The sequence below is a fragment of the Rhodococcus sp. ACPA4 genome, assembly GCF_002300185.1.
Classification (GTDB): Bacteria; Actinomycetota; Actinomycetes; order Mycobacteriales; family Mycobacteriaceae; genus Rhodococcus_F; species Rhodococcus_F globerula.
On record NZ_NSDY01000002.1, the window covers coordinates 703750 to 760018 of the forward strand.

Consider the following 56269-nt stretch of genomic DNA (forward strand, 5'->3'; position numbering starts at 1 on the left):
ATTTCGGAGACGCGGAAACTTTTTATTTCTGCGCCACCGCAGACTTTCGCATTTCCATGACGTGAGTTATCGCTTCGGAAATTCCGGAGCGATAACCGATATTCTTTTCGCTGTCACCGGGAGTTGAATCAAGTTCTGATTCGAGTCTGGTTTGAATGCGATCAAGCGCATGGATTGTTCTTTTCACGGTGGGTCCTTTGTTTTACGAACGACCCGATAACAAAATTCCGGGTCGACGAGCGTGTTCGTCGAGGACGCAGACCGCGGCCAGTGTCATCCCGGCAACATATCCGCGGGACCGTGGATCTGTGCCTCTGCTACTGGACCTGAACTGGTCGAACGTCTCGTGAAGGTAGTCGAGTGCATCGGTCTCGGCTTGCATGATGAAAACTTCTCGAGAGAAGAACGAAAGTATTTTCCGTCAGCTCCGCTTTCTCTTGCGAATCAATTCCGAAGAATCCGCTGCTTTTTCACGCTTTTCTGCGCGGCGTTCCTTGATCGACTGGGCGGGCTTTTTCATGTTCTTACCCGGCGCCTTGTCAGCCATTGTCGCTCCTCATTTTTCGAAGTGGCAATCACAAACTGACCTCGACCATACTTCATTTACAGAAAAAAGCCAGTTGCATTTTTCCGATCACTTTTTTCCGGACTCGACAGGGCTGACGGAGGTGATGCGGTGCAAGGTGAATCGGCGCACTGCGCCACTCGCCGGATCGAATGCGTCCAACTGCCCGCCGCCCACGCTGACCGGATCGACGATGCGATGCGTGGCCACCCCCTGAGCGTCGACGTAGCCGATGTTGACGCTCTTTCCCTCGCGGGCTGCGGACGAGAGCAGCGCGATGGCGGCGGCATTGCTTTCCCGCGATCCGTCGGCGCGAACCCCGCCCCGGCCGGGTGTGGCAGCGCGGTCGCCGGCTCGCATCGTTCGCACCAGTGCGTCGAGCTGTTCCGGCGACGGACTCGACGGCGTTCGGGTGGCGTGCCGCAAGCGACGGTTCGGGATTCGAGCCCCGCGCGGGCGCAGATCGACGAGGGCACCCGACGAATCCTCGCCTGCGGGCGCAAAGCCGGCAGCGCGAAGTTCGGCCAGAACTTCCCGCAGCGGTGCCTGGGACACAGCCACCGTGGGGGCGAGGGCGCGCAAGGCCAAGGGCTCCGCGACGGGGGAAGCGAGAACCTCGGCCAAGAGGGATGCGTCCTCGCATCGGATGAACGACGCGGCCACGCCCGCCCGCAACCGGCCGTGCCGGCGTGCAACGTCGTCGATGAGGTACGAAAGCGATTGTGGTACCGGAGTTTTGGACTTCGTGCTGAACATCGTCTGCAGTTCCGTCGCCGTCAATCCGGCATCAAGTGCTCGGCGGATACTGCTCTCGCTTATGCGGTACATCGACGCCGCACCGGCCGATTCGATATCGGCTACCAAGGTCACCTGCTCGAGCAGGTCAGGTACCAGCGGGCCGGGTGCGACCAACGTCAGGTCGGCCTGAACCAGGATGTAGTCGATCGGCTTTGGCAGCGCCGCCGCCATTTCGGCTTCGGCGTCGCCGCCGTGCAGCATCGCCCGCCCAGGTGAACTCAGTGCGCCCCGCGCCACCAATCCGAGAGCCGACGCCTCCGCAAGTGTGTTTTCGACTGCAAATGTCCGAAGCCGGCCGCTCCGTCGGGGATGACGCCACGCAAGTGAACGGCTCACCTCGGCGGGCGAGGCGCTCTGCCCACTGTCGAGTTCGGCCAAGAGTCCGAGAATCGACGCCCGGTCTCTCGGTGCAGACGGTGCGCGGCCCTCCTCCGCCAGCGCGGCGATCGGCTTGTCGGACGGATCGCGCATTCCGATCATCCAGGGGACTCGGGGGACATCGATCCACGCCGACGCCAAGACCTCCCATTTGCGGGCCGTGGTCGCGTTGAGCCAACCGTCGACCGTTATCGTCGGGGTCCAGTAGTCGTCCGCGGTGTCGGACGCCGGGGCGGGGTCGGGGGTGCCGCTGGCAATCAATCCGGCGGCGGCGAGGAGTTCGACCACAAGATTGAGCCGACTCTCGTCGAGGTCTGCGGCCTTCGCGATACGTCGTAGTTCACGCACTCCGAGTCCACCGGCGCGCAACGCCGGGGCAGGTGCGGCCCCGAGAACGGCGATCACGTTTTCGCTCTGGCGAACCAACTCGAGGGCTTCGCCCGCGGCCGCCGCATTGACGTCGGCAGGTTTGAGTTTGTCGCCGGTGATCACCGGCGCGGTGAGCGTTGTCGGATCGAAGACCGGTTCGCCGCGGATAACCTGACGTACCGTCGCCGGCAACTCCACCGTCTGCTCGTCCAACCACCGGAGCAGGCCGGCCGCCAGGAGTTTCTGCACGGGACGATCTGCGGGCGTTTCCGGGGCCGCGTCGCGGGTTCGGCCGATGGGGCTCGAGTTTGCCAGCGTTTCGAGCAGACCGCGTTCGCGCTCGCCGAGCGAATTGAGCGCCGCGGTGATCTCGGCTTCCGACATGGACTCGGCGGGCTCGAGGGCGCGGCCCAGTCGCCACGGGATGGTGTCGATGGCAGCGGAGACGATGCTGATCGGATCCGTGCCCCAGACGAGCGCATAGGCCCGCATCTTCGCAAGCGAGGCATCGACTGCCTTCTTGGTGACCTTGCCCTTGCCGGTGAGGGCGCGGGCAGCGAGCGCGTCGTTCAATTCCGCGCGCGTCATGGGGGTTTCCTCGGCGCCGGCGAGCGCCAGCAGTTCGAGAAGTCCGAAGTCCAGTGTGTCCAACTCGTCGGCTGCTCTACCGACCGACGCGCGTTGCTGTGCGCGTCCACTGAGCACCACCATCGTGCTCGGCGGCGGCACAGCGAGATCCGGCCGCAAACGCAGTAGTTCCGTCAGCTCGGCGTCAGTGCGCGCCGACAGCCATTCGGTCAAACTGTCGGCTCCGGAAGTGCCCGCCTGGGTGCCACGTATTTCGGTCATCAGGTATCAGATTAGAGACCTGGTATGTACGGCGTAACGGAGTCCTGTCAAAATGGCTTCGTGGCCAACAATTCGAAGCAGCACTATGTAGATCCAGGATGGCCGGAAACTGCAGACGGAGATCACGCAGTGACCGAATTGTCATCGACCCGCTCCGGTGGACTTTCACCGTTCGGCGAGGACACCACCTTCCCGTTACCGGTGGAGTCACTTCCTTACATCCATCCGTACACCGTCATCAATCGCTAGATCCACTACCCGAAGAAGGCCCGCACCGAATCGGTGCGGGCCTTCTTCGTAGCTGGGTGCGTTCGAGCGGAACGCGCAGTTCGCAGTCCTACTTCAGGAAAGACTTCGCGGTGTCTGCTGCTGCAAGGATCTGGGGATCGACGACGATGCCGTTGGCCTCGGCGAATGCAATGGCCTGATCGATTGCGTCGGAGACCGGATGTGCGACGGTCTGAGCGACCTGCTGTGCCGGTGCGGCGGGTGCGGCCGGCGTCGTGGCCGGAGCGGAACGCTGCGTTGCGCCGCTGCTCAGGCCGAGGCTCGAGGAGCAGGACGGCCAAGCGCCCCATCCCTGGTTGGCCAGGACGCGCTCGGCAACAACGATCTGCTGCTCGCGAGTGGCGTTGTTTGCGGTGGCTGCGTACTCGCCGCCGCCGTGTGCGTTCCACGTGCTGGGGGAGAACTGCAATCCGCCCTGGTAGCCGTTGCCGGTGTTGATGGCCCAGTTGCCGCCCGCTTCGCACTGTGCGAGGCGATCCCAGTCGGAATCGGGGGCAGCGCTGGCGGTACCTGTGGCTGCGATTCCTGCTACACCCATGATGGCGCCGGTGACGGCGACCTTGGCGACAGTGCGGCCTGCGGTGGTGGGCTTGCGATGGCGTCCGCTCATGATCGTGAATTTCCTCTCCACACGCGCCTGCGAGGTCAGCTGTCGGGTTCGGGCTGAGAGGTTGCCCGGCCTCGCCTTTCCTGGCTGGAAAGGGTCTGGCTTCACCCCAAGGTTCGAATGTGTTGTTTGTCGAACCGGTGTCAGGTGGAGAACATTTCTGCTCTCACAGAGGACTTTGGGTCCCCCGTCCTTGTCCCTGGAATGCTCGAAAGTGGGAAGTTCCGGTACCCGCGGGACAAGGTTTGGCGCGGCGGGCCGGAGGTGGCCGGAGTTTCCCGGCCGGAATTCACGGTAACGGCTCTCACCGCTCATGTCACCATTTGATAACGCGGCGCGCCGAATGGGATACAAACCCGCCGCGAAAGCGCAGGGGACTCTTCCCAGGTAGTGAAGGATTCCGCAGCGAAGGTTCTCTTGTGGCTATTCCGTTATCCACCCGTAATGTGATGAAGGTCACACCGTTATCGGTGGGCGATTGGAAGCTATGCGTAGTTCACGCGATTGACGTCGACGATCTCCTTGCCCAAAGGCATCAGCGAGATCGGAATCATCTTCAGGTTCGCGACGGCCAAGGGGATGCCGATGATCGTGATTGCCATTGCCACCGCCGTGACAATGTGGCCGATCGCCAGCCAGATACCGGCGATGATCACCCAGATGACGTTGCCGACCATTGAACCGACACCAGCAGTCGGCTTGTCGACGACGGTCTTACCGAACGGCCAGAGGGCATAGATGCCGATTCGGAACGCGGCGATACCGAAGGGGATCGTGATGATCAGAATGCAGCAGATGATGCCTGCCGCGAAGTAACCCAAGGCCAACCAGAATCCACCGAAGACCAGCCAGATTACGTTCAGGAGAAGTCTCATGGTCGGTGACCTTTCGGTTGGGGTGACGGGAGATCAGCGGGCGCGACGACCCGCCCTCAAGGTGTAGACGATGGCCAGCAGAAAACCGACCGGACACGCCAAGGAGATCAAGTACAGCGCCAACCCCGGCGGTGTGTCGCTGAAGATGTTGATCGCGAAGATGGCGACGAGTGCGAGGAGTCCGATGAAAAACAACCCCATCGCGACTCGAAACAAGCCGTTTCCGGTGCCGGAAGTGCTCGGGTTCGGTTGAGTGTCCACATCTACAAGGGTAGTGCCCAGCAAACGTGGGTGCCGAGACCGGTTCGTCACAGGTAGACTGTGAGGCGACTGCGCGTCCCGTCAAGCAAGTTCGGGGCGCGTTCTTTTGCATTCTTCGACCGGAGTCGTTTACTTCGTCCGGGGTGATGCGAGCAGGACCATCGAGGCTCGTACGCGAGCCTTCCGAAAGTAGTGGGACGCCAGTCCCAGACGAGTGATGAGCGGGTGAACGCGGTGCCAACCGGCAAGGTGAAGTGGTACGACGTCGAAAAGGGTTTCGGCTTTCTGTCGCAGGAGGAGGGGGAGGATGTCTATGTACGTGCGTCTGCCCTTCCCGAAGGTGTGGAGGGTCTGAAAGCAGGCCAGAAAGTCGAATTCGGTATGGCTGCCGGTCGACGCGGTCCGCAGGCGCTGAGTCTGAAGGTGCTCGAGCCTGCCCCGTCGCTGCGCGGCGCATCGGCGCAGCGACGTGAGCCGGTTGTTCGCAAGCACACCCCGGACGAACTGCACGGCATGGTCGAAGACATGATCACGCTGCTCGAGGCCAAGGTTCAGCCTGACCTGCGCAACGGCAAGTACCCCGACCGCAAGACCGCGCAGCGGATCTCCGAGGTTGTCCGCGCCGTGGCGCGTGAGCTCGACAGCTGATCGGTACGAGACAAGAAAATGCCCTGCACTCCTCTCGGGACGTGCAGGGCATTTTGTATGTCAGCGGTCAGGCTGTCTTGATCGACCAGATCAGTAGCCCCTGCTCGCTACCTTCGCCGACAGCAAGGTGGATCTCCACTCCCACCAGTTGCTTCTCGGGTTCGGCTTCGACGGTGACTGCCAACGATTCACCGGCCCCGAAGAATCGAGGCTCACCGGTCTGATTGCCGTCGGCGTCTTCGTAGACTGCCAGCATCGCCCACTCGGCGTCCGAGACTTCCTTCGACAACGACAACTGCAACGGGTATCCCTCGGGCACGTCGAGTTCGTACACATCGCCGATCTGCGCGCACTGTGACAGGTCGATCGTGCAGAACCCGGCAGGCTGAGTCTCGATGGTGCGACCGTGCGCGTACGCGGTGATCTGCGGGAGCCCATCGGGCTCGTCGTTGATGTTCTTGATGATCACGACCAGAACCGAGACGTAGGCAACCAGCGCCACCACCATCAGGACACTGACCGCTGCCACGATCTTCTTTGTTCTTGCGCGCATGATCACTGCGGAGTACTTCCTTGTCCTCGATCGGATTTGCCGGTGTAGATCACTTCGGTCACTTCTTGCTCGGCCAGATCAGGCCGCTTGCCACCGAGCCCGGGCAGAAGTGAGCTGCCTCGGTAACTCAGGAACGTCTGCAGCAGACCGATCGTCAAGAACACCGAGACAACAGTGAACCCGATCCAGTATTCAGTAGGCAGCAGAACGCCCAACGCCCCGCCCAGCACCCAACTGAGCTGGAGGACGGTTTCGGATCTACCGAAACCGGACGCAATAGATTCCTCGGGCAGATCGTGCTGCAGCGACGCGTCAAGAGAGACCTTGGCCAAGGCGCTCGCCGCGGACGCGATCAGTGTCGCGAGCGCGGCCGTCAGCAAGTTGTCGGTCAAAGCCGCGATGACGGCGATGATCCACACCGACGCGGTGCACCGAAGGACGACGAGGGCCGGTCGCCCCAGTTTGAGTCGCGCACCGGCAGCATTGCCACCGAAGTTGCCCAGCCCTGCGGCAGCGCCGACCAGGCCGAGCATCATTGCTTGCTGCAACGGCTCGTGGTCCGTTTTGGATTTGGCGACAAACGCTATGTACAACGTGAGGAAGCCGGTGAGAACGCGAATGGTGCCGTTGCCCCACAGCCCGATGATGACCGCGCGTCCGAGCGGCTGACGCACTTTTGCGCTCTTGATGCCCGAAGCGCGTCCGCCGCCTGCTGTGTGTTGTTCGTCCGGGTGATAGGTGATGGTGGCGGGAACTTCGCCTTCGGTCACCTCGACCCACGACGGAATGCGCATGCTCAGGTAGGCGCCGAACACCGTCACGACCACGGCGAACCAGAGGGCACCAGGCGATTTGAAGGCGAGTGCGAGTGCGCCGGCCACAGCGCCCGCACCGATGGTTCCACCGATCAACCCGAACACGGTGAGCCGAGAATTGACCCTGACCAGGTCTATTTCCGGTGGCAGTACACGTGGAGTCACCGCACTCTTGAGTACCGAGAACGATTTACTGAGCACCATCATGCCGAGGGCAGCCGGATACAGAATCCAACTGTCGAAGTTGAACACCAGGATCAGCGCCAGCACGGTACGAAGTCCGAACGACGCCGCCAGTGCGATTCGGCGGCCCCGCTGCAATCGGTCGAGCATCGGTCCGATGAGGGGAGCGATAACCGCAAACGGAGCGATGGTGATCAGGAGATAGAGCGCGACCTTCGTTTTGTCCTCGCCCGTGGCAGCGGAAAAGAACAGGGTATTTGCCAAGGCCACCGCGAGAGCTGCGTCGGTCGCGTTGTTGGTCATCACCGCGTACGTCAACGCGGTAAGGCCGGACTTGTCCGCGCCGTCGGCTTTTGCGGCGCGCTGGAACGTAGCGATGCCCTTGTTCGTCAGTTCCCGGCTGCGCATCGCGGCCACTCGCGTGACCGTGAGCTTGCGGGGCATCGGCGGGGCTTTGGGCGCGTCGGAACTGCTCTTCGAGCCCGAATTTCTGGCCTCGTCGCCATCGCCGGCGTCGTCACGGGAGCCGGGGATCGGGTGAAGCGGAGGTAACGGCGCACGACGCGCCGACGGCCGCGTCGCCGGTGGGTAATTGTCGTAACCGGGATGCAAAGTCTGCCCTGCGGATTCGTCGGGAATTCGCCGGGTATCGGGGTCGTAGGGTTCGCGCGGTCCGGTCACCACTCAATTCTGTCCTAGTCCGTGATCTGCGACCACGCACACCCCTGACGAGTCGAGGGGAAAGTTGGAAATCACTCGACAAATCGAACTTCGAAGATCTGTGGCCAATACTTTCCGGTCAGGAGAAAACGGTCGGTTCCGGGTATCTGGGCGATTCCGTTGAGGACGTCGACCGGGTTGGCGGATCCGTTGGTATCAAGGCGGCTGCGCAGCGGTGATGCATCGATCACGCCGCTCACGTGCCCGTCAGCTGGATCGATCGCAACGATTGTGTCGGTCTGCCAGACGTTTGCGTAGATGGTTCCGTCGTCGGCGCATTCCAGTTCGTTCAGATCTGCGACCGGCTGACCGCCGCGAGTGGCCTCCACCGAATCGGTGACCGCAAATGTGTCCGGATCGCGGAACACCAGCGTCGACGTGCCGTCGCTGGTGACCAACTGATTCTCGAATGCACAGATCCCCCAGCCCTCGGTGGTGAGCGGAAATCGGCCGCGCTCGGTGAGAGTGTCCTTGTCGCGGACAATCGCGACGCCGTTCTTCCACGTCAATTGCCACAGGTCGTCACCGATCACGGTGATGCCCTCACCGAACAGTGGAGGCGGCAACTCGGCACGGGCAATATCGGGACCGGAGACCGGGGTGCCGTCGAACTGCGTCGAGCGCACCCACGATTCTCCGACGCGCCCGGTGCTTTCGTACAGTCTGTCTCCGTCGATCTCGAGCCCCTGGGTGAAGGCTCCGCCGTCGTGGTCGTATACCTCGATCACCTCGGCGGAGAGCTGTCGAGGAAAGTTGTCGGCCCCGGAATCGGGCGTTCCCTCATCCGTTGTCGAGCACCCCGCAACACCCGATGTGATCACTGCGAGCGCTGAGGCGATGCTGACGAAACCGGCGCGTGACCTACTCATCCGTCCAGCATCGCAGCCCTGTGCGTTGCGTACTTGTGGTGGTGCGGCAAACTGGAGGAGTGAGTGTTGCTACTTCTCCTGAGCGTGCAGTGCCGCGCCCCGTACTGGCCGATGCCGTCGATCTTGCCCGAGCAGCTGTAGTAGAGCTGCGCGAAGGCGGAGTCGGTGCATACCTCGGCGTCACGTCGGAGGATGAATTCGCCGCTACCCATCGTTTTGCAGCAGACCTTCCCGGCTACCGCGGGTGGCAGTGGGCTGTTGTTGTTGCCGCAGGTCCAGACGATACTCGCGCCACCATCAGCGAATTGGCGTTGTTACCCGGACCGGACGCACTGGTTGCGCCCGAGTGGCTTCCATGGGATCAGCGGATTCGTCCCGGAGACCTGTCGCCAGGCGACCTGCTGGCTCCGCCGGCGCAGGATCCGCGATTGGTTCCCGGCTACGTCGCCAACGGCGACCCGGAGGTCGACGACGTCGCCTTGGAACTGGGTTTAGGACGCAAGAAGGTCATGAGCCTCGAGGGCCGGCTCGACGCGGCTACACGATGGTCCGAGGGAGAGTTCGGACCAGACTCCGACATGGCGAAGGCAGCGCCGTCGACCTGTGGGCTGTGCGGCTTCTATCTTCCGCTGGCAGGTTCGTTGCACGCCGCGTTCGGCGTGTGTGGCAACGAACTGTCCGCTGACGGCCGCGTCGTCCACGCGAGTTACGGCTGCGGCGCGCATTCCGACACCAGCCTTCCGCTCGGCGCCGGCTCTCCGGCTTTCGACGCCTACGACGACGGAGCCGTCGAGATGTCGAGCACGTCTGCCGCGGGCACCGAAGATTCGGGTTCGGTATCCACCGAGTAGGGGATCCGTTCGGGACCGGCGCGCTCCGCGACGCCACGCTGCGCGCGTGGGCGGAATCGCCGACGCGTCTGCGCGAGGACGCGGCCACCGAATCGGATTTGGCTGCAGCGGGTTACCGCGACAGGTTGCTCACAGAACTGGCACAGAACGCTGCCGACGCGGCGCTGCGGGCCGGGGCGCCTGGTTCCTTGTGGGTTGATCTCGACGGTTCGGTGCTGACTGTTGCCAATACCGGTCGACCGCTCGACGAGGACGGTGTTCATGCACTGACTGCTCTTCGTGCTTCGGGCAAGATCGATTCCACCGATGGTGTTGTCGGGCGCTACGGCGTCGGATTTTCCGCCGTTCGTTCGGTCAGTGACGAGCTCGAGCTGCGGTCGACTTCGGGTTCGATTCGATTCTCCGCCAAGGAAACTCGAAGCGAGATCGAGAAGGCCGGTCTGAAGGTTCCGGAGTCGGGAGTGCCGGCCCTGCGTCTGGTGTGGCCGTCGGAGGCGTCGCCACGCGCCGGCGCAGATTCGGAGGTAGTGCTCACGCTCCGCGACGACGTCGACGGCGGCGCCCTGTTGTCTCGGATGGCACGTGAAGCCGTGGATCTGCTCCTCGAGCTACCGGGTTTGACGTCTATTCGGCTGGGCAACAAAATCTTTGAGCGTACCGAGCGTCTACTGGACTCCGGGCTGATCGAAATCTCGATCGGCACGCAGGTGTGGTGGCAGTACCAGAGCGCCAAGGCCCGCTGGATAGTTCCGGTTAAAAGCGGAGTAGTCGCACCGGTCACCGAAGACGTACTGCGGGCGCCGACGCGATCCGACGAGGAGTTGTCCGTCCCGGCGCTTGTCGTCGCGGATATTGCAATGCAACCGGATCGGCGACGGATACTGCCAGGCACGTCGATTGCCGCGCTGGCCGAGGGCTACGCGAACTTTGTCGGTGCGTTGCCGGCTGATCAGCGCACAGCGCTTGTGCCCGTTCCGGCTTTTGCGCGAAGTGAAGTGGATTCTCTTCTGCGGGAAGCGCTTCTGAAGGAACTTCAGGAAAACGCCTGGCTTCCGGTTGTGGGGGAACCTGACCGGGCGCCGCAGCGGGCATCGGTTGTTCCTGGTCTCACCGACGATTTGGCGGAATTGCTCACCGACGTCATCGGCGGATTGGTTGTTCCCGAACTTTCCGGACCTCGCCATGAGCGGGCTTTGGCGGCGGTGTCGACACATCGGATCGGGTTGGCGCGCATCGCGGAACTGCTCAGCGGACTCGATCAGGAGCCGTCGTGGTGGTACCGGCTGTACGCGGCGCTCGAGCCGTTGGTCGTCGATGCTCTGGCGGTGGAAGAGCTTGGTACGCTACCGGTTCCGCTGTCGGACGGACGAATTGTCACCGGTCCGCGAACGGTGGTTCTTGGTACCGAACTCGGCGATTCGGTGCCGCCGGTGCCCTGGACCCGGCTTGTACACCCGCAGGCATCGCACCCCCTGCTCTCGCGTTTGGGCGCAACGAGCGCCACGGCGACGGATCTGTTGTCCGACCCGGCGTTGCGCGCGCTGATCGAGGATGCTGCCGACCAAGATGATTCCGTAGCAACGGAATTGGCGTCGACGGTTCTTTCGCTCGCCGCGCATGTCGCGCCTGGCGCCGCGCCGTCATGGATCGGCGAAGTGCTGCTACCGGATTCGGACGGAGAGCTGTGCTCCGCGGACCAGTTGCTCCTGCCCGGCGCACCACTGGCGACTGTCCTGGTCGACGACTCACCTTTTGGCACAGTGCAGCCGAGCTTTGTCGAACAGGTGGGGGAGCAGGCCCTGCGCGTCGTCGGCGCCGGCTGGGGTTTCACCGTGTTTCGTGAGGAGTTGCCGTCCGGACCCGATCACGATCTCGATTCCGAGGGTCAGTGGTGGGACACGTTGGGGGAGGACCCCGAGTACATCGAGGCGGTCCGTGACCTCGACTTGGTCGACGAGAACCGATGGGCAGATGCGCTGACCCTGCTGCTGGAGTCACCGGCAACGAGAACCCTGCTCGAGGATCGTCGGGGATACACGGCGTGGTGGCTGCGCTCGCACGCCGAATTGGGCGGCGAGATACTGGGTTTGCTGCGCGCACCACACGATCGCACGTTCGAGGATCTCCTCGATGTCGCCGACCATCCTGGCAGCGAGTATCTGAGCTCCGTCTTGGCGTCCGATACCGTCGACGATCCGGAACTGGCTCAGCTGTTGCTCGATCGGCTCGCGGATCCACTGCGCATGCCCGCACCGGCCGTCATCGCCCGAACCCACCACTTGCTGGCCGACGCTTCGCGGCGGCGCGTCCTCGATCTGGACGAGTTGAGCTTGCCGAGCTTCGTTCGTGGGCTGTCCGGTGAACTTGTCGACCCCGGTGATGCATTGGTTCTCGATCGGCCGTGGCTCGGTCCGGCATTGCCGACACAACGAATTGTTCTGGGTAGCTTCGAGACGGCGGAAGCACTGGCGGATTTGCTCGATGTCGCGACGGCATCGTCTGTCGTAGGCGGTCAGGTCGTGAGCACGGGCGTGCGAAGCTCATGGGCGGCGCAGCCGCACGCGGTCCTGATGTTTGCGGCGCTCGGACGGGAAGTACCCGGCGGCGAGGTAGTGATTCATCACGAACTCTCCGTCCGGTTGACCGGCGCCGTGGAGGCCACGGTGAGTGTGCCGTGGTGGGTGGACGGTGACGGTATCCATCACGTGATGCGTGTGTGGGCAGCTGCGCAGGGGATATGAGGGGGGAACAGTGTCGTTCGATCAGTGGGTACTTGATTCTGCAGTCGACCAACGGACGCCGTGGCTTGTGGATGTGGTGGACGTCATCACCGACAGCGGTGGAACCTTGGCCGCCTGGATCATCTCGACGGTCCTGACGATCACCTTGTTGATGCGCGGTCGGCGCATCGACGCTCTCCTCGTGGCGGGCTCCATGCTGACCGGACTGCTGGTGATGAGTGGGTTGAAGCGTATTTTCACGCGAACCCGTCCACCGGTTCCGGAGCGCCTGATCGAGATCGACTCGTACTCTTTCCCGTCCGGGCACGCCATGATGACGGCAATTCTTGCGACGGTGGTGGCTGCTGTGATCGTTCGGCTGACGTTGCCGTCGCTCGTTCGAGTCACGATGCTTGTTTCGCTCGCGCTGTACACCGTCGCTGTCGGGTTTTCCCGCGTCTACCTCGCGGCGCACTGGATGACGGACGTCCTCGCAGGGTGGGCGTTCGGTGTCATCTGGGCGGGTGTGTGGATCCTGGGAACCTCTCGCTCGCGACAGCGCCGCCGCGAACCACAGCCGGTCTGATCGCTTCTCAGAGCAGTCCGGCGCCCTGTTGGGCACCTCGACGGCCTCGGCGGGCAGCGCGGCGTTGGAGCCAGAAGAGGCTGTAGCCGAGGAATCCGACGCCGATCCCGGCGTAACAGATGGGCAGTGCTCCCGACCAGCGATCACCGCTGAGGAGGACCACGGCTGTAGCGACCACCCACGCCAGCGTGCCGACGACGAGAGCCGGCGCCGGTGCGGACAAACGGTCGATAACGGTTGTTGTGTTGGGCGTCTCGTTCACAAAATTAACGCTACCCGTACCCCTGTGCCCTACTCTCCCTTATGCGACCGGCCTTCGTACGCCGGCACACGGCGGCGCAAGAACACCGGCGACCTATGACAGCGATGGGAAAAAGATGGCGGCACCCGGGAAAATTCTCGATACGTATTTCAAGATCAGTGAACGCGGATCAACGATCTCCACGGAGGTTCGCGGCGGTGTTGTCTCGTTTGTCGCGATGGCGTACATCGTGGTTCTCAACCCGCTGATCCTCGGTAGCTTCTCGGCGGATGACGCCGTCGCAAAGACCGACGTCCTCGGAAACATTCTGCCGGTCAACCAGGTGGCTGCGGTCACCGCCCTGGTTGCCGGTCTGATGAGCATCGCGTTCGGCATCATCGCGAACTATCCGTTTGCGATCGCGGCCGGCCTCGGTATCAACAGCCTGCTCGCCGTCACGATCGCCCCGCAGGTCACGTGGCCGGAAGCCATGGGCCTGGTGGTCATCGACGGCATCATCATCGTCGTGTTGGCGCTCACCGGTTTCCGGACCGCCGTGTTCAACGCGATTCCCAATGCACTCAAATCGGCCATTGCCGCCGGTATCGGCATGTTCATCGCGTTCATCGGTCTGGTCGACGCCGGATTCGTCCGTCGGATCCCAGACGCCGCAGGTACGACGGTCCCCGTCGGGCTCGGTATCAACGGTTCCATCGCGTCGTGGCCGACTGCGGTCTTCATCTTCGGTGTTCTCATCATGGGTGTGCTCGTGGTGCGCAAGGTTCGTGGTGGCCTGCTCATCGGCATCATCGCCACGACCGTCCTGGCTGCGATCATCGAAGCGGTTGCAGAGGTCGGACCGTCGCTCGGAACCAACCCCAAGGGCTGGAACCTCAGCGTTCCCGCGATCCCCGACATGTTCGGTGGCATGCCCGACCTGAGCCTGGTCGGGGACTTCAGTCTCTTCGGCGCGTTCACCCGAATCGGTGTTCTGGCAGCCAGCCTGCTCGTGTTCACACTCGTTCTCGCGAACTTCTTCGACGCCATGGGCACGATGACGGGACTCGGCAAGGAAGCCGGATTGACGGACAAGGACGGCAACCTCCCCAATGTGGGTAAGGCGCTCGTCGTGGAAGGCGCCGGTGCCATCGTCGGTGGTGGCGCGTCTGCGTCGTCGAACACGGTGTTCGTGGAGTCGGCGTCCGGTATCGCGGAAGGCGCTCGGACCGGCCTGGCAAATGTTGTGACGGGTCTACTGTTCCTGGTCGCGATGTTCCTGACACCGCTGTATTCGGTGGTGCCGATCGAAGCCGCAGCGCCGGCCCTCGTCATCGTCGGCGCACTGATGATCGGTCAGGTCCGAGACATCGACTTCACGCAGTTCTCGGTTGCGCTTCCCGCGTTCCTGACGATGATCGTGATGCCGTTCACCTACTCGATCGCCAACGGCATCGGCGTCGGATTCATCTCCTGGGTGGTTCTGCACGCTGCTACCGGCGGTGCCAAGAAGATCCACCCGTTGCTGTGGATCGTTGCGGCACTGTTCGTCGCGTACTTCACTGTCGGGCCGATTACCGACGCACTGACGTAAACCTGCAACTGGCTGGTAACCGATAACCCGGCTACCGGCCAGTTGTTGACGTATTGTTCTCGCGTGACCACCGAAACTCGAGCGCTCGCCAGTGATCTGTCATTGGCGGTTGTGCGTCTGAGCAGGCATCTGCGAGGACGACGGGCCGACGCGCAGGTATCCCTGACACAGCTCTCGGCTGTGGCGACACTCTCGCAAGAGGGACCAATGACCCCAGGTGCACTCGCGGCGCGTGAGAAGGTGCAGCCGCCGTCGATGACCAGGGTGGTGGCGTCCCTCGCAGAACTGGGGTTGGTGCAGCGTTCACCCCATCCCACGGACGGTCGTCAGATCATCGTGAGCTTGTCCGACGCAGGTAATGCGCTACTCGCTGACGAGACCCACGCGCGTGAGGCTTGGATGAACGAGCGACTTTCTGACTTGAGCGCCGAAGATCTGGCAACACTTCGCGGTGCCGTCGAGATCATCACAAAGATCGTCAGCGCCTCCGAATAACCGCTTTCCATGGTGTCGCGGTGAGGTAGTTGCTCACGCGAATGATCGCAGGAGCAAGATGGGGTAGTGCCCCGTGACCCCGAATCCGGCATGTTTGCCGCACTCCGCAACCGAAACTACCGTCTCTGGGCGTCCGGGCAGATCGTGTCCCTGGTCGGAACGTGGATGCAACGCATCGCTCAGGACTGGCTGGTTCTGACGCTGTCCGACGGTAATGCACTGGCAGTCGGCATCGTCATGGCATTGCAGTTCGGGCCGACGCTGTTCTTGTCCGTGTGGGGCGGTGTCCTTGCCGATCGGTACGACAAGCGGCGCATTCTCATCTTCACGCAGTGGGCGAGCGCGTTGTGCGCCCTGGTGATGGGCGTCCTGGACGTCGGCGGGTTCGTTGCTCTGTGGCACGTGTATCTGATCGCGTTTGCCCTTGGCTGTGTATCGGCTGTGGATGCGCCTGTGCGCCAGTCGTTCACCATCGAAATGGTGGGTAAAGAGCATCTGTCGAACGCAATTGCGTTGAACTCCATGACTTTCAACACCGCACGCATTATCGGTCCGGCCATTTCCGGGGTGCTGATCAATCTGATCGGTACGGGTTGGGTTTTCCTGCTCAACGTTGCGACATTCGGTGGTGTGCTTGTCGCATTGGCGCTGATGAATGCGAAGGAATTGATCCCGTCGGAACCCACGCCGCGTGCCAAGGGGCAGGTGCGTGACGGATTCCGATACGTGTGGGGCCGTAAGGACCTGCGGGTCATCATGGTGTCGGTTTTCATGGTCTCGACGTTCGGCCTGAACTTTCCGATCAGCCTCGCGGTGATGGCGCGTACCACGTTCGATCGCGGCGCCGACGCCTACGGATTGCTCTCCACTACCCTCGCTGTCGGTACCTTGGCCGGCGCCGCGTATGCCGCCAGACGCAAGGACGCTCCGCGGCTGCGCACGTTCCTCAGCGCGGCAGCGGCGTTCGGTCTCTTCGAAATCGCTGTCGGGTTGATGCCCACCTACCCGCTGGTGGCGTTGATGCTGATTCCCACCGGCGCACTGACACTGACCTTCACGACGTCGGCGATGAACATCCTGCAGATGTCGGTGCCGTCGGAGATGCGGGGGCGGGTGATGGGTATCTACATGCTCAGCTTCCTCGGTGGCACCCCACTGGGCAGTCCGATGCTGGGCTGGTTGGCCGACGCCGTCGATCCGCGGGCACCGTTGATCATCGGTGGCGCGATCTCGCTGGTGTCCGCCTCCCTGGCGGGGGTATATCTCCTGCGCAGCGAAGGCCTCAAACTTCGGTTGAAAATGCCCGACGACGGCGGACGCCTGCCGGTGTTCGACCTGCGTCCTGCCGTCGTCTGTGATGCGACCGAGCAAGCGGTGGAAGCTAACCGCGCACCGTGAGCTTTTCTCTCTTCGGGAAAACGGTGTAGCTCAGGGCGATTGCTCCCCACACTGCGAGAATCACGGTGAGTGTGCGGACCCAACTGCTCAGTGCCTCGGTGCGAGAGGCGTCGCCGACAAGGACGATCGCGGCGGTGAGCAGGGCGCACGAGATTGCCCAGGCCAATGCTGCTTTCCCGAATTCACGCCACTCTCGGATCGCTCGCGGCGTCCCGTATTTCGGAGGCGCGACGGGCTTCGGTCCACCGGCAAATCGGTAGGCGAATCGCGCGTCGGCCCACGAGATGAGGCTGTGCCCGAACGCAATGGATACACCGATGTAGGCGGCCGCCAGTCCGTGGCTGGCGTTTGCCTGCCCGCCGCCGCGCAGATCAAGGGCTGTGGCGACCAGAAGTACGACGTCGACCAGGGGAGCGCAGATCAAGAGGCCAGCGCCGACGCCGGGTTTCCGGAACAGGTAGCGAGCAGTCAATCCTGCGGCGATGAAAACCCAGAACATGATCTCGCAGGCAACGATGAGTGTGACGATCATGGGAACCCATTTCTAGTACGACTGTGTTAGTAGTTGGAAACTAGCACAGCTGTGTTACTTTTGTGAAGTGGTGAAACGACCCAGTTCCGAAGAGCGCCGTGAACAGATCGCGGAAGCGGTCTGGCGTGTGATCAGACGCGACGGAATGGCCGCCGCCAGTGTCCGTACCGTCGCCGACGAGGCGGGCATGTCCACGGGCTCCTTGCGGCACTTCTTCGCGACTCAATCCGAGCTCTTGCTCTTTGCCATGGAATTGGTCTCCGTCCGCGTCGAGAATCGAATCGCAGGCATCGAGTTCGATCCCGACATCAGGCGGGCGATACGGCAATTTGCCGAACAATTTGTTCCCCTCGACGCCGACCGCCGCGAAGAGATGCAGGTCTGGGAGGCATTCGCCGCGGCATCGCGAACAGAACCGGACTTGGCGGTGGTCCGGGAGCGGACGGATCGAACCCTGTTCGGGCACTTCCGTCAGTTCGTCGAGGCGTTGAGTGATGCAGGTTTTCTTCGGTCCGGCAGTTCCATCGACAGCGAAGCAATGCGCCTGCACGCGCTGGTCGACGGGCTTGCCGCGCACGGTGTCAACAATCCGGAGAGGGTGAACCCGGCCGCAATCACCGAAGTGCTCGACGCCCATTTCGATTCGCTGATCACCGCAGCCGGGAGCAGTGACTGAGGACGGCATCCGATACGGCACCATAGAAGCCGTGGTTCACGTCATCGATATCTCAGATCCAGCCGATTCCCGGTTGGATGACTTTCGCGATCTCAACTCCTCCGATCGCCGACCCGACCTCCCCGAAGGAAAGGGTTTGGTCATCGCGGAGGGGGTATTTGTCACCCAGCGACTGCTGACCTCGCGTTTCGAGCCGATCAGTCTCCTCGGAGTCGATCGCCGACTGCAGGAACTTGCCGAGGACCTCGACGGTGTTGATGTTCCCTTCTATCGAACCAGTGCGGAGGTGATGGCAGAAGTGGTCGGATTCCATCTCAATCGTGGAGTGCTTGCCGCGGCTGCCAGGCCGACGCCGCTGGCTGTCTCGGAAATCCTGCAGGACGCCCGAACAATTGCCATTCTCGAAGGCGTCAACGATCACGAAAACCTCGGCTCGATGTTTCGCAACGCCGCGGGGCTCGGAGTCGACGCCGTACTTTTCGGAAAGGGCTGTGCCGATCCGCTGTACCGCCGCTCGGTCCGCGTGTCCATGGGGCACGTACTGCGAGTTCCGTTTGCCCATGTCGAGAAGTGGCCGTACGACCTGGAAGAGCTGCGCAGCAACGGTTTTCAGCTCATCTCGCTCACGCCCAATCCGGAGGCCGTGACGCTGGCCGAAGCGATGACCGGAGACAAGGTAGCCCTGTTGCTCGGCGCCGAAGGTCCTGGCCTGACCGAACATGCCATGCGTGCGACGGATATTCGCGCAAAGATCCCCATGGCGCCGGGTACGGATTCACTCAACGTCGCCACCGCCGCCGCAATGGCCTTCTATGAACGAGTCAGGACCCGGCAGTAATGCCGACCGGAACTCCCTGGTTTACCGGTGTCGCGGTATCGATTTTTGCCGCAATGCTGTCCACTGCCGCGGTAGGCGCGTTCAGCCAGGGCCTGGCACACGTCAACGTGTTTCTTGCCGTTGCGGTCAACGTCATCGCAGTGGCGGGCCTGGCTCCCACCGTGTGGCGGTGGCGGGCCGTCCCCATCTGGCGATGGGTGGTTTACGGTGCGGTAGCGGGTATTCCGTTGGGGTGGGTAGCCGCGCTCGCTTGATTGCTCAGTGGCCGCCTGAGTGCTCAGTGGAAGCCGAAGTATCGGGCCAGTCGGCTTCGCTTCTTCGGCTCGGGAGTTGGAGCCTCAGCAGTTGGAGCCTCAGGAATTTGAGCCCGGGGGACTTCCGGCGCGTCGGTGAAATCAGGTTGAGGGGGCTCAGCTGCGACGGGTGTCGGGGGCTTCGGTTCCCTTGCCTTCGGTTCTGTTATCGGTGGATCTGGTTCGGGCGCAACAGCAACCGGTTTTGCCGGCGGAACGGGTGTCGGAGCTGATTGTGGGATCTCAACTGGTTCGGGTGCTGGAGGCTTGGGCTTTGCCTGCTGCGCCTGCTCAGCCTGCTCAGGCTGCTCGGTTGTCGGCACCGTCGCCTTCGGGGCTTCCGACTTCTGGTGAATCTTGAATCCCCACAACAGGATTTGAGTCTTGTCGAGATCGCCCTCGTGCGGCGCACCCGTGTATCGGAATCCCAGCCATTCCGCGTTGGCGGCCTCGGCGAACTGCTGGGGGTGGAACGGCAGTGCTTGCGGATCGGGCAAAATGCCTGGGGGGTAACGCAAGGGGTGCTTGCCCGACCAGTAGGGCAACTCCCAAGTCTGTGGGATGCCGATGTTCTCGACGATGTCGATCGGGAGTGCGCTGAACGAGCGTCGCAGTTGGCCGTTTTCCCAGATGGCAAAGGACCCTTGCGCGCGGTCGGGTGACGAGCTGACCAGGAAGGTGAGCGGCGCGTGCGGCGAAAGTAGCCAGGACTCAGGAAGTTCCGACGGAAGGCACGCGCTCAACTCTGCGCTGGCGACGACGCTGATGTTCTCGTAGGTGCCGATGAAGAGATAGCCGGGTTGTACGGTCGCAGCGATCGACAGCGGGTGTGGGCCGAGAGACTCGAACTCTTTGCCGGGGTGTAGTCGCTGCGCGATCGCGAGTGCCGCGGCCTGGTCGGGCTGCGGGTACAAACTCAGTTCAGCGCGAACGTCATTGTTGTCGACAAACCAAATTGTTGATACACGTGCAGCCACCGATCGCCCTCTCTCCTGAACCCTCGCTGCTTAGAAGAATACGACGAATCGGCCGGTAATCTTGCCTCCGGTCCGCTCCGGGCGGGAGCGTCAGCGGCCGCTGCTACGCACACCGAGGAGAACGTCGTCCCATGACGGAAGGGCGGGCTTTCCGCGCTTGTCCTTGGTCGACGATTGTTGCGGCGCTGCCTTGGGCGTGACGTCTTCGGCAGGTTCCGGGGTTTCTTCTTCTATCTGCGGCTCGGGCTCGGCTTCGACCTCTGCCTTGACCGTCGGAGTCTCCATGCGAGCCGGCGTCTCTACGCTAGTCGGAGTGTCTACCCGAGCCGGGATTTCCGCGACTGGGGGTATTTCGGTGACAACCGTGACAGCGTCGTGAGTCTCGGCTTCAGGGTTGACTTCTTCGTCCGGTTCGAAGTTGTTATCGATCCGTGACAGTTCGGGACGCTCGAAGACCACCGGTGCCAGACCGCGCAGTGGGCGGCCGAAATCCGGATCGATCAAGTCGAATGCAGTGTCGTCGAGCGCGACGATGGTTCCACCGTGCGCGTCCGGCTGATAGCGCCAATGTGCGGCGTTGGTGCTGCGCCCGGCCTGCCATTGCAGCTGAGCCACCCAGTGATTGTCCTCGTCGCGCCAGGCATCCCACGTGGCGTCGTCGATGGTGTGGCCGCGGGCACGAAATGCGTGAGTCACGATTTCTGCGAGCGTCGGCACGGTGGGTCCGTTGTCACGGATCGGGTGCCCACCCTGCGCCATTTCTGCTGCTCGGGAGCGTTCGAGAAGGACGGGGTATGCGTAGCGCTCGACCTTGCTGACCGGGATGCCGGCTTCCTTGGCGACCTGCTGGACGGAAGCGCCGGATCGGATACGGGCCTGGATTTCGCGGGGGCGGAGCTGGCTTTCGTTTTCGATCTCGATCTGGCCGAGTCGAGCTACATCACCCCGGCACGCTGCGCGCAGTTTGTCGTCGGCAGGGAGTCGAAATTTTTGGCCGGTTTCGGCGTCGGCGCACACCACATGCGATCCATCGGGTTCAAGTCCGATCACTCGAAGCTCTCGCACATTGACCTCCCTTATCGCGCCGGCTCGCGACTTTGCGCCGCAGTCAACTGTAATTCATTTGTGATGACCAGCCCGGCAGGACACTCCCGGCAGACCGGTCGCGTACGGATATCAACGCAATCACGCCGCCGGCCTCGACTCGCGGATGGAGTCGAGGCCGGCGGCGTGATACGAGAACTACAGGCGTGGCTCAGCCGAGCTGCGAGACGACCCAGTCGATACTCTTGGTGAGAGCGGTGACATCTTCGGGGTCGATGGCCGGGAACATGCCGACGCGCAACTGGTTGCGGCCGAGCTTGCGGTACGGCTCGGTGTCGACAATTCCGTTGGCGCGCAGGATCTTTGCAACCTCGGCTGCGTCGACGTCGTCGTTGAAGTCGATGGTGCCGACAACCTGCGAGCGGTGTGCCGGATCAGCGACGAACGGCGTTGCGAACTCGCTGGCCTCGGCCCAGTTGTACAGGCGTGAGGACGAGTCGGCGGTGCGTGCGGTGGCCCAGTCGAGGCCTCCGTTGCTGTTCATCCACTCGATCTGGTTGGCGAAGAGCAGCAGCGTTGCCAGTGCCGGAGTGTTGTACGTCTGATCCTTGGAGCTGTTGTCCACGGCGATGGGTAAGGACAGGAAGTCGGGGGTCCAGCGTCCCGAATCCTTGATCTCTGCGACACGCTCGAGGGCGGCCGGGCTCATCAGTGCGATCCACAGCCCACCGTCCGATGCAAAGCACTTCTGCGGAGCGAAGTAGTAGATGTCCGAATCAGCGACGTTGACGGGCAGTCCGCCGGCGCCCGAGGTGGCGTCGATGGCGATCAGGGCGTTCTCAGAACCGGCGGGGCGGGAGACGGGGATCGCAACACCGGTCGAGGTCTCGTTGTGTGCCCAGCCGATGAGGTCGACAGACGGGTCGGAGACCGGTGCCGGTGCGCTGCCCGGATCAGCGGAGACGACGATCGGGTCACCGATGAACGGGTTGGCCTTGGCGACCGAAGCGAACTTGGAGCTGAACTCGCCGTTGGTCAGGTGCAGCGACTTCTCGCGGATGAGGCCGAATGCAGCGGCATCCCAGAACGCGGTGGTTCCGCCGTTGCCGAGGACAACCTCGTATCCCTCGGGGAGGGAGAACAGGTCGGCGAGACCGGAACGAACGCTGGCGACAACGTTCTTGACCGGCTTCTGGCGGTGGCTGGTGCCGAAGACCGAAGCGCCCACGTCGACCAGGGACTGCAGCTGCTCGGGGCGAACCTTGGAAGGACCGCAGCCGAAGCGTCCGTCAGCGGGCTTGAGATCGGCGGGGATGATCGGGGCGGTAGCGTCAGCCATTGGTCAGTGCGTCCTAAACGTCGAGGAACCTTTGCCGGGTTAGTTTAGACGGCTGCGGTGTCGTAGTGGACGGTCGAGGTGCTGCGGCGAGTGTCGAAACGCTTCGTGGGTCCGCAAAATGAGACCCCACCACGCATGAAACAAAAGCTCGAGTACAAGCCGGATGGCGAAAACTTGTTCCTTTGCTATGCGATCTGGAATGTCAACGGCATCTGAATTTTCAGATGCCGTTGACACGCAGAGAGCATCGCGCTCCCAATAAATGAGAACCGTCGTCCAGGGGAAGTGTTCCTACATTCAGCGAATCAGATTGAGGCCATTCCAGTTTCGAGTGAACTCCACGCCCTCGGCCAGCATCGCCGGCATGCTCGGATTCTTGATGTACTCGATGATCGTGCCCGGCATAGCCGCGGACTCGATGTAGGCCACGCTCGTGGATGACGTAGCCCCGGTGAAAACCACGGACAATCCACGCTCGGTGGCTTGGGCCAACTCCGCATCCAAGTCGTCGGTCAATCGCGCAACATGATGCAAGCCGATAAATTTCGTACCGTCGGCATTGTGGTAGGGCGAGGGACCTTCGCTGAGTACCTCGATCAACTCGACCTGAGTGCTTCCCGAGTACGCGAAGGCCGCGTTGATGACGATGTCGATATCTTGACCGCGATGGTTGCCTGCCATGTCGAGGTTGCGATAGATCTGCCATGGTCCGACACCGCTCTCTTCGAACCAGGCGTGTACCGCTTCGTCCAGGTTCGACACGAGATACCCAATTTGCATGAACGGTTCGATCGCCTTGTTTTGTGTCATAGCGAGCCACCTTCGTGCCCTTCCGGGTTTGCCGGTGCGGTCATGAGATGGCCGCTGAAATCGCCGACCAAATCGAGCAGCGAGTAGTCGCGGGACGTGAAACGCCATATCCCGCCTGTGCGCTCGAACTCGTCGTGGTACCGCCCGGCGGCGACTACCTGCAGCGGCAGTGCCGAAGTTGCTTGCAGCACAGTGTAATAGGAACGGCACGTCGCACGCCCGGCCTCGTCGTCGATCTCGAGGATGGGATTGGTGATGACATGTTTGGTGCGCGGCGTACCGTCGGCATGGATCTTTATGTTGGTACGCCACAGGTTCAGCAGGCCGGACTCGTCGAGTGCGTCGCCGCTACGGGTACGTATGGTCGCGTGCCGGAATAGCGCCGCGGCTTCTTCGAGTCGACCCCGGTCGATGTTCTCGGCGTATCGGTACAAGAGGTTCGTTATCTCAGTGGCGGAGTTACTCAATTTCCAGCCAGCTCTCTGGTGCAGGGTTGATGGTGTCAGTCGAGGTCCTCGACTGTTGCCATCGGGTACGTGACGGTCTCACGGTTTTCGCACCGATCGACAATGATGATGTCGGCACCTCTTCGGCAAAAGACACTGCGTGAGGCCGCCCTTGGTCTCGTGTGGCTCCGGCGATCAGTGCAACTTTGCCTTCGAATTCGTCCATGAAGGTCCCTCTTTGTCGTGTGGCAGTGAGCCGTACTCGAATCAGTAAGCCAAAGGCTGTGGCTGGAGAGTCGGTGCATCTCGACTATCGAGATGGAGCAGGGCTGAGGGGCGTTGACCCGCACGTGGGGCGCGGGTCAAGGCCCATCGGGACCGTTGCCACGGGTTTAACCCGTTTGGGCAGACGCAGTGCAGGCGCACATGTTGATGCGAGTCCCTGATGCGATATCTCGTTCTTCGAGATGGCGCGTCTGGTCGTTCAGTTGCGGGACGAGTATGTCGTAATCAGCTGACCCGACCGAGAGGACATTATGGACCTGAGTGTGGAGCAATTTCGACTCGATGGGCGCACTGCTTTGGTGACCGGTTCGGGCCGAGGGGTAGGAGAAGGTATCGCCCGTGTTCTCGGAGCCTGCGGAGCAACAGTCATAGTGAACGATTTACACGCCGACAGGGCTCAGTCGGTCGCCGATGCCATCATCGCCAGCGGAGGATCGGCATTTTCGTCGGTGTTTGACGTGACAGACGCCGCCGCAGTGGAGCAGGCGATAACTGCGCTGGCCGACGACGGGGCCTCCGTCGATATTCTTGTTCACAATGCGGGCATCCCTGACATTGGCGCACGCCCGAATCAATTTGTCGACATGCCGGAGGCGGATTGGCAGCGGCAGATCGACCTCAACCTGTCTGCGATGATGCGAGTCGTCCAGGCGGTACTCCCTGGTCAACTCGCGAACGAGTGGGGCCGCATCATTCAGATATCCTCGGGTGCATCAACGCGAGGTCTTTCCATCGGGGTCTCGGCGTACGGTGCCGCCAAAGCAGGTTCGGAAGCGTTGATTCGACACCTCAGTGTCGAGTGTGGTTCGCGCGGAGTAACCGCGAATGCGTTGGCGTTGGGGATGATGGAGGGCCTCGGTGATGTTGACGACCCTGCGCTGGAGAGGATGATCCGTCAGATTCCGATCGGCAGGCTCGGTCGTGGCGCCGATGTCGGTGCAGCGATCCTCTGGCTTTGCAGCGAGGCAGGGGGCCTGGTCAACGGGCAGGTTATTCATCTTAACGGTGGAACGGTATTTGGACGCTAAACACATCGGCTGATAACCAGCCGAAATCCGCCCATGCCCAACAACATCATGTGCACCCGCTCGCCGCGGATGCCTGCCGACTTCACCCACCGCGAACATGAGCTCTCCCGCGTCGGTCTATCGCCCACATCCGTGTGCGCACGCCGGACAGTTCCCGGCAGTTGAAGTTACTGATACGGCGACGTATTGGCTGGCGGTCTCGACCACGGTCGGCCAATACGGACAGTTCTAACCCAGCTTGAAAGCGCATTGACATGACGCACCAGGGAGAGACCCGAGCGCGCTGCGGACAATACGGCATCAAGCGCGACGCAGCTGTAGTAGCCGATCAGCTCGGTCCGCGAACTGCTTCTACGGAGTTCTCCTGACGGCGATCTTGCTTGGGCAGCTCACGTCGTGGCAACACCGATGGATTCTGTGACTCTAGTAGAGCCGTGAACAGCTCTGTCGGACAACGGTCTTGGAGGGCGGCCCTGTGACGGCTGTTCAGTTCGTTCTCGACGGCCAGCAGATGCTCCGGCGAGTGGATGGCGAGGTCCGTCCCCTTCGGGAAGTAGTCACGCAACAGTGGACTGGACCCCGAAAGTTGAACACCGAATCTAGGTATCCTTCTTCAGGGAGTAGCCAGATGTACTCGAAAAGCACGCTGAGTCACTCCGACGCCGTGTCGGCGCTCACCGTCAACTCCGTGCGCTACGCCAGCGCCGACAATCGCCTCGACATCGGAGCCAGAGCTGTCACGGAAAGTGGGCCAGAACCTGAATTTTGATCCCTTTCCGGCATTTGAAAATTGGCCCCTGCATGCGTTGATGCGATCAGGTCCCGGTGGTCTGATCGGTCATCGGACGGCTGAGATCACGATCCTCGAGGCGCTGTCGCTTTTGAGGGAAATGACATCTGCGTGATGGGACAGTCTGTCGATCATCGCCGCGGCCACGACGTCGTCGCCGAATGCCTCGCCCCATCTGCTGAACGGTTTGTTCGACGTGATGATCAACCTGGCCCGTCCGTACCGGCTCGAGACCAATTGGAAGGCGCCCCCAAGCACTTCGTGCAGGGAGGTACCCCCAGTTCGCTGCCTCCGCTTCGAACGGGGTGAAACCGACCTCGTCGACGACGAGCAGCGGGTGCCGCCCGAGCTTGATCAATTCCGCTTCCAATCGTCCTGCATGGTGGGCATCGCAAGGTGTGAAACCCATTGAGCTGCAGTAGAACAAACGAACAATGCCCGCCCTGGCAGGCGCGGATTGAGCGGTCCCAGTCGATGAGTTCTGCAATCACCGTTGTGGGCATTGTCGGAAACTCGTGGAGCAACTCCCGAATGCGGGGTTCGGCGACGTAGACGATCGAACCAGATTTGGCGCGTTGATATTTCGGTGGTCCGTCGGCAGCCAGCGCCGAGCGGACCGTGTTGCGGGAAACGCCCATCAGGCAGGATCGGCGGTCAGGGGTCAATATCGAAGTGCTGCACCTTGATCAGTGTTCACGTGCTGTCGATAGCTCTGTCATTCGTCGAGGACAATGCCATCAACGTCCCGGAGTGACATCTACGGCGATTTCTATATGTGTGACATGAATGTAGCTTCGAGCCTCGGGACCGCGCAGTCGCACACTATGTATGGGAGGGCATCCCCATTACGAAGACGAGGGCCATGCCGAGGTCGAGGTGTCGGCACCCAAGGTGAATCGAAGTTGCCGCGAGTAGCCGGAGAGCTTGCGCCCGCTCGCGCGTTCCCACGCATCCTCCATCATGCTCAAGTGGACGGACATCGTCTCGGCAATCCGGTTGGGGTCGCCAGAGCTGATGGCTGCGAGCGTTTCCGTATGGATTTCGAGCGTCTGTTGGATCTCGTTCTCGGGGGATTGCACCGGGATCACGTGCCGAGCGATCTCCAGTTCCTGCATGAGGCTCTCCATCTGCTGGTAGATCACACTATTGTGCGTCGCGTTGGCGATGGCGAGGTGAAAACGAATGTCCAGGCTTCGAATGCTCTCGAGATTGTTGGCGCTTCGTTGCATGGCAAGAACGTCGTGGATGGCATCGTAGTCGCGCTCATCCATCCGGATGCTTGCGAAAAGGGCGACTGGGGGCTCGAAGAGACGCCGAGCTTCGAGCACTCGCGCAACGTCGCTGAAGTTCGGAAGCTCGCGGTTCGGAGCTATCAGGTCAACTGGCACGATGCTCGATCGGACGTGGGTGCCGCTCCCTGCGCCCTGACCCGAAGTGATCGTGACGACGTCGGCGTCCGCGAGTGTCCGAATCGCTTTCCGCACCGACTGCCGGCTCAGCCCGAAGCGTTCGGAAAGCGCACGTTCTGAGGGGAAGCGATCGCCGGGGCGCATTTCACCCTGACTGATCGCGCGTGCGAAATGGTGCACGAGCGCCGATGCGCCGGCTTGGGGCGCATGACTGCGGATGGTGCTGTCAGCGATGGCTCAACCTCCGTATTTGTCTGGATCATACACAATGCCAATTATGGTCCTTGACACGAACCATAGTTGGTGACTTAATAGCAACCGCGCGCCGGATTGTGTGGCGGTGATCACCATCCAGTCCAAAGGAGACGTTGGTGTCATCAACAACGCGAATGGCGAGCATTGGTCGCGCCGAGGGTCGACATGGACCCGCTCCGAGATTCCCGGGCGACCGCATCGAGACGTCTGAGGAGAGTATTCATGCTGAGTCCCGTTAGCTCCCCGCTATCGCCGGAGCAGTTCCGTGCGCAGTTCCCTGCGCTCGAGGAATCCCCGCATTTTGCAAGTTGCAGCCAGGGTGCTCTATCGGACCACCTCGCGCATACGATGCAGCGTATGACTGCCGGCCTGCTAAGTGAGCCAGCGCCGTGGGGCCTGTGGGTGCGGAAGGTTGAAGACTATCGTCGGCTCGCTGGGCGGCACCTTGGCGTCGATAGCGAGAATGTCGCTGTGCTGTCGTGTGCCTCCGAAGGGGCCTTCCAAGCGGTGTCTTCGTTGAATTGGGATTCAGACAGAAATCAGTTGGTGACTTCTGATCTCGAATTCCCCTCGGTGGGGAACGTGTGGCGGGCTCAGCGCGAACCGATTGACGTCGTGAACGTGGCAGGGGTCGAAGCCGCACTTCATGCCGAAAGCTGGATACCGCTGATTACCGAACGTACGAAACTGGTGTCCATACCGCTGGTCAGTTACATAAACGGTACGCGGCCGGAAATCGAGAAGGTCATCGCCCACGCACACTCGGTAGGTGCATTGGTATTCGTCGATGCCTATCAAGGCGCGGGAGTCGTCCCATTCTCTGCGAAGGATCTCGCATGCGACTTTCTCGTCACGGGGAACCTCAAGTACCTGCTCGGGCTTCCTGGAATTGCGATGCTCTACGTGCGTGAATGCGACGTTGTCGAACGAGATGCTCAACTCACTGGCTGGTTTGGTCGCGTAAACCCGTTCGGCTTCGACGCTGAACGAGTCGACTACCCGAGGAATGCACGCCGCTTCGAAACTGGCACGTATCCGATTCCCTCGGCCTACGCCGGGATCGCGGGGTTCGAGATGATCAGTCAGATTGACCCCGCAGAGAGCTGGAGCCACATCGTAGAACTGCGAGAGCAGCTCGCTGATGAGCTCTCCCAGCTCGGATTCCGCATCGACTACCCCTCGGACCCCGCGCTTCGTGGCCCGGAAGTCGCGGTTCTCGCGAATGATCCCGATGCGATCGCTGCACAGCTTGCAGCTCGGGGGATTGGCACCTCGCCGCGGGGACAGCGGCTCCGGTTGTCGCTCCACGCCTACTCCGCGAGCCGCGACATCGAGAAGTTGAGTGACGCGTTGCGCTCGGTACAGGGAGAGGGATTGGCGTGAGAGAGGGTGAGCTATTGACCGGCGTCGATCGGGTATTTCCGAGCGACGCAACAAGTTTCGGCTGAACAGGGAAAAACCATGGCAAACATTGAGCGATACGCAACTGGAAGCATGTTCGAGGATTTCGCCGGCTACTGTCGCGCGGTGCGCAGCGGAGACCGCGTGATCGTCAGTGGCACGGCTCCCTCAGCGCCGGATGGAACCAACCTCGGCGACATTGACACGTACACACAAACTCGGATGGCAATTGAAGCTGCGCTCTCCTCCGCTGCACAACTCGGAGGAAGCGCAGAACGGACGCTGATCACGCGGCTCTACCTGGCGCCAGAGGCCTCCTGGGAGGAGGCATCCCGGGCACACAGCGAGGTATTTGCACTTGCGCGACCAGCCAACACCACGCTTTACGTGCATCGGCTCATCCCTCCAGGTGCGCTCATCGAGGTCGAGGTCGAATGCGGCCTCGGCGACACCTCACTCAGCATTGACAAGGAGTAACGCACATGACCACCACAGGGATTCGACCAGAAGTTGCCATTATCGGTGCTGGAGTGACCGGCATGTCGACGGCCTGGCATCTCAGCCGGCAAGGCGTCCGAGTGCTCGTGTTGGACAGTGTCGGCGTGGGATCCGGCATGACCGCGATTCAGCCGGGTGGTGTTCGTACACAGTGGGCGAATCCGGACACGTTCACGCTCGCAACGGAGGCGCAGGATTTCTACGAGGATTTCGTAGAAAGAACCGGCGCGTCAAAGGATCCTGAGCTCGTCCACTGCGGGTATGCATTCGTCGCATCGAAGCCGGAGACGCTTGAAGCGTTGCGCGCGACGGTTGATTCACAACGTGCGCAAGGGGTCGACGCAAAAATGCTGACGCCCGAAGAGCTCGGGGAGATGATTCCGGGTCTTGCCGTTGATCAGATCCTTGGCGGGTCCTTCAACGGTTCTGACGGGTATTTGAACAGTCCTGGCGCACCGGTGGCCGGCTTTGCTGACGGCGCAGTTCGGGCCGGAGCGGAAGTGCTCATCGCGGCAGTTGAGCGCATTGAGAGAGTCTCTGACGAATGGAAGCTGCATTTGGCATCTGGAGAGACTGTCTCCGTTCCAAAAGTAGTCATCGCGGCCGGAGTGAAGAGCGCCACGTTGCTCGCGACACTCGGCGTCGATATCCCGCTGACCGCTGAACCGCGACACATTTTTTACAGTAACCCGATCGGAGACCGTCTAATCGAGCCGCTCGTGGTGTTCACGGACGAGCACTTCGCGGTGAAACATCTGGCAGACGGCAGCGTTCTCGCATCTGACTTGTCCCCGCTCGACGAGGGCGCTGATACGACTGAAGCCGCAATGCGGGCGAAAGTGGTTGCCAAGGGAAGCCGATTGGTCGAGACGCTCTCGTTCGTGCGGTTTCCGGTCATGGTGACAGGCACCTACGACGTCACACCGGATCAGCAGTTGCTTCTGGGCGCAATCGGCGGGTTGCCGGGGCTCGTTCTGGCCTGCGGCATGAACGGGCGCGGAATGATGCTCGCGCCCGCAGTGGGACGAGTCGTCGCAGAAGCAGTGATCAACGGTGACAACTCGACGGTCCCGGTGAGCATGCGCCCCGATCGCTTTGCTGATGGCGCAGCCGGAATACGCGAGCAGATGGTGATCTGAGAATCCCGAGCCGTGTGGGGTCCGTCATTTACCCGTCGGCTGCCGTGAACGAGCCATATCGAAGGAGATATGCACAATGAGTCAACAGAACACCCCCATTGCAGCCGACACCCTGAGTATCGATATCGGTGTCGGAACGCTCCGAGATGCCGCGGGGCTCAGTGAAGCGGAAGTTCAACTTCGACGCAATTCGCTCTCTGTTCACGGAGTGGGAAAGGCCTTCGGAGAACGGACCCTGTTCTCGGATGTAACCCTCTCGGTGAGCCGGGGCGAAATTCTTGGACTCATCGGTCCGAGTGGAACCGGCAAGAGCACCCTTCTGAGGTGCATGAACCTACTCGAGGTCCCTTCCTCGGGCGAAGTTCAGCTTGCCGGCCAAACGCTCTTCAAAGAGCGGACGCTGTTGAACGCGCGTGAGCTCATTGTGCTTCGCAGGTCCCTGGGGATGGTGTTTCAGCACTTCAATCTCTTCCCGAATATGAATGCGCTCGAAAACGTGGTGCTCGCCCAAGTACGGGGGCTCAAGCGTAGCCGCGCCGAGGCAGAGGCTCGAGCGGTGGACCTGCTGACGCGAGTCGGACTGAAGGACGCGATGCGCCGAATGCCTTCCGAACTCTCAGGAGGCATGCAACAGCGCGTCGCGATCGCCCGCGCACTCGCACTCGATCCGAAAGTCCTTCTCCTTGACGAGCCCACCTCGGCCATCGACCCGGAGCTGCGCATCGAAGTGCGGTCGGTGGTTTCGGAGCTGGCAGAGAGCGGCGTGACGATGGTGCTCGTGACCCACGAACTCGATTTCGTCAGGAAAGTCGCTACGAAGGTTGCGTTTCTGGCCGACGGAGGTGTGGTCGAAGAGGGTTCGGTGCACGAGGTCCTCAGCGAACCTCAGCACGAACGCACCCGCCGCTTCCTGAATGCTGTGACCGGGTAGGTGGCCAGATGACGATCGAAGGCATCATAAGGGCGCTGATCCAAACCCTGCTGGTCTGGAGCGTATCGCTCGGAATCGCGCTCGTACTAGCCGTACTCGTCGCGTACTTCAGAATGTCGCGGAGACGAGTCTTGCGCTGGGTGGCGATCGTGTACATCCGTGTGTTGCGAGGCGTCCCTCCATTGTCGTGGATGTTCCTGTTGTACTTCGGCATTGCCGTGAACGGCATGACCCCGACCCTTGCGGCAATCGTGGCGTTGGGGCTGGTGTACACCGCATATATGGCGGAGGTCTATCGGAGCTCCATCGAATCTGTAGCGGGCGGAGTCTCGGAAGCCGCGACCGCTCTCGGCCTGAGCAAGGTGCAGGCCATGCGGCTCATCGTCATCCCGAGCTCTGTGCGCCTGATGATCGGGAACGCGAGTTCGATCGTGATCAGCGTTCTGAAGGAGTCGTCACTCGCCTCGCTCATCGGCGTCGTCGAACTCACGAACTACGCTGCGTCCGCCGTTCAGATGAGCGGCGACGGCATGGTCGTTTATCTCATCGTCGGTTCGATCTATCTGGTGCTGAGTTCCGTCGTGGGCGTCACGTCGCGGTTCGGCAGCCGGCCGGCCAGAGCAACGGTTTAGGGAGTGTGAACATGCAAATCATCGAAGCAATGCTCCCAGCTCTGTGGGTGAGCCTGCAGCTGACGTTTTTCATCGCGATCATCGGCTTTCCGCTGGGAGCCGTCCTGGGGTTCGGAATGTATCTCCTGCCGAGGTGGGCCGGAGGAGTGCTCTGGGTCATCACGGAAATCGGGCGCGGCTTCCCCGCGCTGGTTGTGGTGTACTTCGTCGCGTTCGGCTTGCCGAAGGTCGGATTCGTCCTTCCGCCGTTTCTGGCAGTGGTAGTCGCGCTCACTTATACGACTGCTTCGTACACAGCAGAGACATTTCGGTCGTCGCTCGTCGCCATTCCGGCTGGTCAAACAGAAGCCGCACGTGCGGTCGGACTGGGAACGATACAAACGCTCTGGTTTGTCACCGGGAGACAAGCACTGCGGATCGCGCTCGCACCGCTCGTGGGATTTCTCATCCTGGTGTTTCAGGGAACAAGCGTCGCTTACAGCGTCGGCGTTCCTGAACTCATGTCCGTTGCGTACACAGATGGTGTCGTCGAATTCACTGTCGGCCGTTACCTTCTCGTTGGCGCAGCCATGTATTTGATCGTCAGCCTGTTACTCGAAAGCCTGATCGGCCGGATAACCAGTACACGCGGGCGCAAGTCGAGGAGACGAGGGTCTCCGGTTGGCGGGCAACTGCCTGTGCTGCCTGGAACTCCGAAAGCGCCGCCGGAAGCTTCCCTCAGATCACACACCGTTTCGTAGCACCTTAGGAAAGGACCATCTCATGACTGACCCAACTTCCCGCACCCGCAGGCATCGGATATCGCGCAAAGCCGTTGCAGGCGTCTTGAGTGCTGGTCTGATCGCGGCAGTGTCGGCGTGCGCATCAGCAGCACCGGCGGTTCGGGCCGACTGCACGCCTGAATGGACATTCCCGACGGTGCGGGACGGTGTCATTTCCGTCGCGGCTGTCAACAATCCTCCGATGATCAACATCGACCCCAACTCGAGTGACGCAGAGGGGCTCGAAGTCGACATTCTCGAGGGTTTCGCCGACGCTGCGTGCCTTCCGCTGAAATTCAACCGTGTCACCGGCGCGGCTGCGGTCGCCGCGATGAGCGGAGGGAAGATGGATATCGGCGCGGGAGGCTGGGGCATCACGGAAGAACGCGGAGAAACCATCGGCCAGCTTGACGAGCCGACCGTCTTCAATCCCCCTGCGATTCTCTCGAACAAAGGGATATCGACAATCGCCGAGATGGATGGCGTAAAGATTGGAGTCGAAGGTGGCTCGCTGTACCAGGAAAAACTTGAAGCGGAGTTCGGCAAAGACAATGTCAGCTCCTATCAGACCGTCGATGCCGCCGTACAAGACATGGTGGTTGGTCGTATCCAAGCAGCCTATGGCGACAGTACACAGTTGGCGCAGGCCGCTGCAGCGAACGGACTCGATGTGAAAACGGACCTCCACCTTCAAAAATCTGATCCGAAGTTTGAAGAGTTGACCAAGATGACGCTCGTCAATCTGCCGTTCACGAAGTCGAACACCCAGCTCGGGGCGGCACTCAACCAGTACGTCTCAGGCCTGCGGGAATCAGGCGCCCTTACGTCGATCTTGCTCCGCTGGGGACTCACCGAGGGAAATGCGACCGGGGAATTCTGAGTGTTCGCCGGCATCGGAATGAGGGGGGCATGAAACTCGTGGTCTTAGTCAAGGACGTGCCCGACACCTCCGGGGAGCGGACGCCGAGCGAAGAAAGTCGGCGAATTCTGGGGTCGCAGAGGCCGCCGATGAGGGGCGGCACCACGGGTAACTCCCGTGTTCGTTGCCGATCTACATGGCGACCACGGACGTGGAACAACGTTCTGTTCCAGCAGATTCCGGCCGTGAAGGATGGACGTTCATTGTCCTAGGCAGCAACTCGACATAATTCAACCGGCCGGGTACCTCGTAGCGAGGTACCCGGCCGGTTGAATTGTGCTGCGGAGAAACTTACGAGTGGCTGATCTGATCCCAGCCCTCGACGGACTCGGGAGTACGCGGTGCCGGGCCGGTGTAGATGGCTGCCGGGCGAACCAGTTTGCCGAGGCGCTTCTGCTCGAGGATGTGCGCACACCAACCAGCGGTGCGGCCACACGTGAACATGGCAGGCATCATGTGCGCGGGAACCTCGGCGAAGTCCAGGATGACGGCAGCCCAGAACTCGACGTTGGTCTCGATCGCGCGATCGGGACGACGCTCACGCAGTTCTGCCAGCGCTGCCTGCTCGAGAGCTGCGGCAGCTTCGTAGCGGGGAGCATTGAGGCGCTTCGCGGTAGCGCGGAGCACGCGGGCGCGGGGATCTTCGGCGCGGTAGACGCGGTGCCCGAAGCCCATCAGCTTTTCCTTGCGGTCGAGGATTCCCTTGACCAGTGCGCGGGCGTCGCCGGTCTTCTCGGTCTCTTCGATCATCGGGAGCACGCGGGCCGGTGCGCCGCCGTGCAGCGGGCCGGACATCGCGCCGATGGCGCCGGACAGTGAAGCGGCGACGTCGGCGCCGGTGGACGCGATGACGCGGGCCGTAAAGGTGGACGCGTTCATGCCGTGCTCGGCTGCCGAAACCCAGTACGCGTCGATTGCCTCGACGTGCGCGGGATCGGGCTCACCCTTCCATCGGACCATGAAGCGTTCGGTGACCGTCTTGGCCTCGTCGATGCGCTTCTGCGGAACTGCCGGCTGGTAGATGCCGCGAGCGGACTGCGCGACGTAAGACAGGGCCATGACGGACGCGCGGGCGAGCTGATCGCGAGCGGTGTCGTCGTCGATGTCGAGGAGCGGCTCGTAACCCCAGATGGGGGCCAGCATCGCAAGTCCGGCCTGGACGTCGACACGGACGTCACCGGTGTGGATGGGGAGGGGGAACGGCTCGGCCGGCGGCAGGCCGGGGCCGAAACGGCCGTCGACGAGCAGTGCCCAGACGTTGCCGAAGGTCACCTTCTGGCCGACCAGGTCTTCGATGTCGACGCCGCGGTAACGCAGTGCGCCGCCGTCCTTGTCAGGTTCGGCGATATCGCTGGTGAAGGCTACGACGCCTTCGAGTCCGCTCACAAAATCGTCCGGTATTGCTGCGCTCGCTGCCATTCTCGTGGACTCTCCTCGTTCGAGTGCGCCAGGTCTTCAGTCGCACTGCCTCAGCTTCCGTGACTGCGCCTCGGTGCTCGCAGGGATGAGCACGCACCGTGTTTCGTACTGCGCAATCGTCTGGTCCCGATTCGGCTGCTGTCGCTGGTGCGGCTCGCGGTTCGGATCGGGTCTAGCCACGGCAAACTTTAGCGCGTCCCGAGTAGTCGGTGGCCGGTTGGTACCCGGGAGTAGCGTTCTGGGCTGTGTCGAAGGAACGTCAGGACCCGGTGGTGGTGAACAGTGAACTCGCTGCGATGCGTGTGGGGTACCCGCAACCAGGCAGTGAATCGGAGGCCGTGCACGATCGGATGCGCGTCGAGTTGGACGTGAGTCAGGTTGCCGACGGTTGGTTGCCGCTGATGCGTCAGTGGCTGTTGGATGCCGTCGAGGCGGATGCGCCGGAACCGAATGCGATGACGCTTTCGACTCTCGGCGAGGACGGTCACCCCGCGTCGCGGACCGTGTTGTGCAAGGGGCTCTCCGAGGAGGGGGTCCTCTTCTTCACCAATTACGGTTCGGACAAGGCCAGGCAACTCGACGCCCATCCGTATGCGTCGGCCAATTTCACCTGGCTGACCCTGGCTCGCCAGGTCACTGTTCGAGGTGCAGTCGAGCATGTGAGTCCGCAAGTGACGCAGGAGTATTGGCGAACCCGTCCGCGAGGATCGCAGCTCGGAGCGTGGGCGTCCCATCAGTCGCAGCCCGTCGAATCACGCGCCGTCTTGGACGAACAACTCCGTGAGGTGGCCGCACGCTTCGGCATCGACGGAGAGATTCCCGTGCCGCCGCACTGGGGCGGGATTCTGATCCGGCCGGAGTCCGTCGAGTTCTGGCAGGGCCGCGCCAACCGTATGCACAATCGGGTCCGCACCACCGTCGTCGACGGTCAGTGGTCCGCAGTTCGTCTCCAACCGTGAGGCGGGTTCTCGCGGACACGACTCCGCTCGAAAATCTCGACTACCGCCGCCTGTGGACCGCCGGCATCGTCACCGTTATCGGCGCCCAGCTCAGTGTTGTGGCTGTTCCGCAACAGGTGTACGAGATCACGCGCAGTTCGGCCTATGTCGGTCTGACCGGAATCTTCGGTCTCGTCCCGCTGATCGTTTTCGGGTTGTGGGGCGGTGCCCTCGCCGACGTGATGGATCGGCGACGGCTCCTGATGATCACGTCGATCGGACTCGGCGTCACGTCGGTGCTGCTGTGGATACAGGCGGCGCTCGGTGTGAACAACGTGTGGCTCGTGCTTGTGCTTTTCTCCGTGCAGCAAGCGTTTTTTGCGGTCAATCAGCCGACACGCGCGGCGATCATTCCGAGGTTGATACCGGGTAGGCAGCTGCCTGCTGCGAACTCGCTGAACATGACGGTTGTGCAGTTCGGCGCGATCGCTGGTCCGATGCTTGCCGGAGTGCTCATTCCGACTGCTGGGCTGCAATTGCTGTACCTGCTCGACTCGATCTTCCTGCTCGCCACACTGTGGGCGGTGTGGAAGTTGCCGGCGATTCCGCCGACAGGCACGTCGCGACGGGCCGGTCTGAGCGAGGTCCTTGGCGGCTTTGCCTATCTGGCCACGCAGAAGGTGCTGCTCGCTTCGTTTGTCGTCGACATCATCGCGATGGTGTTCGGGATGTCGCGGGCACTGTTCCCGGAAATCGCGCACGAATCGTTCGGTGATCCCGTCACCGGCGGCTTTGCCCTCGGACTGTTGTTCGCCGCGATGTCGGCGGGAGCCGTTCTGGGCGGCGTGTTCTCGGGCTGGCTACCGCGGGTGGAGTACCAGGGGCGTGCTGTCTTGATCTGCATCGCGTTGTGGGGACTGTCGATGGTCGGTTTCGGTGTGGCCGTGTACTACGCCAGTCCCGGATCCAGCGTGCTTCTGCTCTGGGTGGCGGTCGCGTTCCTCGCGGTCGGTGGCGCCGTCGACATGATTTCAGCGGCGTTCCGCAGCACGATGCTCCAGCAGGTCGCGACGGACGACATGCGTGGTCGACTGCAAGGTGTCTTCATCGTGGTTGTGGCGGGTGGTCCGCGTATCGGCGACGTGGTGCACGGCGCTGCTGCCTTCCTGTTCGGAACGGGGGTGGCGGCGGCAGGCGGCGGCGTTTTGGTGGTAATCGGCGTTGTCGTGTCGGCGATCATGTTCCCGACATTCGTCGCTTACAGGGTGGGACGCGCCGTCTGACGTCCTAGTATGTGGGCGGTTTGTGGGGGAAACTGATTCCATGACGCAACCGCACAGCACGGGCAAGGGCGGCTTCGAGATCCGTGGTGGAGGTTATCGCGCCGAAATCGCGGCAGCCGGTGCAGGTTTGCGATTGCTTGATCACGAGGGGCCGTCCGGCAAACGTGCGCTCACCGAAACCTGGGAACTCGGATCGAAGCCGCCGCTGTCGGCCGGTTTGGTCCTGGCGCCATGGCCCAATCGGATTCGGGACGGGCACTTCATGTTCGACGGTATCGAGCATCAACTCGAGATCACCGAACCGGTCCTGAACAACGCCAGCCACGGGTTTGTGCGTCGTCGCAATTGGAACCTCGTCGATCACACCTTCGATCGCGTCGAACTGTCGGTGGACGTCGGCCTGCACAAGGGCTGGCCGTATCCGCTTGCGCTGTCGATCGTCTACGCAGTGGACGAAACAGGATTGACGGTCACCCACACCGCGACCAACAAGGGCGCCACTCCGTCGCCCTTCGGACTTGGCACGCACCCGTTCATCCGCGTCGGTGATGTCCCACTCGACGAGTGCTCACTGCACCTGGCAGCGGGAACACGATTGCCGATCGATCCGGAGCGGATGCTGCCGAACGCGTATTCGCAGGCCGTCGAGGGCACGGATTTCGATTTCCGGACCCCGCGCCCACTCGAAGGTGTGCAGCTGGACACGCCGTTCAGTGCATTGGACGTGGTCGACGGTAGTGGCCGCACACAGCACGAATTGCTTGCGCCGGACGGGACCGGGACCGCACTGTGGACGACGCGCGAGTTTCCGTGGATTCAGGCCTTCATCGCGGATCCCGCAAACGGTAAGGGCTATCCCGACCGCGGTCGTGCTCTGGCGCTCGAACCGATGACATGCCCACCGGACGCCTTCAACTCGGGAATCGACATGTTGATTCTCGGCCCAGGCGAAACGTGGTCCGGCGTGTGGGGGATCCGTGCACTTTGATCCGGAGGATCGTGCTCTGTGATCTTGGGATCCAGCGCTGGGTACTGTGATCCGTATCCCAGATAGTGGGAGGCTGTAACAAACGGCTGCGAAGTCTCGATAGTCGCGATTTGCCGAACACCGTTCGATTCGGCGGCACATTTTGCGCGGTGGGGCTGGATCTGTGAGGCGTTGCGCGAGAAGGAAAGTCCAGATCAAGGCCATGTGCGAATCCTGAAATGCGAGCTGGAGCACAGTACTTCGGCGCTCTGAAACCTGTTGCAGTTTCGGGGTATATGTCCGACACTGATCGACGTGCAAAACCCCCGTGGAGCGACCCTCCCTGGGCGCGTTGTGTTCGGTGCGACTAGTTTCTAGTTGATCGTATGTAGTTACTCGTTGGTTTGAGCTTGAGAGGGATCCTTCGTGCCCGCTGACAATGACACAAAGCCCACGCTTACTTACCCCGGTGGTGAGCACACGATGTCCATTGCCAGGGCAACCGAGGGCAATGACGGCATCGAACTGGGAAAGCTGCTGGCCGATACGGGGTACACCACCCTCGACCCCGGCTTTGTGAACACCGCATCCACCAGTTCCGCAATTACCTACATCGACGGCGAGAAGGGAATCCTGCGCTACCGCGGATACCCCATCGAGCAGTTGGCAGGTAAGTCCACCTTCATCGAAGTCAGCTACCTGCTGATCTACGGTGAGCTCCCGACCGATGCACAGCTCGAGTCCTTCACGGACCGCATCCGTCGCCACACTCTTCTGCACGAAGACCTCAAGCGGTTCTTCGACGGATTCCCGCGCAACGCACACCCGATGCCGGTTCTTTCCTCCGCAGTCAACGCACTCTCCGCGTACTACCAGGATTCCCTGGATCCCGAGGATCCGGAACAGGTGGAACTCTCCACGATTCGCCTTCTCGCGAAGCTGCCGACCATCGCGGCCTACGCATACAAGAAGTCCGTCGGACAGCCGTTCCTGTACCCGGACAACTCGCTGAACCTGGTCGAGAACTTCATGCGCATGACGTTCGGTTTCCCGGCCGAGCCGTACCAGGGTGATCCCGAGATCGCCAAGGCACTCGACATGCTGCTCATCCTGCACGCAGACCACGAGCAGAACTGCTCCACGTCCACCGTGCGCATGGTCGGCTCTTCCGACGCGAACCTCTTCACCTCGGTGTCCGCCGGCATCAACGCACTGTGGGGCCCGCTGCACGGCGGCGCCAACCAGGCCGTGCTCGAGATGCTCGACGACATCAAGGCAAACGGCAGCACCGCAGCCGAGTTCGTCCGCAAGGTCAAGAACAAGGAAGACGGCGTGAAGCTCATGGGCTTCGGGCACCGCGTCTACCGCAACTACGACCCGCGCGCCGCGCTGGTCCGCGAGACCGCGCACAACATCCTCGGCAAGCTCGGCGGCGACGACGAACTGCTCAATATCGCCATGCAGCTCGAAGAGGCCGCCCTCACGGACGACTACTTCATCGAGCGCAAGCTGTACCCGAACGTCGACTTCTACACGGGTCTGATCTACCGCGCGATGGGCTTCCCGCCCCGCATGTTCACCGTGCTCTTCGCCATGGGCCGTCTGCCCGGCTGGATTGCGCACTGGCGTGAAATGCACGAGGATCCGGCTACGAAGATCGGCCGCCCGCGCCAGATTTACACCGGCTACACCGAGCGTGACTATCGGGATATAACCACCCGCTAGCCCCTGCCCACAATTTTCGCCTCAACGAGGAGGACCCATGAGTAGCAAGCCCGTAATCGAGTTCCAGGAAGGCCCCGCGCCGACCGATCTGGTCATCAAGGATCTGGTTGTCGGAGAAGGCGCCGAAGCCGTTCCCGGTGGCACCGTCGACGTTCACTACGTCGGTGTCGAGTTCGAGTCCGGTGAAGAGTTCGACTCTTCCTGGAGCCGTGGCGAGTCCATTCAGTTCCCGCTTCGTGGCCTGATCAAGGGTTGGCAGGACGGCATCCCGGGCATGAAGGTCGGCGGACGTCGCCAGCTCACCATTCCGCCGGAGCTGGCATACGGCCCCGCCGGTGCAGGGCACCAGCTTTCCGGCAAGACCTTGGTCTTCGTGATCGATCTGCTGGAAGCCAAGTAATTCACTGTGCGCCTTTATTAACCCCCCGCGGTTAATAAAGGCGCACAGCACAAGCAGCCCCGCACCGTCAGGTGTGGGGCTTTCTTGTGTGGTCAGTGCGCCGTCTTTCGTCGGTAAAGCCAGTTCGACCACACAAATCCCACGGCGGCGATGCCCACGCACCACGCGAGCGCGATCACGGCACTGTTCCCGATCGGCGTGCCCATCAGGAGTCCGCGCACCGTCTCGATGATCGGGGTCACCGGCTGGTGACGGGCAAACCCCTGCAGCCAGGACGGCATGGTCTCGGCCGGTACGAAGGCAGTGCTGATGTAGGGCAGGAACATGATGGCGAAGGTGAATCCGCTTGCTGCCTCCGGGTTCTGGGCCAGGAGCCCCAATGCCGTCGAGAGGTACGACATGGCGAATACGAAGGCGACGATCACGGCGGCGACGCCGAGCCAGCGCAACGGATCGCCGGTGGGCCGAAATCCCATGATCAGAGCGACGACGATCACGATCGCCGTCGTCAGGACGTTGCGGACGACGCTGGCCAGTACGTGCCCGGTCAGGACGGACGATGGTGAGATCGCGAGCGTCCGGAAACGGTCGATGATCCCGTCCTTCATGTCGCTCGAGACGCTGACGGCGGTGGTGGAGGCACCGAAACCGGCACACAGCAGAATGATGCCTGGCACGACATAGTCGATGTACTCGGTGCCGGTATTGATAGCGCCGCCGAAGACGTAGACGAACAGCAGCATGAGCATGACCGGCAGGGCTATCGCGGTGATCATCGAATCAGGGCTGCGGAGAACGTGTTTGAGATTTCGGCGAAGCATCACCGAGGAGTCGATTGTCATGGTGGAGGTCATCGAACGCTCGCAATCTCGGGTTGGCCCGATCCGGTGAGTGCGAAGAACACGTCGTCCAGATCCGGAGTGTGAACGGAGAACTTCTCGACAGTGATCGACGGGTCGTCAATCGAGTCGAGGATGGCTTTGATCGACGGCACCGTCCCGTCGGAAGGGATGTGCAGGGTCAGAATCTCGGCATTCGAATGTGCTTGCGGAAGTGACGCCGCGGCGAGATCGAGTTGAGCGAGGTTCTCGAATTGCAGCGCGACATGGCCGCCCGGAACCAGACGTTTGAGTTCGTCCGGTGTTCCCTCGGCGACCAGACGACCGCCACTGAGCACACCGACGGTGTCGGCCAATTCGTCTGCCTCGTCGAGGTATTGGGTGGTGAGGAAGATCGTGACACCTGAAGCCGTGAGACCACGAACTATCGACCACATTTCGTGGCGGCTTCGCGGGTCCAGGCCGGTGGTGGGTTCGTCGAGAAAGACGACGTCCGGTCGTGCAACGAGGCTCATCGCGATGTCGAGTCGTCTGAGCATGCCGCCCGAGTAGTCGCCCGCTCGCTTGTCACCGAAATCCGTCAGGTTGAACTGGTCGAGCAATTCCTCGGCACGGCGACGGGAGTTCTTCCGGCCCAGGTGATTCAGCTCGCCCAGGAGGGTCAGGTTCTCGGAGCCAGTCAACAGTGTGTCGACGGCCGCGTACTGCCCGGTGACGCTGATGCGTCGGCGAACGTTCTGTGGATCGCCGGGAAGCGAATGACCGGCCACAGTGACCTCGCCGGCGTCGAATGGAATGAGGGTGGTGAGAATTCTTACGGCCGTTGTCTTTCCGGCGCCGTTCGCGCCGAGGAGCGCGTACACCGATCCGGCCGGGACCGACAGGTCGAGTCCGCCCAGAACCTGTTGATCGCCGTAGCGCTTGCGAAGTCCGCGGACCGAGATTGCGGGGATCGTTCCTGACATCGAGACCTCCAAGTGAGAACTGTGTATGGCATAAACTCGTGTTTGTAGCGTACACAGTTCTAGGATGAGGGCAAGAGCAAAGAGTGGGAGCTGTATGGATGGCGGCGCGCTACCGAGGGCGGTCGAACTGGCCTGGGGACTGGATCAGCCTGGAACGCGGGGTCCCAAGAAAGGGCTCAGTCTCGAGCAGATTCTCGACACCGCGATAGAGCTTGCCGACGCTGAAGGTGTCACGGCGCTGTCGATGGGCCGGGTGGCCAAGTCCCTCGGATTCACGACCATGTCGCTCTATCGCTACGTAGCGAGCAAAGACGAACTGATCGAACTGATTTCGGATCGAGTGATCGGCCCACCGCCGGTAATTCCCGACGGAGTGTCCTGGCGCGCCAAGCTCGAAGTGTGGGCGAACCACGAGTACGCCACGATGCTGAGTCGACCGTGGTGGCTCAAGCTGCCCATCACGGCTCCACCGACCGGGCCCAACAACATGGCGTGGCTCGATGCGGGCCTGAGCGCGCTCGACGGGGTCGCTCTGAGTGCTGCGTCGAAGTTTCAGGTGGTGACCAACGTGTCGTTGTTCGTCATCGGCCGCGCCCGATTCTCGGCCGACCTGGCCTCGCGGTCGGCACAATCGGCAGACGACGACGTCGCATACGGTGCTCTCATTGCTCGTGTCATCAATCGCGAGGACTTTCCCTACCTCAGTGCCGCAATCGAGGAGGGTGGTTTCGAGGACGGCAGCCCGGAGGGTGAAGCAGCCGGCGATGACGCTTTCGATTTCGGTTTCTCGCTGGGCCTCCTTCTTGACGGAATCGAGAAGCTGGTGCAGCGGTCAGGACACCAGCGCGGCGGCACTGACGTCGTCGATGATCAGGTCGGTGATCAGCCCACCTCGTAGTGCGCCCTCCAGCGCGGGCAGTTTTGCTGTTCCGGCGACGATGCACACGCGCCTGGCGACCTTCTCGAAAAGGTCCAGTCGTGGGCCGCTCGCGCGCTCGTTGAGTTCGATTCCGCGGTAGCTCCCGTCTGACCGGAAGAACACGGTTGCGATGTCGCCGACTACTCCGTCGCGTCGAAGTGCTTCTGCTTCATCGGGTTCGAGGTATCCGGCGGTGTAGACGTGACTCGGGACGTTGCCGCCCGGTACGCCGATGCTGAAGACTGCCAGGTCCATTCGCTTTTGCATGTCCAGTACGCGTTTGATACTTCGTTCGCGCCACAACTGCTCCCGGGTCTCCGGGTAGTCGAAGAATGCGGGGACCGGAAATCCTTGGGGGAGAGCGCCGTAGGCGTCGGCGATGGTTCTGATGATGTCGCTGGCGTACGAGATTCCGGTGGTGCGAGTATTCGCGGCGCCGTTGAGTTGCACGACGTACGAGTTGTACGTGCGTTTGGGGGCAAGGTGCTTGCTGACTTCACTGAGAGTGGTTCCCCAGGCGATCCCCATCACCATGTCGCTGTCGAAGAACGACGCCAGTAGCCTGCCGGCAAAAGTCGCGACCTTCTCGAGGCGCTCGAGATCTCCCACCAGTTCCGGGACTGTCACCACGTGGGCACGTACCCCGTATCGCTCCGAGAACTCACGCTCGATGCGGGGTGCTTGGCCGTGTGGGGTGCTGATCTTGATCTCGACGAGTCCGGACGTGCGCGCATAGGTGATCAGTCGCGAGACCGTGGATCTGGATACGCCCATGTCGCGGCCGATGGCGGCCATCGTCTGATCTTGGAAGTAGTAGAGGCGCGCGGCCTGGACGGCGTCGGAGATGCGAGGGTCCGCGGGGTCGGAGGTCGGGAAGTCGGAGGTCGGGGATTCCATGGCATTGTCCTGTCTGCACGTTCGTGCACGAGCGCTGAACCGAATCTTATCGGAGTAGCACCTGGCCGCCGCACTCCCGCGCGACAATTCCCTGAAGCGTATCTGTTACCCGCATTACGGTGCGGAAATGCCCGGTTTGCACGTATGTGCACTGGCTATGCATGAATGTGCAACTGGCCTTAGGCTACGGATGCAGCAATCCAAACTATGACATGCATCACAATTGAGTGAGGGTGGGATGGAGAAAGCCAAGCGATTAGGGCTCCCCGGCGAGTTGGCAGCCGAGTTCGCAGGAACGATGATCTTGATCTTGTTCGGCGTCGGAGTTGTGGCGCAGGTGGTGTCCGGCGGGAGCGGCGGAGGGCTCGGTGGGCATGACAGCATCGCGTGGGCCTGGGGCCTGGGTGTCATGTTCGGAATCTATGTCGCCGGCCGGGTGACGGGTGCTCATCTGAACCCTGCCGTCACGTTCGCCTTCGCGATCTTCCGGGGATTCTCCTGGCGCAAGGTACTGCCGTACACCCTGGCGCAGACCGCTGGAGCCTTCGTCGCCGCGTTGATCGTCCGCTGGAATTACAACGACATGCTCAATGCAATTGATCCCGGACACACGACCGCCACTCAGACGATCTTCTCGACCATGCCCGGAAACGGAACGCTCCCGGTCAGCCTCGGCTCGGCGCTGATCGATCAGATCATCGGCACCGCCATCCTGTTGTTCCTCATCGTTGCAGTCACCGATTCTCGGGGAACTCCGCCGCTCGCGAATCTCGCGCCGTTTGTCGTCGGATTGATCGTGGTGGGAATCGGATTCGCCTGGGCGACCAACGCGGGCTACGCCATCAACCCGGCGCGCGACTTCGGCCCGCGACTGGCGTCGTATCTCACCGGCTACGGAAGTGCGTGGCGGGATCAGTACGGGAGCTTGTATTTCTGGGTGCCCATCGTGGGACCTCTGATCGGCGCTCCGATCGGAGTGTTCCTCTACGACAAGCTGGTTGGACGATTCCTGCCTGACGACGAGTCTGCAGAGAAGGCGATCGAGGAGCCGGCGACGATACCGGCGTGATCGCGAATCAACATCTCTGAGTAAATCTCTCGCACTTTCTCTCGATACCAAAGGGGTAGCACGATGGCGCAGTTCGTAGCCGCGATAGACCAGGGGACCACCTCCACACGTTGCATGATCTTCGATCACAGTGGGCACGTGGTTGCCGTCGAACAGCACGAGCACACACAGATCTTTCCGCAGGCAGGGTGGGTCGAGCACGATCCGATCGAGATCTGGGACAACGTCCGCAACGTCACCGCGGGCGCGTTGGCCAATGCGGACCTGACCGCGGCCGATATCGCATCCGTCGGAATCACCAATCAGCGAGAGACGGCGGTGGTGTGGGAACGCGCGACCGGAAAACCCGTCTACAACGCAATCGTCTGGCAGGACACGCGTACCGATCGGATCTGCACGGCTCTTGCCGGCGATGACGGACCCAAAAAGTACACGACGGTCACTGGATTGCCACTCGCAACGTACTTCTCGGGTCCGAAGGTCAAGTGGATACTCGACAATGTCGAGGGTGCTCGCGAGAAGGCCGAAGCAGGCGAGTTGTGCTTCGGCACGATGGACACCTGGGTGCTGTGGAACATGACCGGTGGTGTCGAAGGCGGAGTGCACGCCACCGACCCCACCAACGCGTCGCGCACTCTGTTGATGGATCTCGACACTCTCGCATGGGATTCGGCGATCTGCGCCGACATGGGTATTCCCGAATCCATGCTTCCCGAGATCCGTAGCTCGTCCGAGATCTTCGGATTCGTTCGTGAGCGTGGCACGCTGTCCGGAGTGCCGATTGCAGGAATTCTCGGCGATCAGCAAGCAGCGACCTTCGGTCAGGCCTGCCTCTCACCGGGCGAAGCGAAGAACACTTACGGAACCGGCAACTTCGTGCTCCTCAACACCGGCACCGAAAAGGTGATGAGCAAGAACGGATTGCTGACGACGGTCTGCTACAAGATCGGTGACCAACCGACGATCTACGCGTTGGAAGGATCGATCGCCGTGACCGGTTCGCTGGTTCAGTGGTTGCGGGACAACCTCGGAATGATCAGCAGTGCAGCAGATATCGAGGTGGATGCGCGTTCGGTGGACGACAACGGCGGAGCGTACTTCGTGCCCGCATTCTCGGGTCTTTTTGCTCCCCACTGGCGTGCGGATGCCCGCGGCGCCATCGTCGGCCTGACTCGGTTCGTGAACAAGGGCCACCTTGCCCGTGCGGTGCTCGAAGCGACCGCGTATCAGAGCCGTGAGGTCATCGATGCGATGAACCTCGACTCGGGCGTCGATCTGAAGGTTCTCAAGGTAGACGGCGGAATGGTCGCGAACGAACTGCTCATGCAGTTCCAGGCCGATCTGCTCGATGTCGAGGTGATCCGTCCGGTGGTTGCAGAGACCACGGCATTGGGCGCGGCGTATGCAGCCGGTCTCGCAGTCGGGTACTGGGACAGCGAGGACGATATCCGCAGCAACTGGGCGAAGGACAAGAGTTGGACGCCTTCGATGGATTCGGCCGAGCGTGACCGGTTGTACGCAGGATGGCAGAAGGCCGTCACACGGACCCTGGACTGGGTCGACGCGGACTGATCCTGCGTCCCCAATTTCTACCTATTTTCAAGTGAAGGAACCCTTTTCATGAGCACAGCACAAGCATTGAGTCCGTCCTCGCGGGCGGAGTCGCTGAAGAAGTTGGAAGAAACCGAACTCGATGTCCTGGTCATCGGCGGTGGCGTGGTCGGCGCGGGCAGCGCACTCGACGCCGCAACTCGAGGACTGAAGGTGGGCTTGGTGGAGGCACGTGACTTCGCGTCCGGAACCTCGAGCCGGTCCAGTAAGTTGTTCCACGGTGGACTGCGCTACCTCGAGCAGTTCAATTTTGCGCTCGTGTTCGAGGCACTGCGTGAGCGGTCCCTGGTACTGAACTCGCTGTGTCCGCACCTTGCGAAGCCGGTGCCGTTCATCTACCCGCTCGAGAAGCTGATCGACCGGCCGTACGTCGGTCTGGGCATCGGCGTTTACGACGTGATGGGCGCAGGCCGTGGGGTTCCCTCACACCACAAGCATGTGGGAAAGAAGAAGACCCTCGAATCGTTCCCTTCCGGAAAGCGTTCTGCCATCCGCGGTTCGGTCAAGTTCTACGAGGGACAGGTAGATGATGCCCGGCACACGATGATGCTGGCGCGCACGGCAGCCGAGTACGGCGCGCTGTGCGTCAACAGCACGCGCGTCGTCGGTTTCCTCCGCGAGGAGGACCGGGTTGTCGGTGTGAAGGCAGTGGACCTGGAAACCGGTCGCGCGTTCGAGATCCGGGCTCGCCAGGTCATCAACGCAGCAGGCGTGTGGACTGACGAGATTCAGGAAATGGTCGGTGGGCGAGGACAATTCCAGGTCCGCGCGTCCAAGGGCGTTCACCTGGTCGTCCCGCGCAACCGCATCAACTCGTCAACCGGAATCATCACGCGGACCGAGAAGAGCCTGCTGTTCGTGATCCCGTGGGGAAGCCACTGGATCATCGGTACGACGGACACGGACTGGAACCTCGACCTCGCGCATCCGGCAGCGAGCCGAAGCGACATCGACTACATCCTCGGTCATGTCAACAAGCTCCTCCAGGACGAGCTGACGCACGAGGATGTCGTCGGTGTGTACGCGGGACTGCGTCCGTTGCTGTTCGGCGAATCGGATTCGACCAGCACTCTCTCCCGTGAGCACGCGGTGTCGAGTCCGGTTCGGGGTTTGACGGTGGTGGCCGGTGGCAAGTACACCACCTATCGCGTGATGGCCAAGGACGCAGTCGATTCCGCGGTGCACGGACTCGAGCAGAAGGTGCCGAAGTCGTGCACCGAGCGTATTCAGTTGGTGGGCGCCGACGGTTACTTTGCCGCGTACAACAACCGGCACCTCACCGCTGAGCGCACCGGACTGCACGTTTCGACTATCGAACACCTGCTGGGTCGCTACGGCACTTTGGCTGACGAGTTGTTCGAACTCATCGAAGCGAGGCCGGAACTGGGACGGCCTTTGGACTCTGCCCCCGAGTACCTCGAGGCGGAGATTCACTACGCCGCGAGTCACGAGGGTGCGCAGCATCTCGACGACATCCTGACCCGCCGTACTCGTATATCGATCGAGGTCACGGACCGCGGCGACGCGGCAGCCGCGGAAGTAGCCGAACTGGTTGCGCCGGTGTTGGGTTGGACCCCCGAGCACATTGCCGAGGAGATCGAGCACTACCGGTTGCGCGTTGCAGCCGAGCGGGAATCTCAGGAGCAGCCCGACGATCTGACGGCTGATGCGGCGCGCCTGGGTGCACCGGACGTTCGCACGGGCGTCACCGTAGGGTGACTTCCGCTGTGCGCCTTTATTAACCGCGCGGGGGTTAATAAAGGCGCACAGCAGAGCGGCGCGAACGCCGTACCTGCGCGTACTCGTAGGCGTTCTGCCAGGCGACGGTGGCCACCAGCACCCAGATGATCCACGTTGCGCTCATATGTGTGCCGACGACGCCCATGACGATGGGGATCGCGGTGCAGGGGATCGCCCAGCCGAGCAGCCACCGTCGGTCCGACCGCGCAAACAGCCCTGCCACCGTGCTGATTCCGAAATAGACTGCGATGCTTCCGCACAACAGCCACCGCAGATTCGCGGGCGTATGCTCCGCACCGTGTTCGGTTGCCGCTCCGAGTCCTGCGACCAGAACCGCGATTGCGCCGGTGGTGAAACAGTGCATGGCCATGTCGATGCGAGCGGGAAACTTCTCGGGCTGCAGGTGCGGAACGCCGGCGTGACCGTAGAGAAGCGAGAGCGCCCACATACCCGAGAGCAGGACAAACGACCCGACGGCGAGGCTGACCACCGTTGAGTCCCAGGTGAGCTTCGAGGCCGCGGAGATCACGAGGATCACACCCTCGCCCAGCACGATGATGACGTACAGGCCTAGCCGCTCTGCAAGGTGAGCCCGTTCGGAGTGCAGGGCTTCGAGTTCGGGCATCCGATCGTCCTTGAACCCACGGATCTTGATGATGCGGTCGAGCTTTTCCTGCGCGTCTGCCATGATCGCGGTGCCGGAGACGATGAACATGATCAGCAGATCGATGGTCACACCGGCGGTCCAGAGCCAGAACCGAGTTTCGCCCTCGAACCAGAACGAGACGATCCACGGAATCACGCCGAGAGACATCTGGGCGATCGGCCAGTCCACGACTATCTGGCCGTTGTGCCACACCCGACTCGCGAGCAGACGTACGGCCACGTAGGCGACAGCGAAGGCCAGCGCATGGTTGTCGTGGATGCCGGCCACGGCCGCCATCATGACGGCCAGTCCGAACATGGCGATCAGCATGCTCGGGATTCGGACGCGGTCGCCGGCAATGTTGCCGTACATCGTGAACGTCGCCCACGCGGTCCAGAACGCGAGATAGAGCAATGCGTAGAGCGCGACATCCGACCACGACGGCGAACCGTGGAGCAGGTGAGCCAACTGACCGATACCGGCAACCACGACCAGGTCGAAGAACAATTCGATCCATGACGCGTGTCGCTCGAGCACCGCCTTCTGCTTCGAGTCCGGTTCATTTCCGAGTTCCGACATAAAGCTCAGTATCGGTTATCGGCATCAACCGTGCTGGTAGGCAGCGAACTTGTCCGTTTTCTCGAAGTTGTGCTTATGCTGTCCATTGAGTGATCTGGATCATAGTTCGGGTGAGGTGGTCGACGTGCACGGTAGCGGTAACCTCGCGCTGTCCGCTGCGGACTACGACCGTGTCTTTGCGATCCTCGACTACTGTTCGGCCGCGAGAACGCTCGATCAGCTCAAGAACCTCCTCATGGTCGCGTTGCACGATCACTACCGCTGCCCCAACACCACCTTCCTCGTCGGTCCCACATTCACGTCGGCATTCGCTGACCCGAATCCGGTGACCACGGGTCGGATTACTCCGATTCTCGACGAGTATCAAGCGCGGTGGTATCCCGATGACGTGTTCGCGACAGCGCAATCTCGGGCAACATTGATGTCGTCCCCGGCCATCACCCACACTCAATTATTGGATGTGCCATCGGAATCGGCGACGTACCTCAGCGATTTTCTTTATCGCAAGCGTTTGCACAGCGCAGCGGTCATGCACCTCCAACTGGCTCATGGCGTTCACGGATTGGTCGGGATTTTCGATTCGGAGGGCAAGGATCTGTCCGCGACCGACGTGGCGGGCTTGGGGATAGTGGGTCGGCAACTATCACTGTTGTGTCAGACCTTGCCCGGTCAGTCGAGTCCGAGTTGGCAGGAAAAGTTGACGCGGCGGCAGCGTGATCTTGCCGAACTGTTGGCCGACGGCCATACCAACGACGAGATCGCGGTGATCTTGTCGTTGAGTCCCGACACGGTGAAGAAATACGTCAGCCGGATCCTCGCTGTGCTGCACGTGCGCAATCGGGCGGAGTTCGTGAAGTTGGTCTACCAGCACAAATTGGCCGACCAGCAGGCCTGAAATTATCCACTTTCGTGCACTGTGACTGGCGTCACTCAATGGATAGCCTTTGTGTGCACGGCCAAGAATTGGACCACGGCACAAGGAGAAACTCATGAGCAGGCTTCGCTTCGGGTATTTCATGGCACCGTTCCACGTCCCCGGACGTAATCCGACGGCAGCGTTGCAGCGCGATCTCGAACTGGTCGAACATCTCGACCGGTTGGGCTACGACGAGGCGTGGTTCGGTGAACATCACTCCGCCGGAAGCGAAATCATTGCATCACCGGAAATCATGATTGCCGCGGCATCGCAGCGGGCACCGCGAATCCGGTTCGGAACCGGCGTGACGTCGCTGTCGTATCACAATCCTCTGTGGGCAGCTGATCGAATCATGCAGTTGGACCATCTGACTCACGGTCGCACGATCTTCGGCGTCGGGCCCGGATCGTTGCCCACCGACTCGGCGATGATCGGACTCAATCCGACAGACACGCGAGAGTTGTTGCAGGAGAATCTCGACATCGTCGTTCGGCTGCTCCGTGGCGAGACGGTATCGGCAAAGACGCGCACTCACGAGTTGTTCGACGCGAAGCTGCAACTTGCCCCGTATTCGGAGAACGGTATCGAAATAACCGTTGCCGCAGTCGCTTCCCCGACCGGGCCACGACTGGCCGGCACACATGGTCTGGGTTTGCTGTCCATCGGTGCGACCCTGTCCGCCGACGGTTTCGATGCGCTGGCACATCATTGGAACGTGATGGAGGAGCGCGCAGAAGCCGACGGCACCACGGTGGACCGTCGCAGGTGGTCTCTGGCGGGGCCGTTCCACATCGCGGAAACCGAGGCGGAAGCGCGCAAGCAGGTGGAGTACGGAATCGAGGAGTGGTTCGACTACTTCCAGCACGTCGCGGCCTTCCCTCAGATGGCGGTCTCGGGGTCTCGTTTGAACGAGATGATCGACTTCGTCAACGAGGCGGGAATCGGCGTTATCGGCACGCCGGAGCAGGCTCGGCGTCAAGTGCAACGACTGTGGGATCAGTCCGGTGGATTCGGATGCATGCTGCAGATGGGACATGACTGGGCGAATCCGCAGGACACGCGTCGTTCGGCAGAGTTGTTCGCGCAGGAGGTCTTTCCCCATTTCCAGGGGCAGGCGCAGGCCACGTTGGATGCAGCGCAGCATGCACGGGCCGTCCGGGAGGGACATGCCAAGGCACAACTCGACGCGGTGGATCATATGACGAAGAAGTACGCCCAAGAGGTCGCAGACAAGGCCTGACGTGTACATCAGGGTCGAGGAAGGCCGGGTCAGCGTCGAGGATGCCGGGAACCTACGGGACTTCCATGTCGAGGTGCCGTCGGACATGACCGAGCGTGAACTCGACGAGGTGCTGCGCGCCCGGGATTTCGGTTATGCGCGCGGTGCGAGCGCTTTCATTCTCACGAAGCGAATCGAGAACGCTGCGGCAGGCGTAGCGGAGATGATCGACTACGCCAAGAGTAAGGGCTGGATAGACGAGGACGGAAAAGCCCTGCAAGCCCACGTTGTTCGCACGTAGCGGCTTCTTTCAGACCATGTCTTTCTTCTGTAGCCATCGCAAGATGGGCCAACCGCAGAAGACGGGCAGCCAGCAGGTCAGCACGCGGTAGAGGAGGACCGACGGGACCGCAATGCTCGCGGGGAGTCCGAATGCCGTCAGGCCGCCGATGAGGGCGGCCTCGACGGCACCGACGCCGCCGGGTGTCGGGGCGGCAGATGCAAGCGTTCCGCCGATCATGGTCACGATCGTGACGGTGATGAACGTTGTTCCGCCGCCGAACGCTTCGACGCTGGCCCACAGTGCCAATGCTGCGCCGAGAGTTGTTGCCGCACTTCCGCCGACGATGATGAGGAAGCGTGTGGGGTTACGTGCCAGCTGACTCAGTTCGCCGAGAACCTCGGTGATCTGTGGCTTGAGATCCTCGTTGAGCCAGCGCCGCAGTTTGGGGATGAACATGAATGCGCCCAGAATTCCCAGGGCGATGCCGCCGATGAGGGACAGCACTGTTGTTCCGGGGATGAAGTGCGACAGGTTGGCATCTCGGCCGGCCACGACGGAGAAGAAGATCAGCAGACCCACGTGGGTCACTACTTGAACCGTCTGTTGCAACGCAACTGCAGCTGTGGCTCGGACGGTTCCGAGTCCACCCTTCTGGAGGAAGCGCACACTCAGTGCCAGGCCGCCGACACCGGCCGGCGTGGTGGTGGCCGCAAACGTGTTGGCCACCTGCATGATCAGCAGATGCCGATAGCTGACCATCGACGACGCGCAGGCCCACAGCGCTGCCGCGGCACCGACATACGTCAGTGCTGAGACTCCGAGTCCCAGCAGTGCCCACCACCAGTTGGCGGTCTCGAGTTCGGACAGGAATGTCGGCACCTGAACCACGAACGGGTAAGCGACGTAGACCAAGCCGATGAGGAGCACCAGCTGGATGATCTGATTGCGACTGAATCGTGTGACCTGTGCCGGGGCGACTTTCTCGATGCCGTTCTTGGCGCCGACTTCGTCGCGGATCTCGGTCATCAGCGGGGTGGAATCGGGGATTCCCTTGCGGATTCGGTTCGGCATAGCTGAGGCGGTCAATCGTCCGGAAGCGGCAAGAATTGTTTCCGCGCCCTGGGTGCGGATAGCCGCGTCCACAGCCGACTCGACGCCGAACAGTGCTGCCGTGGTGAGGAGCAGCTGTGCGTTGTCCGATTGCATCTGCACGTCGGTAGCGCCGAATTCGGAGTAGGCGTAACCGCCGAACAGGACTCCGCCGCCGTCGATGTGGATCTCGGATGCGCGGAGGTCGCCGTGTGCCATCTGGTGGACGTGTGTCGTGTGCAGTGTCTGCCACAGTGTGTCGACAAGCTTGGTGGACGGACCGTCCGCGTCGAGATCCTCGGTTTTCTGATCCCGGGCAGCGACGGTGAGTGGGATCCCACGGGGAGTGGGGCGAGCGTACATTTCCCAGCCACGATCGAGTGGTGCGGTTGCCACTGCCTTGGAACTTGCGAGTCCGATGTCGGCAAACGCGATTCCCATCAACGCACGATGTTCGACGGCTCGGCGGAGCGACGCATGACGCGGCGGAGTCTCGCGATTGCGCAGGGAAATCCAGCGGAAAGTCTGCCGGATCACGCCGCTGCTGCGCTGATTCTGTCCGTACAGTTCGACGGTCAGATCCTCGCAGAGTTCGTCGTCGGGGACTTCGTCGACGGCTGCGGACAGTACGAGTGGACCGAGACCTGAGGGGCTGACCACTCGGAACGCCGTGACCCGGTAGCCGCGTTTCGACAGCACACGCACTGCGGAATCGAGCGGAACTTCGAGAGCGGGTGTGCCGACCAGCAGGACGATGACGGCACCGATGAGATAACCGACGGCCAATCCGAGCATCGACCGGGCGGGCACGATCGCACTGACGACGAGGTGGATCGGCGCGAACAGCAGAAGCAAGGTCCACCAGACTCGTCGCCACTTCTTTGCCAGCCACGGTCCGGACACGGTCAGAACGGCGGCCAGCATCGCGATCCAGCGGGGATCGTCGAGGAACTGGGACAGGAAGGTGGCGTCGAGGCGGTCGGGCACGTCGAGGTGCCATTTCGGGGCGGAGAGGCCGGTTCCGGTGAATGACAGCGCCACCAGCGCGCACATCGCCGCCGCGGCATACCCGGCAAACAGTTTCCAGCGTCTGCCGACGATCAGTTCGATGAGAATCGCGAACGGCAGAGCCAGGATAGAGAGGCCGTACAGCAGGTACACCGTGTCGGACAGGCTGGGCGAGAGAACACCGACGATGTTGGACACGGAGGTCTCGAGGGCGTCCCACTGACTACGGGTGATCAGCGAACCGGCGATCACACCGCCAAGGACTACCGCAGCAAATACGACGCGCATGATGTCGCTGGTTCTGCGTTGCAGCGGCGGCAGCAGACTTCCCGTTACCGGGATGTCCCGTCCGTCAACACGCATATCCTCAGAACTCTTCTCATGCAGGTATCGGCAGCCGTTGTGGTTACCTCGACTCAAAGTACCGTGCCGGCGTCAGTGCGCCGCAAGGCAGCGACGTGTTGTCCATCCGCGAGCAAGCACGTGTTGCCGCGCGTTCGCGGTAAATGCAGCAGAGATCGTACGTGGCCGGACATCAGAGCGTAAAATTCACATTCCGGATGCTCGACGGTAAGGAGCGCACCACTTATGAGTCCTGAGTCGAACGGTGTCGACGGTCGGGTTCCAGACTTGTCCGTCAAAGGCGCCAGAATCTCCGTGACCGAGGACTACGCGCACGAGATCGACGAGATTGCGAACCTGACGGACAAACTCGGTGGGCTGGAGCCTGCCGAATACGCGGATGCCTGGAAACAGGGGTACCCGTACGAGAAGAAGATGTCGCGGCGGGAGTACGAGCGTAAGAAGCGCCGCCTCCAGATCGAATTGCTCAAGCTGCAGTTGTGGGCCAAGGAGACCGGTCAGAAGATTCTGATCATCTTCGAAGGGCGAGACGCGGCGGGCAAGGGTGGTTCCATCAAGCGGTTCACAGAACATCTCAATCCGCGTGGCGCGCGCGTCGTTGCCCTGGAGAAGCCGACCGATATCGAGCGCACACAGTGGTATTTCCAGCGGTACGTCGCGCATCTTCCGAGTGGCGGCGAAATCGTGATGATGGACAGGTCGTGGTACAACCGCGCCGGCGTCGAACGTGTGATGGGGTACTGCACGCCGACGCAGTATCTCGAATTCATGCGGGAAGCACCGGACTTCGAGCGGATGCTCGTCAACTCCGGGATTCACCTGCACAAGCTGTGGTTCTCGGTGAGCCGTGAGGAGCAGTTGGCGCGGTTCGCCGCCCGTCGAACCGACCCGGTGCGTCAGTGGAAGCTTTCACCCACCGACCTTGCCTCCCTGGACAAGTGGGACGATTACACTCAGGCCAAGGAGGCGATGTTCTTCTACACGGACACCGGCGACGCTCCGTGGACGGTGATCAAGAGCAACGACAAGAAACGCGCTCGGCTCGAGGCGATGCGTCACGTGCTCGCCTCCTTCGAATACCCCAACAAGGATCACCGGGTTGTGGGAATCCCGGATCCCCTGATCGTCGGACCGGCGTCAGCCGTCTTCGAAGAGGGCGAGCACGTCAACGTCGAGTTGCCGACCCTGGCCTAGGTCCGCCTGTTCAGATCGAACTGGCCTCCGCCCACAGATTGATGCCGCTCTCACGCGCGTGTCGATCGATGGAGGCGAGTTCGTCGGCGCTGAACTCGAGATTGTCGAGTGCTCCGACGTTGGCTTCGAGCTGCGGCACACTGGATGCTCCGATCAGCACCGAGGTGACGCGCGAATCGCGGAGCGCCCAGCTGAGCGCGAGTTGCGCCAATGACTGGCCACGACCACGGGCGATGGCGTCGAGGGCCCGGATGTGGGTCAGAGCATCGTCGGTGAGCCACGACGGGTCGAGTGATTTGCCTTGTGCCGCACGTGAATTCTCGGGGACGCCGTCGAGGTAGCGGTCGGTGAGCATTCCCTGGGCCAAGGGGGAGAACGCAATCACGCCGACGCCGAGTTCGTCGACAGTGGCGAGTAGATCCTGTTCGATCCAGCGGTTCAGCATCGAGTAACTCGGCTGGTGGATCAACAGCGGAACACCGGCTGCTTCGAGTAGTGCGGCGATCGCGCCGGTGCGCTCGGGGGAGTACGAACTGA

At 61.9% G+C, this 56269-nt stretch carries 57 protein-coding genes, 3 pseudogenes and 1 riboswitch (1 of these 61 cut by a window edge); of the genes and pseudogenes, 33 read left to right on the plus strand and 27 right to left on the minus strand.

Annotated features, from left to right (window positions below):
• Positions 1 to 22: 22 nt before the first annotated feature.
• From CJ178_RS32895 to CJ178_RS26500, 3 genes are all read right to left on the minus strand, one after another.
• Complete coding sequence (locus CJ178_RS32895; protein ID WP_165826323.1) at positions 23 to 187, minus strand: hypothetical protein; 165 nt, start codon at positions 185 to 187, stop codon at positions 23 to 25.
• Between the two features lie 234 nt (positions 188 to 421).
• Positions 422 to 547 (minus strand): hypothetical protein, encoded by a 126-nt coding sequence (locus tag CJ178_RS33375; protein WP_254922770.1) that lies wholly within the window; start codon positions 545 to 547, stop codon positions 422 to 424.
• A gap of 87 nt (positions 548 to 634) precedes the next feature.
• Positions 635 to 2959, minus strand: a complete 2325-nt coding sequence (locus tag CJ178_RS26500; RefSeq protein WP_095888367.1) for a helicase-associated domain-containing protein — start codon at positions 2957 to 2959, stop codon at positions 635 to 637.
• A 60-nt stretch (positions 2960 to 3019) separates the two neighbouring features.
• Here CJ178_RS26500 and CJ178_RS26505 point away from each other — a divergent pair, with 60 nt between their 5' ends.
• Complete coding sequence (locus CJ178_RS26505; protein WP_033234086.1) at positions 3020 to 3208, plus strand: hypothetical protein; 189 nt, start codon at positions 3020 to 3022, stop codon at positions 3206 to 3208.
• A gap of 88 nt (positions 3209 to 3296) precedes the next feature.
• Here the strand turns inward: CJ178_RS26505 and CJ178_RS26510 are convergent, their stop codons facing one another.
• The 3 genes from CJ178_RS26510 to CJ178_RS26525 form a co-directional block, all read right to left on the minus strand.
• Positions 3297 to 3857 (minus strand): transglycosylase family protein, encoded by a 561-nt coding sequence (locus tag CJ178_RS26510; protein WP_033234087.1) that lies wholly within the window; start codon positions 3855 to 3857, stop codon positions 3297 to 3299.
• Between the two features lie 8 nt (positions 3858 to 3865).
• Positions 3866 to 4085: riboswitch (cyclic di-AMP (ydaO/yuaA leader) on the minus strand.
• Positions 4086 to 4339: 254 nt separating this feature from the next.
• Complete coding sequence (locus CJ178_RS26520; protein ID WP_045069009.1) at positions 4340 to 4729, minus strand: YccF domain-containing protein; 390 nt, start codon at positions 4727 to 4729, stop codon at positions 4340 to 4342.
• Positions 4730 to 4762: 33 nt separating this feature from the next.
• Positions 4763 to 4990 (minus strand): membrane protein, encoded by a 228-nt coding sequence (locus tag CJ178_RS26525; protein ID WP_033234089.1) that lies wholly within the window; start codon positions 4988 to 4990, stop codon positions 4763 to 4765.
• A 234-nt stretch (positions 4991 to 5224) separates the two neighbouring features.
• Here CJ178_RS26525 and CJ178_RS26530 point away from each other — a divergent pair, with 234 nt between their 5' ends.
• The gene (locus CJ178_RS26530; protein WP_165826321.1) at positions 5225 to 5638 is read left to right on the plus strand and encodes a cold-shock protein; all 414 of its coding nucleotides are present in this window, start codon (positions 5225 to 5227) and stop codon (positions 5636 to 5638) included.
• A gap of 67 nt (positions 5639 to 5705) precedes the next feature.
• Here CJ178_RS26530 and CJ178_RS26535 read toward each other — a convergent pair whose 3' ends face one another.
• The 3 genes from CJ178_RS26535 to CJ178_RS26545 form a co-directional block, all read right to left on the minus strand.
• Positions 5706 to 6191 (minus strand): DUF2771 domain-containing protein, encoded by a 486-nt coding sequence (locus CJ178_RS26535; protein WP_033234362.1) that lies wholly within the window; start codon positions 6189 to 6191, stop codon positions 5706 to 5708.
• Between the two features lie 2 nt (positions 6192 to 6193).
• Entirely contained in the window at positions 6194 to 7870 is a 1677-nt protein-coding gene (locus tag CJ178_RS26540) for an MFS transporter (protein ID WP_179300846.1), read from the minus strand.
• 71 nt (positions 7871 to 7941) lie between these two features.
• Positions 7942 to 8778: a glutaminyl-peptide cyclotransferase gene (locus CJ178_RS26545; RefSeq protein ID WP_095888368.1), complete on the minus strand. Its 837-nt coding sequence runs from the start codon at positions 8776 to 8778 to the stop codon at positions 7942 to 7944.
• Positions 8779 to 8816: 38 nt separating this feature from the next.
• Here CJ178_RS26545 and CJ178_RS26550 point away from each other — a divergent pair, with 38 nt between their 5' ends.
• The 3 genes from CJ178_RS26550 (at position 8817) to CJ178_RS26560 (ending at position 12935) form a co-directional block, all read left to right on the plus strand.
• On the plus strand, positions 8817 to 9629 hold the full coding sequence (locus CJ178_RS26550) for a DUF3027 domain-containing protein (protein ID WP_033234092.1): 813 nt from the start codon (positions 8817 to 8819) through the stop codon (positions 9627 to 9629).
• A 68-nt stretch (positions 9630 to 9697) separates the two neighbouring features.
• Positions 9698 to 12370 carry a sacsin N-terminal ATP-binding-like domain-containing protein gene (locus CJ178_RS26555; RefSeq protein ID WP_095888369.1) on the plus strand — a complete coding sequence of 891 codons (2673 nt, stop codon included), beginning with the start codon at positions 9698 to 9700 and terminating at the stop codon, positions 12368 to 12370.
• Positions 12371 to 12380: 10 nt separating this feature from the next.
• Positions 12381 to 12935, plus strand: a complete 555-nt coding sequence (locus tag CJ178_RS26560) for a phosphatase PAP2 family protein (RefSeq protein ID WP_033234094.1) — start codon at positions 12381 to 12383, stop codon at positions 12933 to 12935.
• A gap of 7 nt (positions 12936 to 12942) precedes the next feature.
• Here the strand turns inward: CJ178_RS26560 and CJ178_RS26565 are convergent, their stop codons facing one another.
• Positions 12943 to 13197, minus strand: a complete 255-nt coding sequence (locus CJ178_RS26565) for a DUF2530 domain-containing protein (RefSeq protein WP_092806589.1) — start codon at positions 13195 to 13197, stop codon at positions 12943 to 12945.
• 115 nt (positions 13198 to 13312) lie between these two features.
• Here CJ178_RS26565 and CJ178_RS26570 point away from each other — a divergent pair, with 115 nt between their 5' ends.
• From CJ178_RS26570 to CJ178_RS26580, 3 genes are all read left to right on the plus strand, one after another.
• Entirely contained in the window at positions 13313 to 14767 is a 1455-nt protein-coding gene (locus CJ178_RS26570) for an NCS2 family permease (RefSeq protein ID WP_095888370.1), read from the plus strand.
• A 63-nt stretch (positions 14768 to 14830) separates the two neighbouring features.
• A complete protein-coding gene (locus tag CJ178_RS26575) occupies positions 14831 to 15262 on the plus strand; it encodes a MarR family winged helix-turn-helix transcriptional regulator (RefSeq protein WP_033234097.1) in 432 nt (143 codons plus the stop codon).
• A 90-nt stretch (positions 15263 to 15352) separates the two neighbouring features.
• The gene (locus CJ178_RS26580) at positions 15353 to 16660 is read left to right on the plus strand and encodes an MFS transporter (protein ID WP_095888700.1); all 1308 of its coding nucleotides are present in this window, start codon (positions 15353 to 15355) and stop codon (positions 16658 to 16660) included.
• Here the strand turns inward: CJ178_RS26580 and CJ178_RS26585 are convergent.
• Positions 16644 to 17192: a hypothetical protein gene (locus CJ178_RS26585; protein ID WP_095888371.1), complete on the minus strand. Its 549-nt coding sequence runs from the start codon at positions 17190 to 17192 to the stop codon at positions 16644 to 16646. The genes CJ178_RS26580 and CJ178_RS26585 overlap by 17 nt on opposite strands.
• Positions 17193 to 17262: 70 nt before the next feature.
• Here CJ178_RS26585 and CJ178_RS26590 point away from each other — a divergent pair, with 70 nt between their 5' ends.
• From CJ178_RS26590 to CJ178_RS26600, 3 genes are read left to right on the plus strand one after another with little or no spacing between them, the layout of a single operon-like run.
• Positions 17263 to 17868, plus strand: a complete 606-nt coding sequence (locus CJ178_RS26590) for a TetR/AcrR family transcriptional regulator (RefSeq protein ID WP_095888701.1) — start codon at positions 17263 to 17265, stop codon at positions 17866 to 17868.
• A 31-nt stretch (positions 17869 to 17899) separates the two neighbouring features.
• Positions 17900 to 18706 carry a TrmH family RNA methyltransferase gene (locus CJ178_RS26595; protein WP_033234365.1) on the plus strand — a complete coding sequence of 269 codons (807 nt, stop codon included), beginning with the start codon at positions 17900 to 17902 and terminating at the stop codon, positions 18704 to 18706.
• A complete protein-coding gene (locus CJ178_RS26600; protein WP_095888372.1) occupies positions 18706 to 18960 on the plus strand; it encodes a DUF2537 domain-containing protein in 255 nt (84 codons plus the stop codon). Before CJ178_RS26595 ends, CJ178_RS26600 begins: the two co-directional genes overlap by 1 nt.
• Positions 18961 to 18983: 23 nt before the next feature.
• On the opposite strand, the gene CJ178_RS26605 is transcribed toward CJ178_RS26600, so the two are convergent.
• The 5 genes from CJ178_RS26605 to CJ178_RS26625 form a co-directional block, all read right to left on the minus strand.
• A complete protein-coding gene (locus CJ178_RS26605; protein WP_072782607.1) occupies positions 18984 to 19976 on the minus strand; it encodes a DUF6928 family protein in 993 nt (330 codons plus the stop codon).
• 90 nt (positions 19977 to 20066) lie between these two features.
• The gene (sepH, locus tag CJ178_RS26610) at positions 20067 to 21041 is read right to left on the minus strand and encodes a septation protein SepH (RefSeq protein ID WP_095888373.1); all 975 of its coding nucleotides are present in this window, start codon (positions 21039 to 21041) and stop codon (positions 20067 to 20069) included.
• A 190-nt stretch (positions 21042 to 21231) separates the two neighbouring features.
• Positions 21232 to 22359 (minus strand): phosphoserine transaminase, encoded by a 1128-nt coding sequence (serC, locus tag CJ178_RS26615; RefSeq protein ID WP_033234102.1) that lies wholly within the window; start codon positions 22357 to 22359, stop codon positions 21232 to 21234.
• A gap of 297 nt (positions 22360 to 22656) precedes the next feature.
• Positions 22657 to 23169 (minus strand): VOC family protein, encoded by a 513-nt coding sequence (locus CJ178_RS26620; RefSeq protein ID WP_045069020.1) that lies wholly within the window; start codon positions 23167 to 23169, stop codon positions 22657 to 22659.
• Entirely contained in the window at positions 23166 to 23636 is a 471-nt protein-coding gene (locus CJ178_RS26625) for a nuclear transport factor 2 family protein (protein ID WP_045069022.1), read from the minus strand. The genes CJ178_RS26620 and CJ178_RS26625 overlap by 4 nt, the downstream gene beginning before the upstream one ends.
• Before the next feature lie 527 nt (positions 23637 to 24163).
• On the opposite strand from CJ178_RS26625, the gene CJ178_RS26635 reads away from it, so the two are divergent.
• Positions 24164 to 24928, plus strand: a complete 765-nt coding sequence (locus CJ178_RS26635) for an SDR family NAD(P)-dependent oxidoreductase (RefSeq protein WP_233366147.1) — start codon at positions 24164 to 24166, stop codon at positions 24926 to 24928.
• Positions 24929 to 25556: 628 nt separating this feature from the next.
• Entirely contained in the window at positions 25557 to 25697 is a 141-nt protein-coding gene (locus CJ178_RS32900) for a hypothetical protein (RefSeq protein ID WP_179300848.1), read from the plus strand.
• Between the two features lie 69 nt (positions 25698 to 25766).
• Here CJ178_RS32900 and CJ178_RS26640 read toward each other — a convergent pair.
• The 4 genes and pseudogenes from CJ178_RS26640 to CJ178_RS33750 all read right to left on the minus strand — a co-directional run.
• A pseudogene (locus CJ178_RS26640) lies at positions 25767 to 26179 on the minus strand (ATP-binding protein); the annotation flags it as partial.
• Positions 26171 to 26359, minus strand: a pseudogene (locus CJ178_RS33390) (IS21 family transposase); the annotation flags it as partial. The pseudogenes CJ178_RS33390 and CJ178_RS26640, both read right to left, overlap by 9 nt.
• A gap of 204 nt (positions 26360 to 26563) precedes the next feature.
• Positions 26564 to 26989 carry a FadR/GntR family transcriptional regulator gene (locus CJ178_RS33395; RefSeq protein WP_257013453.1) on the minus strand — a complete coding sequence of 142 codons (426 nt, stop codon included), beginning with the start codon at positions 26987 to 26989 and terminating at the stop codon, positions 26564 to 26566.
• Positions 26990 to 27196: 207 nt separating this feature from the next.
• A pseudogene (locus CJ178_RS33750) lies at positions 27197 to 27271 on the minus strand (GntR family transcriptional regulator); the annotation flags it as partial.
• Between the two features lie 468 nt (positions 27272 to 27739).
• On the opposite strand from CJ178_RS33750, the gene CJ178_RS26650 reads away from it, so the two are divergent.
• The 7 genes from CJ178_RS26650 (at position 27740) to CJ178_RS26680 (ending at position 33624) form a co-directional block, all read left to right on the plus strand.
• Positions 27740 to 28765, plus strand: coding sequence for an aminotransferase class V-fold PLP-dependent enzyme (locus tag CJ178_RS26650; protein ID WP_179300849.1), 1026 nt, complete (start codon positions 27740 to 27742; stop codon positions 28763 to 28765).
• 78 nt (positions 28766 to 28843) lie between these two features.
• Positions 28844 to 29260, plus strand: a complete 417-nt coding sequence (locus CJ178_RS26655; protein ID WP_095888376.1) for a Rid family hydrolase — start codon at positions 28844 to 28846, stop codon at positions 29258 to 29260.
• Between the two features lie 5 nt (positions 29261 to 29265).
• Positions 29266 to 30420, plus strand: coding sequence for an NAD(P)/FAD-dependent oxidoreductase (locus CJ178_RS26660; protein WP_095888377.1), 1155 nt, complete (start codon positions 29266 to 29268; stop codon positions 30418 to 30420).
• A gap of 76 nt (positions 30421 to 30496) precedes the next feature.
• Complete coding sequence (locus tag CJ178_RS26665) at positions 30497 to 31351, plus strand: amino acid ABC transporter ATP-binding protein (protein WP_095888378.1); 855 nt, start codon at positions 30497 to 30499, stop codon at positions 31349 to 31351.
• An 8-nt stretch (positions 31352 to 31359) separates the two neighbouring features.
• The gene (locus tag CJ178_RS26670; RefSeq protein WP_095888379.1) at positions 31360 to 31983 is read left to right on the plus strand and encodes an amino acid ABC transporter permease; all 624 of its coding nucleotides are present in this window, start codon (positions 31360 to 31362) and stop codon (positions 31981 to 31983) included.
• A gap of 11 nt (positions 31984 to 31994) precedes the next feature.
• Positions 31995 to 32723, plus strand: coding sequence for an amino acid ABC transporter permease (locus tag CJ178_RS26675; protein ID WP_143547540.1), 729 nt, complete (start codon positions 31995 to 31997; stop codon positions 32721 to 32723).
• 22 nt (positions 32724 to 32745) lie between these two features.
• Positions 32746 to 33624 (plus strand): substrate-binding periplasmic protein, encoded by an 879-nt coding sequence (locus tag CJ178_RS26680; RefSeq protein ID WP_095888381.1) that lies wholly within the window; start codon positions 32746 to 32748, stop codon positions 33622 to 33624.
• A 330-nt stretch (positions 33625 to 33954) separates the two neighbouring features.
• Here CJ178_RS26680 and CJ178_RS26685 read toward each other — a convergent pair whose 3' ends face one another.
• Positions 33955 to 35082, minus strand: coding sequence for a citrate synthase 2 (locus tag CJ178_RS26685; protein ID WP_033234104.1), 1128 nt, complete (start codon positions 35080 to 35082; stop codon positions 33955 to 33957).
• A 245-nt stretch (positions 35083 to 35327) separates the two neighbouring features.
• Between CJ178_RS26685 and pdxH the strand changes: the two genes are divergently transcribed.
• The 5 genes from pdxH (at position 35328) to CJ178_RS26710 (ending at position 40395) form a co-directional block, all read left to right on the plus strand.
• On the plus strand, positions 35328 to 36041 hold the full coding sequence (pdxH, locus tag CJ178_RS26690) for a pyridoxamine 5'-phosphate oxidase (RefSeq protein WP_045069790.1): 714 nt from the start codon (positions 35328 to 35330) through the stop codon (positions 36039 to 36041).
• Positions 36038 to 37303, plus strand: a complete 1266-nt coding sequence (locus CJ178_RS26695) for an MFS transporter (protein WP_033234105.1) — start codon at positions 36038 to 36040, stop codon at positions 37301 to 37303. The genes pdxH and CJ178_RS26695 overlap by 4 nt, the downstream gene beginning before the upstream one ends.
• A gap of 40 nt (positions 37304 to 37343) precedes the next feature.
• Positions 37344 to 38291: an aldose 1-epimerase family protein gene (locus CJ178_RS26700; RefSeq protein ID WP_095888382.1), complete on the plus strand. Its 948-nt coding sequence runs from the start codon at positions 37344 to 37346 to the stop codon at positions 38289 to 38291.
• Positions 38292 to 38696: 405 nt separating this feature from the next.
• Positions 38697 to 39995: a citrate synthase gene (locus CJ178_RS26705; RefSeq protein WP_033234107.1), complete on the plus strand. Its 1299-nt coding sequence runs from the start codon at positions 38697 to 38699 to the stop codon at positions 39993 to 39995.
• 37 nt (positions 39996 to 40032) lie between these two features.
• A complete protein-coding gene (locus CJ178_RS26710) occupies positions 40033 to 40395 on the plus strand; it encodes an FKBP-type peptidyl-prolyl cis-trans isomerase (protein ID WP_019744913.1) in 363 nt (120 codons plus the stop codon).
• A 92-nt stretch (positions 40396 to 40487) separates the two neighbouring features.
• Here the strand turns inward: CJ178_RS26710 and CJ178_RS26715 are convergent, their stop codons facing one another.
• Both CJ178_RS26715 and CJ178_RS26720 read right to left on the minus strand, forming a co-directional pair.
• Positions 40488 to 41249, minus strand: coding sequence for an ABC transporter permease (locus tag CJ178_RS26715; RefSeq protein ID WP_095888383.1), 762 nt, complete (start codon positions 41247 to 41249; stop codon positions 40488 to 40490).
• A complete protein-coding gene (locus CJ178_RS26720; RefSeq protein ID WP_095888384.1) occupies positions 41246 to 42199 on the minus strand; it encodes an ATP-binding cassette domain-containing protein in 954 nt (317 codons plus the stop codon). The genes CJ178_RS26715 and CJ178_RS26720 overlap by 4 nt, the downstream gene beginning before the upstream one ends.
• A 94-nt stretch (positions 42200 to 42293) precedes the next feature.
• On the opposite strand from CJ178_RS26720, the gene CJ178_RS26725 reads away from it, so the two are divergent.
• Positions 42294 to 43097, plus strand: a complete 804-nt coding sequence (locus tag CJ178_RS26725) for a TetR/AcrR family transcriptional regulator (RefSeq protein ID WP_095888385.1) — start codon at positions 42294 to 42296, stop codon at positions 43095 to 43097.
• On the opposite strand, the gene CJ178_RS26730 is transcribed toward CJ178_RS26725, so the two are convergent.
• Complete coding sequence (locus CJ178_RS26730) at positions 43032 to 44015, minus strand: sugar-binding transcriptional regulator (RefSeq protein WP_095888386.1); 984 nt, start codon at positions 44013 to 44015, stop codon at positions 43032 to 43034. The genes CJ178_RS26725 and CJ178_RS26730 overlap by 66 nt on opposite strands.
• A gap of 238 nt (positions 44016 to 44253) precedes the next feature.
• Here CJ178_RS26730 and CJ178_RS26735 point away from each other — a divergent pair, with 238 nt between their 5' ends.
• The 3 genes from CJ178_RS26735 (at position 44254) to CJ178_RS26745 (ending at position 48414) form a co-directional block, all read left to right on the plus strand.
• Positions 44254 to 45084 carry an MIP/aquaporin family protein gene (locus tag CJ178_RS26735; protein ID WP_045069052.1) on the plus strand — a complete coding sequence of 277 codons (831 nt, stop codon included), beginning with the start codon at positions 44254 to 44256 and terminating at the stop codon, positions 45082 to 45084.
• Positions 45085 to 45147: 63 nt separating this feature from the next.
• Entirely contained in the window at positions 45148 to 46656 is a 1509-nt protein-coding gene (gene glpK, locus CJ178_RS26740) for a glycerol kinase GlpK (RefSeq protein ID WP_033234112.1), read from the plus strand.
• 48 nt (positions 46657 to 46704) lie between these two features.
• Positions 46705 to 48414: a glycerol-3-phosphate dehydrogenase/oxidase gene (locus CJ178_RS26745; RefSeq protein WP_045069054.1), complete on the plus strand. Its 1710-nt coding sequence runs from the start codon at positions 46705 to 46707 to the stop codon at positions 48412 to 48414.
• Between the two features lie 34 nt (positions 48415 to 48448).
• Here CJ178_RS26745 and CJ178_RS26750 read toward each other — a convergent pair whose 3' ends face one another.
• The gene (locus CJ178_RS26750) at positions 48449 to 49660 is read right to left on the minus strand and encodes a low temperature requirement protein A (RefSeq protein WP_033234114.1); all 1212 of its coding nucleotides are present in this window, start codon (positions 49658 to 49660) and stop codon (positions 48449 to 48451) included.
• 124 nt (positions 49661 to 49784) lie between these two features.
• Between CJ178_RS26750 and CJ178_RS26755 the strand changes: the two genes are divergently transcribed.
• The 3 genes from CJ178_RS26755 to CJ178_RS26765 all read left to right on the plus strand — a co-directional run bounded on the left by CJ178_RS26755 (position 49785) and on the right by CJ178_RS26765 (position 52096).
• Positions 49785 to 50555 (plus strand): response regulator transcription factor, encoded by a 771-nt coding sequence (locus CJ178_RS26755; RefSeq protein WP_230590122.1) that lies wholly within the window; start codon positions 49785 to 49787, stop codon positions 50553 to 50555.
• 94 nt (positions 50556 to 50649) lie between these two features.
• Complete coding sequence (locus CJ178_RS26760) at positions 50650 to 51816, plus strand: LLM class flavin-dependent oxidoreductase (RefSeq protein ID WP_095888387.1); 1167 nt, start codon at positions 50650 to 50652, stop codon at positions 51814 to 51816.
• 1 nt (position 51817) lies between these two features.
• On the plus strand, positions 51818 to 52096 hold the full coding sequence (locus tag CJ178_RS26765; protein WP_033234117.1) for a hypothetical protein: 279 nt from the start codon (positions 51818 to 51820) through the stop codon (positions 52094 to 52096).
• 9 nt (positions 52097 to 52105) lie between these two features.
• Here the strand turns inward: CJ178_RS26765 and CJ178_RS26770 are convergent, their stop codons facing one another.
• A complete protein-coding gene (locus CJ178_RS26770) occupies positions 52106 to 54538 on the minus strand; it encodes a lysylphosphatidylglycerol synthase transmembrane domain-containing protein (protein ID WP_033234118.1) in 2433 nt (810 codons plus the stop codon).
• Positions 54539 to 54763: 225 nt separating this feature from the next.
• Between CJ178_RS26770 and ppk2 the strand changes: the two genes are divergently transcribed.
• On the plus strand, positions 54764 to 55732 hold the full coding sequence (gene ppk2, locus CJ178_RS26775) for a polyphosphate kinase 2 (RefSeq protein WP_162487757.1): 969 nt from the start codon (positions 54764 to 54766) through the stop codon (positions 55730 to 55732).
• Between the two features lie 10 nt (positions 55733 to 55742).
• Here the strand turns inward: ppk2 and mgrA are convergent, their stop codons facing one another.
• Positions 55743 to 56269 carry the 3' portion of an L-glyceraldehyde 3-phosphate reductase gene (mgrA, locus tag CJ178_RS26780; RefSeq protein ID WP_095888388.1) on the minus strand. Its footprint extends 505 nt past the window's final position, so the window shows 527 of its 1032 coding nt (coding positions 506–1032); its start codon lies off the right edge, out of view — the gene reads right to left on this strand; it ends in the stop codon at positions 55743 to 55745.

What these genes read in the sequence shown, in the direction of transcription:
- CJ178_RS26665 (WP_095888378.1), top strand. Translation starts at nt 30,497, where the DNA reads ATGAGTCAACAGAACACCCCCATTGCAGCCGACACCCTGAGTATCGAT.
- CJ178_RS26725 (WP_095888385.1), top strand. Translation starts at nt 42,294, where the DNA reads ATGGATGGCGGCGCGCTACCGAGGGCGGTCGAACTGGCCTGGGGACTG.
- CJ178_RS26510 (WP_033234087.1), bottom strand. Translation starts at nt 3,857, where the DNA reads ATGAGCGGACGCCATCGCAAGCCCACCACCGCAGGCCGCACTGTCGCC.
- CJ178_RS26660 (WP_095888377.1), top strand. Translation starts at nt 29,266, where the DNA reads ATGACCACCACAGGGATTCGACCAGAAGTTGCCATTATCGGTGCTGGA.
- CJ178_RS26520 (WP_045069009.1), bottom strand. Translation starts at nt 4,729, where the DNA reads ATGAGACTTCTCCTGAACGTAATCTGGCTGGTCTTCGGTGGATTCTGG.
- CJ178_RS26580 (WP_095888700.1), top strand. Translation starts at nt 15,353, where the DNA reads ATGTTTGCCGCACTCCGCAACCGAAACTACCGTCTCTGGGCGTCCGGG.
- CJ178_RS26500 (WP_095888367.1), bottom strand. Translation starts at nt 2,959, where the DNA reads ATGACCGAAATACGTGGCACCCAGGCGGGCACTTCCGGAGCCGACAGT.
- CJ178_RS26750 (WP_033234114.1), bottom strand. Translation starts at nt 49,660, where the DNA reads ATGTCGGAACTCGGAAATGAACCGGACTCGAAGCAGAAGGCGGTGCTC.
- CJ178_RS26650 (WP_179300849.1), top strand. Translation starts at nt 27,740, where the DNA reads ATGACTGCCGGCCTGCTAAGTGAGCCAGCGCCGTGGGGCCTGTGGGTG.
- CJ178_RS26715 (WP_095888383.1), bottom strand. Translation starts at nt 41,249, where the DNA reads ATGACCTCCACCATGACAATCGACTCCTCGGTGATGCTTCGCCGAAAT.
- CJ178_RS26720 (WP_095888384.1), bottom strand. Translation starts at nt 42,199, where the DNA reads ATGTCAGGAACGATCCCCGCAATCTCGGTCCGCGGACTTCGCAAGCGC.
- CJ178_RS26730 (WP_095888386.1), bottom strand. Translation starts at nt 44,015, where the DNA reads ATGGAATCCCCGACCTCCGACTTCCCGACCTCCGACCCCGCGGACCCT.
- CJ178_RS26620 (WP_045069020.1), bottom strand. Translation starts at nt 23,169, where the DNA reads ATGACACAAAACAAGGCGATCGAACCGTTCATGCAAATTGGGTATCTC.
- CJ178_RS26760 (WP_095888387.1), top strand. Translation starts at nt 50,650, where the DNA reads ATGAGCAGGCTTCGCTTCGGGTATTTCATGGCACCGTTCCACGTCCCC.
- CJ178_RS26770 (WP_033234118.1), bottom strand. Translation starts at nt 54,538, where the DNA reads ATGCGTGTTGACGGACGGGACATCCCGGTAACGGGAAGTCTGCTGCCG.
- glpK (WP_033234112.1), top strand. Translation starts at nt 45,148, where the DNA reads ATGGCGCAGTTCGTAGCCGCGATAGACCAGGGGACCACCTCCACACGT.
- CJ178_RS26535 (WP_033234362.1), bottom strand. Translation starts at nt 6,191, where the DNA reads ATGCGCGCAAGAACAAAGAAGATCGTGGCAGCGGTCAGTGTCCTGATG.
- CJ178_RS26710 (WP_019744913.1), top strand. Translation starts at nt 40,033, where the DNA reads ATGAGTAGCAAGCCCGTAATCGAGTTCCAGGAAGGCCCCGCGCCGACC.
- CJ178_RS32900 (WP_179300848.1), top strand. Translation starts at nt 25,557, where the DNA reads ATGTACTCGAAAAGCACGCTGAGTCACTCCGACGCCGTGTCGGCGCTC.
- CJ178_RS26600 (WP_095888372.1), top strand. Translation starts at nt 18,706, where the DNA reads ATGCCGACCGGAACTCCCTGGTTTACCGGTGTCGCGGTATCGATTTTT.
- CJ178_RS26700 (WP_095888382.1), top strand. Translation starts at nt 37,344, where the DNA reads ATGACGCAACCGCACAGCACGGGCAAGGGCGGCTTCGAGATCCGTGGT.
- CJ178_RS33395 (WP_257013453.1), bottom strand. Translation starts at nt 26,989, where the DNA reads ATGGATGAGCGCGACTACGATGCCATCCACGACGTTCTTGCCATGCAA.
- CJ178_RS33375 (WP_254922770.1), bottom strand. Translation starts at nt 547, where the DNA reads ATGGCTGACAAGGCGCCGGGTAAGAACATGAAAAAGCCCGCCCAGTCG.
- CJ178_RS26675 (WP_143547540.1), top strand. Translation starts at nt 31,995, where the DNA reads ATGCAAATCATCGAAGCAATGCTCCCAGCTCTGTGGGTGAGCCTGCAG.
- CJ178_RS26655 (WP_095888376.1), top strand. Translation starts at nt 28,844, where the DNA reads ATGGCAAACATTGAGCGATACGCAACTGGAAGCATGTTCGAGGATTTC.
- CJ178_RS26680 (WP_095888381.1), top strand. Translation starts at nt 32,746, where the DNA reads ATGACTGACCCAACTTCCCGCACCCGCAGGCATCGGATATCGCGCAAA.
- CJ178_RS26570 (WP_095888370.1), top strand. Translation starts at nt 13,313, where the DNA reads ATGGCGGCACCCGGGAAAATTCTCGATACGTATTTCAAGATCAGTGAA.
- CJ178_RS26670 (WP_095888379.1), top strand. Translation starts at nt 31,360, where the DNA reads ATGACGATCGAAGGCATCATAAGGGCGCTGATCCAAACCCTGCTGGTC.
- CJ178_RS26585 (WP_095888371.1), bottom strand. Translation starts at nt 17,192, where the DNA reads ATGATCGTCACACTCATCGTTGCCTGCGAGATCATGTTCTGGGTTTTC.
- CJ178_RS26685 (WP_033234104.1), bottom strand. Translation starts at nt 35,082, where the DNA reads ATGGCAGCGAGCGCAGCAATACCGGACGATTTTGTGAGCGGACTCGAA.
- ppk2 (WP_162487757.1), top strand. Translation starts at nt 54,764, where the DNA reads ATGAGTCCTGAGTCGAACGGTGTCGACGGTCGGGTTCCAGACTTGTCC.
- CJ178_RS26745 (WP_045069054.1), top strand. Translation starts at nt 46,705, where the DNA reads ATGAGCACAGCACAAGCATTGAGTCCGTCCTCGCGGGCGGAGTCGCTG.
- serC (WP_033234102.1), bottom strand. Translation starts at nt 22,359, where the DNA reads ATGGCTGACGCTACCGCCCCGATCATCCCCGCCGATCTCAAGCCCGCT.
- CJ178_RS26735 (WP_045069052.1), top strand. Translation starts at nt 44,254, where the DNA reads ATGGAGAAAGCCAAGCGATTAGGGCTCCCCGGCGAGTTGGCAGCCGAG.
- CJ178_RS26545 (WP_095888368.1), bottom strand. Translation starts at nt 8,778, where the DNA reads ATGAGTAGGTCACGCGCCGGTTTCGTCAGCATCGCCTCAGCGCTCGCA.